53 protein-coding genes and 2 pseudogenes (1 of these 55 only partly in view) are annotated in these 55466 nt (G+C 71.8%); 27 read left to right on the plus strand and 28 right to left on the minus strand.

The genetic code is table 11. The features are described 5' to 3' along the window. The 3 genes and pseudogenes from TR49_RS43790 to TR49_RS13055 all read right to left on the minus strand — a co-directional run. Window positions 1–218: pseudogene (locus tag TR49_RS43790) on the minus strand (hypothetical protein); the annotation flags it as partial. Window positions 219–403: 185 nt separating this feature from the next. After that, window positions 404–766, minus strand: coding sequence for a hypothetical protein (locus TR49_RS13050; protein ID WP_052434253.1), 363 nt, complete (start codon window positions 764–766; stop codon window positions 404–406). A 145-nt stretch (window positions 767–911) separates the two neighbouring features. Then, complete coding sequence (locus tag TR49_RS13055; protein ID WP_042381115.1) at window positions 912–1394, minus strand: hypothetical protein; 483 nt, start codon at window positions 1392–1394, stop codon at window positions 912–914. Window positions 1395–1787: 393 nt separating this feature from the next. On the opposite strand from TR49_RS13055, the gene TR49_RS13060 reads away from it, so the two are divergent. Then, window positions 1788–2561 carry a hypothetical protein gene (locus TR49_RS13060; protein WP_042381116.1) on the plus strand — a complete coding sequence of 258 codons (774 nt, stop codon included), beginning with the start codon at window positions 1788–1790 and terminating at the stop codon, window positions 2559–2561. 85 nt (window positions 2562–2646) lie between these two features. Here the strand turns inward: TR49_RS13060 and TR49_RS13065 are convergent, their stop codons facing one another. From TR49_RS13065 to TR49_RS13085, 5 genes are all read right to left on the minus strand, one after another. Beyond that, on the minus strand, window positions 2647–2910 hold the full coding sequence (locus TR49_RS13065) for a hypothetical protein (protein ID WP_042381117.1): 264 nt from the start codon (window positions 2908–2910) through the stop codon (window positions 2647–2649). Between the two features lie 60 nt (window positions 2911–2970). Next, complete coding sequence (locus TR49_RS13070) at window positions 2971–3810, minus strand: class II glutamine amidotransferase (protein WP_042381118.1); 840 nt, start codon at window positions 3808–3810, stop codon at window positions 2971–2973. 10 nt (window positions 3811–3820) lie between these two features. Further along, window positions 3821–4183 carry a DUF7144 family membrane protein gene (locus TR49_RS13075; protein WP_152627232.1) on the minus strand — a complete coding sequence of 121 codons (363 nt, stop codon included), beginning with the start codon at window positions 4181–4183 and terminating at the stop codon, window positions 3821–3823. 108 nt (window positions 4184–4291) lie between these two features. Then, on the minus strand, window positions 4292–4822 hold the full coding sequence (locus TR49_RS13080; protein WP_042381125.1) for a DUF1269 domain-containing protein: 531 nt from the start codon (window positions 4820–4822) through the stop codon (window positions 4292–4294). Between the two features lie 214 nt (window positions 4823–5036). Next, window positions 5037–5699, minus strand: a complete 663-nt coding sequence (locus TR49_RS13085; RefSeq protein WP_042381127.1) for a DUF4232 domain-containing protein — start codon at window positions 5697–5699, stop codon at window positions 5037–5039. Window positions 5700–6043: 344 nt separating this feature from the next. Between TR49_RS13085 and TR49_RS13090 the strand changes: the two genes are divergently transcribed. Beyond that, a complete protein-coding gene (locus TR49_RS13090) occupies window positions 6044–6280 on the plus strand; it encodes a hypothetical protein (RefSeq protein WP_042381129.1) in 237 nt (78 codons plus the stop codon). 14 nt (window positions 6281–6294) lie between these two features. Here the strand turns inward: TR49_RS13090 and TR49_RS13095 are convergent, their stop codons facing one another. Continuing rightward, entirely contained in the window at window positions 6295–7518 is a 1224-nt protein-coding gene (locus TR49_RS13095; protein ID WP_042381131.1) for a PP2C family protein-serine/threonine phosphatase, read from the minus strand. Between the two features lie 104 nt (window positions 7519–7622). Next, window positions 7623–8339 (minus strand): dienelactone hydrolase family protein, encoded by a 717-nt coding sequence (locus TR49_RS13100; RefSeq protein ID WP_042381135.1) that lies wholly within the window; start codon window positions 8337–8339, stop codon window positions 7623–7625. Between the two features lie 282 nt (window positions 8340–8621). Here TR49_RS13100 and TR49_RS13105 point away from each other — a divergent pair, with 282 nt between their 5' ends. Then, a complete protein-coding gene (locus TR49_RS13105) occupies window positions 8622–9530 on the plus strand; it encodes an oxidoreductase (protein ID WP_042381136.1) in 909 nt (302 codons plus the stop codon). On the opposite strand, the gene TR49_RS13110 is transcribed toward TR49_RS13105, so the two are convergent. The 5 genes from TR49_RS13110 to TR49_RS13130 form a co-directional block, all read right to left on the minus strand. Further along, window positions 9502–10425, minus strand: coding sequence for an aldo/keto reductase (locus TR49_RS13110; protein WP_042381137.1), 924 nt, complete (start codon window positions 10423–10425; stop codon window positions 9502–9504). The genes TR49_RS13105 and TR49_RS13110 overlap by 29 nt on opposite strands. A gap of 153 nt (window positions 10426–10578) precedes the next feature. Then, window positions 10579–10998 (minus strand): SRPBCC family protein, encoded by a 420-nt coding sequence (locus TR49_RS13115; protein ID WP_042381138.1) that lies wholly within the window; start codon window positions 10996–10998, stop codon window positions 10579–10581. Continuing rightward, window positions 10995–11459: a MarR family winged helix-turn-helix transcriptional regulator gene (locus TR49_RS43795; protein WP_042381139.1), complete on the minus strand. Its 465-nt coding sequence runs from the start codon at window positions 11457–11459 to the stop codon at window positions 10995–10997. The genes TR49_RS13115 and TR49_RS43795 overlap by 4 nt, the downstream gene beginning before the upstream one ends. A 124-nt stretch (window positions 11460–11583) precedes the next feature. Next, the gene (locus TR49_RS43800; RefSeq protein WP_042381140.1) at window positions 11584–11982 is read right to left on the minus strand and encodes a hypothetical protein; all 399 of its coding nucleotides are present in this window, start codon (window positions 11980–11982) and stop codon (window positions 11584–11586) included. Between the two features lie 228 nt (window positions 11983–12210). Then, window positions 12211–12594, minus strand: coding sequence for an ArsR/SmtB family transcription factor (locus TR49_RS13130; RefSeq protein WP_042381141.1), 384 nt, complete (start codon window positions 12592–12594; stop codon window positions 12211–12213). 98 nt (window positions 12595–12692) lie between these two features. Here TR49_RS13130 and TR49_RS13135 point away from each other — a divergent pair, with 98 nt between their 5' ends. From TR49_RS13135 to TR49_RS46385, 4 genes and pseudogenes are all read left to right on the plus strand, one after another. Beyond that, window positions 12693–14678, plus strand: coding sequence for a heavy metal translocating P-type ATPase (locus tag TR49_RS13135; protein WP_042381142.1), 1986 nt, complete (start codon window positions 12693–12695; stop codon window positions 14676–14678). Between the two features lie 174 nt (window positions 14679–14852). Then, window positions 14853–15464 carry a cation efflux transmembrane domain-containing protein gene (locus TR49_RS13140; protein WP_042381144.1) on the plus strand — a complete coding sequence of 204 codons (612 nt, stop codon included), beginning with the start codon at window positions 14853–14855 and terminating at the stop codon, window positions 15462–15464. Between the two features lie 97 nt (window positions 15465–15561). Next, entirely contained in the window at window positions 15562–15936 is a 375-nt protein-coding gene (locus TR49_RS13145) for a GvpU-like protein (protein ID WP_042381146.1), read from the plus strand. A 33-nt stretch (window positions 15937–15969) separates the two neighbouring features. Continuing rightward, a pseudogene (locus TR49_RS46385) lies at window positions 15970–16029 on the plus strand (hypothetical protein); the annotation flags it as partial. A 102-nt stretch (window positions 16030–16131) separates the two neighbouring features. Here TR49_RS46385 and TR49_RS13150 read toward each other — a convergent pair. Together TR49_RS13150 and TR49_RS13155 are read right to left on the minus strand one after the other, a co-directional pair. Further along, the gene (locus tag TR49_RS13150) at window positions 16132–17454 is read right to left on the minus strand and encodes an MFS transporter (protein WP_042381148.1); all 1323 of its coding nucleotides are present in this window, start codon (window positions 17452–17454) and stop codon (window positions 16132–16134) included. Then, a complete protein-coding gene (locus TR49_RS13155) occupies window positions 17451–18830 on the minus strand; it encodes an alkyl sulfatase dimerization domain-containing protein (RefSeq protein ID WP_042381150.1) in 1380 nt (459 codons plus the stop codon). The genes TR49_RS13150 and TR49_RS13155 overlap by 4 nt, the downstream gene beginning before the upstream one ends. A gap of 193 nt (window positions 18831–19023) precedes the next feature. On the opposite strand from TR49_RS13155, the gene TR49_RS13160 reads away from it, so the two are divergent. Beyond that, entirely contained in the window at window positions 19024–20271 is a 1248-nt protein-coding gene (locus TR49_RS13160; RefSeq protein WP_052434254.1) for a PucR family transcriptional regulator, read from the plus strand. Between the two features lie 21 nt (window positions 20272–20292). Here the strand turns inward: TR49_RS13160 and TR49_RS43805 are convergent, their stop codons facing one another. Continuing rightward, entirely contained in the window at window positions 20293–20469 is a 177-nt protein-coding gene (locus tag TR49_RS43805) for a hypothetical protein (RefSeq protein ID WP_160311592.1), read from the minus strand. A gap of 124 nt (window positions 20470–20593) precedes the next feature. Between TR49_RS43805 and TR49_RS13165 the strand changes: the two genes are divergently transcribed. From TR49_RS13165 to TR49_RS41455, 6 genes are all read left to right on the plus strand, one after another. Next, window positions 20594–23053, plus strand: coding sequence for a helix-turn-helix domain-containing protein (locus TR49_RS13165; RefSeq protein ID WP_042381151.1), 2460 nt, complete (start codon window positions 20594–20596; stop codon window positions 23051–23053). Window positions 23054–23156: 103 nt separating this feature from the next. Then, the gene (locus tag TR49_RS13170) at window positions 23157–23510 is read left to right on the plus strand and encodes a hypothetical protein (RefSeq protein WP_042381152.1); all 354 of its coding nucleotides are present in this window, start codon (window positions 23157–23159) and stop codon (window positions 23508–23510) included. Between the two features lie 12 nt (window positions 23511–23522). Continuing rightward, on the plus strand, window positions 23523–23777 hold the full coding sequence (locus TR49_RS13175) for a hypothetical protein (RefSeq protein WP_152627234.1): 255 nt from the start codon (window positions 23523–23525) through the stop codon (window positions 23775–23777). Window positions 23778–23806: 29 nt separating this feature from the next. Next, window positions 23807–24433: a class I SAM-dependent methyltransferase gene (locus TR49_RS13180; RefSeq protein WP_042381154.1), complete on the plus strand. Its 627-nt coding sequence runs from the start codon at window positions 23807–23809 to the stop codon at window positions 24431–24433. Window positions 24434–24522: 89 nt separating this feature from the next. Next, entirely contained in the window at window positions 24523–25353 is an 831-nt protein-coding gene (locus tag TR49_RS13185; RefSeq protein ID WP_042381156.1) for an oxidoreductase, read from the plus strand. A gap of 158 nt (window positions 25354–25511) precedes the next feature. Then, window positions 25512–25823, plus strand: a complete 312-nt coding sequence (locus TR49_RS41455) for a suppressor of fused domain protein (RefSeq protein WP_236653344.1) — start codon at window positions 25512–25514, stop codon at window positions 25821–25823. 79 nt (window positions 25824–25902) lie between these two features. On the opposite strand, the gene TR49_RS13195 is transcribed toward TR49_RS41455, so the two are convergent. Then, on the minus strand, window positions 25903–26448 hold the full coding sequence (locus TR49_RS13195; protein ID WP_236653345.1) for a DUF6882 domain-containing protein: 546 nt from the start codon (window positions 26446–26448) through the stop codon (window positions 25903–25905). A 207-nt stretch (window positions 26449–26655) separates the two neighbouring features. Here TR49_RS13195 and TR49_RS13200 point away from each other — a divergent pair, with 207 nt between their 5' ends. Together TR49_RS13200 and TR49_RS13205 are read left to right on the plus strand one after the other, a co-directional pair. Next, complete coding sequence (locus tag TR49_RS13200; RefSeq protein ID WP_042381159.1) at window positions 26656–28173, plus strand: alpha/beta fold hydrolase; 1518 nt, start codon at window positions 26656–26658, stop codon at window positions 28171–28173. A gap of 11 nt (window positions 28174–28184) precedes the next feature. Continuing rightward, window positions 28185–29753: a serine hydrolase domain-containing protein gene (locus TR49_RS13205; protein WP_201776180.1), complete on the plus strand. Its 1569-nt coding sequence runs from the start codon at window positions 28185–28187 to the stop codon at window positions 29751–29753. Window positions 29754–29905: 152 nt separating this feature from the next. Here TR49_RS13205 and TR49_RS13210 read toward each other — a convergent pair whose 3' ends face one another. Further along, window positions 29906–31300: an RICIN domain-containing protein gene (locus tag TR49_RS13210; RefSeq protein ID WP_042381160.1), complete on the minus strand. Its 1395-nt coding sequence runs from the start codon at window positions 31298–31300 to the stop codon at window positions 29906–29908. A gap of 266 nt (window positions 31301–31566) precedes the next feature. Between TR49_RS13210 and TR49_RS13215 the strand changes: the two genes are divergently transcribed. The 3 genes from TR49_RS13215 to TR49_RS13225 all read left to right on the plus strand — a co-directional run bounded on the left by TR49_RS13215 (window position 31567) and on the right by TR49_RS13225 (window position 35794). Then, window positions 31567–32355: an ABC transporter ATP-binding protein gene (locus tag TR49_RS13215; RefSeq protein WP_042381162.1), complete on the plus strand. Its 789-nt coding sequence runs from the start codon at window positions 31567–31569 to the stop codon at window positions 32353–32355. Next, the gene (locus tag TR49_RS13220; RefSeq protein ID WP_042381164.1) at window positions 32352–34916 is read left to right on the plus strand and encodes an ABC transporter permease; all 2565 of its coding nucleotides are present in this window, start codon (window positions 32352–32354) and stop codon (window positions 34914–34916) included. Before TR49_RS13215 ends, TR49_RS13220 begins: the two co-directional genes overlap by 4 nt. A gap of 125 nt (window positions 34917–35041) precedes the next feature. Beyond that, a complete protein-coding gene (locus TR49_RS13225) occupies window positions 35042–35794 on the plus strand; it encodes a maleylpyruvate isomerase family mycothiol-dependent enzyme (RefSeq protein WP_042381165.1) in 753 nt (250 codons plus the stop codon). A gap of 72 nt (window positions 35795–35866) precedes the next feature. On the opposite strand, the gene TR49_RS13230 is transcribed toward TR49_RS13225, so the two are convergent. After that, window positions 35867–36961 (minus strand): glycoside hydrolase family 19 protein, encoded by a 1095-nt coding sequence (locus TR49_RS13230; protein ID WP_042381168.1) that lies wholly within the window; start codon window positions 36959–36961, stop codon window positions 35867–35869. 116 nt (window positions 36962–37077) lie between these two features. Next, entirely contained in the window at window positions 37078–38070 is a 993-nt protein-coding gene (locus TR49_RS13235; RefSeq protein WP_042381285.1) for an alpha/beta fold hydrolase, read from the minus strand. A gap of 876 nt (window positions 38071–38946) precedes the next feature. Here TR49_RS13235 and TR49_RS13245 point away from each other — a divergent pair. After that, window positions 38947–39678: a GNAT family N-acetyltransferase gene (locus TR49_RS13245; RefSeq protein WP_042381171.1), complete on the plus strand. Its 732-nt coding sequence runs from the start codon at window positions 38947–38949 to the stop codon at window positions 39676–39678. 1 nt (window position 39679) lies between these two features. Here TR49_RS13245 and TR49_RS13250 read toward each other — a convergent pair whose 3' ends face one another. Together TR49_RS13250 and ligA are read right to left on the minus strand one after the other, a co-directional pair. Continuing rightward, entirely contained in the window at window positions 39680–40210 is a 531-nt protein-coding gene (locus TR49_RS13250) for an AAA family ATPase (RefSeq protein ID WP_042381172.1), read from the minus strand. 1 nt (window position 40211) lies between these two features. Continuing rightward, on the minus strand, window positions 40212–42332 hold the full coding sequence (gene ligA / locus TR49_RS13255; RefSeq protein ID WP_042381173.1) for an NAD-dependent DNA ligase LigA: 2121 nt from the start codon (window positions 42330–42332) through the stop codon (window positions 40212–40214). Between the two features lie 211 nt (window positions 42333–42543). On the opposite strand from ligA, the gene TR49_RS43810 reads away from it, so the two are divergent. The 3 genes from TR49_RS43810 (at window position 42544) to TR49_RS13265 (ending at window position 45261) form a co-directional block, all read left to right on the plus strand. Continuing rightward, a complete protein-coding gene (locus tag TR49_RS43810; protein ID WP_160311593.1) occupies window positions 42544–42717 on the plus strand; it encodes a hypothetical protein in 174 nt (57 codons plus the stop codon). A gap of 168 nt (window positions 42718–42885) precedes the next feature. Then, a complete protein-coding gene (locus TR49_RS13260; RefSeq protein WP_084724854.1) occupies window positions 42886–44382 on the plus strand; it encodes a DUF2252 domain-containing protein in 1497 nt (498 codons plus the stop codon). 30 nt (window positions 44383–44412) lie between these two features. Then, a complete protein-coding gene (locus tag TR49_RS13265; protein ID WP_084724855.1) occupies window positions 44413–45261 on the plus strand; it encodes an MIP/aquaporin family protein in 849 nt (282 codons plus the stop codon). Window positions 45262–45270: 9 nt separating this feature from the next. Here TR49_RS13265 and TR49_RS13270 read toward each other — a convergent pair whose 3' ends face one another. The 3 genes from TR49_RS13270 to TR49_RS13280 form a co-directional block, all read right to left on the minus strand. Next, the gene (locus tag TR49_RS13270; RefSeq protein WP_042381287.1) at window positions 45271–46569 is read right to left on the minus strand and encodes an SUMF1/EgtB/PvdO family nonheme iron enzyme; all 1299 of its coding nucleotides are present in this window, start codon (window positions 46567–46569) and stop codon (window positions 45271–45273) included. 153 nt (window positions 46570–46722) lie between these two features. Beyond that, the gene (locus TR49_RS13275) at window positions 46723–47595 is read right to left on the minus strand and encodes a glycoside hydrolase family 16 protein (RefSeq protein ID WP_042381175.1); all 873 of its coding nucleotides are present in this window, start codon (window positions 47593–47595) and stop codon (window positions 46723–46725) included. Between the two features lie 2 nt (window positions 47596–47597). Further along, complete coding sequence (locus tag TR49_RS13280) at window positions 47598–48803, minus strand: FAD-dependent oxidoreductase (RefSeq protein ID WP_042381176.1); 1206 nt, start codon at window positions 48801–48803, stop codon at window positions 47598–47600. Between the two features lie 287 nt (window positions 48804–49090). On the opposite strand from TR49_RS13280, the gene TR49_RS13285 reads away from it, so the two are divergent. The 4 genes from TR49_RS13285 to TR49_RS13300 all read left to right on the plus strand — a co-directional run bounded on the left by TR49_RS13285 (window position 49091) and on the right by TR49_RS13300 (window position 55371). Continuing rightward, the gene (locus TR49_RS13285; RefSeq protein ID WP_160311594.1) at window positions 49091–50392 is read left to right on the plus strand and encodes a glycosyltransferase family 2 protein; all 1302 of its coding nucleotides are present in this window, start codon (window positions 49091–49093) and stop codon (window positions 50390–50392) included. An 84-nt stretch (window positions 50393–50476) separates the two neighbouring features. Continuing rightward, on the plus strand, window positions 50477–51976 hold the full coding sequence (locus TR49_RS13290; RefSeq protein WP_084724858.1) for a lipopolysaccharide biosynthesis protein: 1500 nt from the start codon (window positions 50477–50479) through the stop codon (window positions 51974–51976). Between the two features lie 32 nt (window positions 51977–52008). Continuing rightward, window positions 52009–53982 (plus strand): glycosyltransferase, encoded by a 1974-nt coding sequence (locus TR49_RS13295; protein ID WP_152627236.1) that lies wholly within the window; start codon window positions 52009–52011, stop codon window positions 53980–53982. Window positions 53983–54081: 99 nt separating this feature from the next. Beyond that, on the plus strand, window positions 54082–55371 hold the full coding sequence (locus TR49_RS13300; protein WP_052434260.1) for a carboxylate--amine ligase: 1290 nt from the start codon (window positions 54082–54084) through the stop codon (window positions 55369–55371). A gap of 83 nt (window positions 55372–55454) precedes the next feature. Here TR49_RS13300 and TR49_RS13305 read toward each other — a convergent pair whose 3' ends face one another. After that, a protein-coding gene (locus TR49_RS13305) for an HTH domain-containing protein (protein WP_042381178.1) crosses the window boundary here: on the minus strand, window positions 55455–55466 show its end. The gene runs 207 nt beyond the window's last position; the window shows 12 of its 219 coding nt (coding positions 208–219); its start codon lies beyond the right edge, outside the window; it ends in the stop codon at window positions 55455–55457.

The following is a 55466-nucleotide window of genomic DNA, read 5'->3' on the forward strand; positions in this document are numbered from 1 at the left end:
TGCGCGGCCGCGGTCGGCCTGCGCAGCGCCCTGATCCGCTCCGCCAGCTCGCGCTCCCCTGCGCGCTTGGCCTGGTCAGCGGCCTTGTTCCGGGCCGCGGTGAACTCGCCCGGCGGCAGCGCGAACAGCGCGTCGGCGACGTCGTCGAACCCGGATACGTGCGGGTTCCCGGATGCTTGTGACGCCGCCGGCAGTCGGGTTCGCCGCTGCGCGCCCACCGGAGGATGCCCGCCTTCGGCCGACCCTCGAGTCATACCTGCCGCGTCCCTGAGTCGCCTGCCCGTCCCTTCTCCCAGTTTCAGCGTGGAAGCGTGAGTCGGCGAGTTCGTCGACCTGCCCTTCGAACCCGGTCGGGCGGTGCGCGGCGATGCCCCGCACCGCCCCTCGGCCTGGCCCGCAGCCGCTACGCGGCCGGTGGCTCCAGTGGTGGGCGGGAGTCCGAGGTGAGCTCGGGGGCGTAGAGGGTGGCCAGCGGTTCGGGGCCGGCGTAGCGACGACAGGTGCACTGGGCGACCGGCGCGCCCTTGGTCTTCCCCTCGCCGTCGCTGCCGCCGACGCCCTTGCGCTTGACCTCCGCGTAGCAGCGGCCGTCGTGGAGGTCGTGGTACGCAAGGTGGTGGCCGCAACCGCAGACGGGGTCGGGACCCCGCAGGGCCTTCTCCTGCCCCTCGCGGCGCTCCTTGCGCATGCGCCGGACCCGGTCCAGTGTCCCGTTGACGGCGTAGCCGCCCGCCATGAGCACCACCGCGATGCTGATCGCGTCCACGTTCCCCCGATTCCCGGCTTCCCCCCGTGGCGAGCCGTCCGCACGAGGATCCTACGGAATCGGACGCGCCCGCCAGCTGTTCGGACGGAGGTCGCTGCGCACCCTCCCCCTCGTCCGCCTGATGTGGCGGGCCGTCAGCCCGCGGCTAGGCAAGGATCTCCGGGCTCTGCACGTTCATGTAGTACTGCACTCCGGACCCGAAGTTCGCCCAGAAGCCCACCTGCACGTACACCGGGTGTCCGACCTTGGCGAGGTCCGTCGACGAAACGTTGAAGTAGTGGTTGCCCGAGAAACCGGGGACCCAGTTACCGGTGCCGCTGAACGTGTCGTAGCAACCGTAGTTGTACACCCAGGCGTGGGTGACGGCATCGACGAGCTGGGCGCAGGGGTCGGACGGGTAGTCGGCGTTGATTCCGATACCCGCCTGGATCGCGTCCTTGTCGGCGGGGTTGACCCGGATGCAGGAATCGACGTTCGCGCCGCCCCAGTTGGCCCACGAGTGGTTGGTCATGTTGTCGGACCGGCACGCGTAACCGCTCTCCTGCGCGGACGCCGAAGGGGCGGTGAACAGGACACCTGCCCCGGCGGCGCCGAACGCGGCAGCAGTAGCGACAATGCGCTTGAGCATGGCTTCTCCTCGAATTCTGGAAGTGTCTGAGAGCGTCGGACGGGTCCGCCGGTCCCTGTCGTGCGTGGACCGGCCGGCGGACCCTGGCGCCCCGCAGCGGGGCTTTGCGGCGTACGACCCGGCCTTCGGTCGACCGGGGCTTCGCCTCGCCCGCCGTGCGCGAAGTGGCAGGACCAGATTGCTTGGGGTGGCTTCGCGGAGTCTCGTTTCCCGCACGAATCCGCACACCCGCCCGGACGCCGACCCCGACCACCAACGCACCCACAGGTGTCCCGACCGGCGGCGGGCACACCGGAGAAGGCGGTTCCTCCCGCTGGTCTTCTCACCGGTGGGTCGGTAACGTCGTGAACTTCGCCTGGCGCAGACCGGTGGAGTCCTCGAAGGCGAACGCCGATGACCGACATGCAAGTTCGACGTGCGGAGCTTCGCCTCGAAGGGGCCCTCAGGGGGCTCGCCGACGCCTTCCGCGGGGCGACCGCACGCCCGGACGAGAACAACTGCGCGTGCCACTGGGGCAGCGCCGAGGAGCTCGCGCTCCTCAAGGTGCCGGACGTGACGCTCGATCCCGATCTCCTCCGACGGGCGTGGCAGGACTCGGGCTGGAGCGACCACGGCTCGGTCCTTCGGCGCATCCTGCCCCAGCTCGCGGGCGCCGTCGTCGACAGCACGTCAGAGTCGTTCCCGTACTGGGACGAGATCGGCGTCTCCCTCGCGCGCGGACACTGGCAGGAATGGCCCGCGGAGCAGGCCGCGGCGGTGCGGGAGTTCCTGCGCGCGTTCTGGGCCCACGGCCTCGTCGCCACCGACCCCACCGCGCAGGCGCACACGCACACGCACCAGGCCCTCGTCCTGTGTGCCGAGGCCTCCGGCGAGCTGGGCCCCTGGCTCGGCATCTGGGAGGAGACGGAGCATCCGACGGCCGACCGGCACCTGGCGGAGGCCGTCGACGCGTGGGACTACGACCTGCTCGTCGACCGCCTCCCCTGGACCACGTGGCACGACGAGGAGGACATGGTGGCCGTGCTGACCGCGTGGCTCACCCGTCACGCCGCCGCCCGGCTCAGGGCGCACGACGCCCCGGACTCCCTGCTCCAGCGCCTGCGGTTGATCGGCCTCCCCGGGGACGCCCGATGGGAGGATCCGTACTGGCCGCAGTACACGTACTGACCAGGGCCCGGACCTGCCCCGGCGTGGGCAGCAGAACGCCCCCGTGCACACCTTGGTGCACGGGGGCGTTGGGGGGCGTTCAGCGTCAGTGCGGGAGCACACCCTCAACGGCGTGCAGGGTGTGGTCGATGACGTTGCCGTTCGAGCAGTTGTTCACATGGTCGCCGACCCAGTCGCCCAGGACGGGCACGACCGCGACCTCCTGCAGGCACACGGCTGCTGCGGTGAGGTTCCAGTTGTTGGCGGCGTTGACGCCTCCGCCGAAGTTGCTGTCGTTGTCCGCCTGGGCGGGTGAGGCGACAGCCAGGGCGGTGAGGGTGATCGCGGCAAGCGCGATGATCTTCTTCATGCCCTGGGAACGACGGCCCTGGCGTCCGGTCACCGCACGTACGTCCGACCGGCCTACGAGTCAGGCAGGAGTGCGGGGCGCGAACGGGAGCAGCTCCTCGCGGCCCTTGCTGACCACGCCGTAGCTGGCCTCCGGAACCTCGACCCAGGCACCGGGCAGGTTCCCGATCGGTTCGGACACCACCAGGCGCGCGTCATCGGCCACCTTGTCGCGCAGGACGGCCATGTCCGGATACATCTCCCTGAGCTGGGGGACGCTGCGGTTGAAGTACAGCGAACGGGACTGCCCCGCGCTCGAATACCGGAAGGCCCACAGGGAGTCGCCGTCGCTGGTCGCGATCGTCCCCTGGAAGGGGGACTCGTGTCCGTGTGCCCGCCCCAGCGTCTCGACGAATCCGATCGCGCGCGCGACGGCGCCCGGAGGGTCGTCCTCGAGCCCGAAGGTGAGCGCCAGGTGGAACAGGAGCTCGGAGTCGGTCGTCCCGCTGATGTTCAGGTAGAGCGTGGGATCGACCGCGAAGGCGAGATCTCGTTTGATGTCACGGAACCCGTCGATGAAGCCGTTGTGCATCCACAGCCACCGCTGGTACCGGAACGGGTGGCAGTTGGTCTGCTGGACGGACGACCCGATGGCGGCGCGGATGTGGGCGAAGAACAGCGGTGAGGTGATGTGCACCGACAGCTCGCGCAGGTTCGTGTCGTTCCACGCCGGCTCGGTGCTGCGAAAAACGCCCGGCTCCTCCGTACCGTCGGAGTACCAGCCGATCCCGAACCCGTCACCATTGGTGGTCTCGGCTCCGAGCTTGGAATGCAGACTCTGGTCGATGAGCGAGTGGACCGGCGTGTAGAGCACGTTCGTCAGCCGGACGGGAGAGCCCCAGTAGGCAAGCCATCGGCACATGGTCGACCTCCTAAGCCATGCTTTCCGGGCTGCCCGCGTAGCTCACGAGCGCCCAGACGATGAAGACGTCGATCGCGATGATCACCAGGCTCCAGACCGGAAGGTAGACCAGGAACAGGAAGCTGGCGACGATGCTCAGGCTCGCCAGCCAGATCCCCAGCGTCCGTCCCCAGGAGGCGTCCCTGAGCACGCCCAGTCCGGCGACCACCGACAGCACCCCCAGGGCCATGTGGATCCACCCCCAGGCCGTGAGGTTGAACTTGTAGGCGTACGTCCCGACGTTGGCGTAGATCGAGTTCCCGGCGACCGCCGCAATGCCCTGCAGGACCGCCAGGACGCCGACGACCAGCAGGAGAACCGCCGCGAACCTCATCCCGCCCTGGACCGGGGAAACCGACGCAACGCGGGCCGATCTGGAAGGCACAGCCATGACGTGCTCACTTTCGTGGCGGACGAACTCTCCGTGCGGTGACCGGCGCCCTCACCCGCCAGTGGACCTGGCATCGGCCTCGATCTCGGCGGCGTCTGCCTTCAACTGCCTGGTCTCGAGCTTCTGGGCCTTCCTCATCGACGCTTCGATCTTCGCGCCCATGTCGGAGACACCGACGACGACGAGGCCCGCCTGACCCGCGTCCAGGTGCTCGCCGAGTTCCTTCAGGTCCTGCCGGCTCATTCCCGCGGCCGCGTGGCCGGCCAGGGCGCCGAGAACCGCGCCACCGCCCGCCGTGGCCGCCAGCAGACCGCCGCCGATCGCGGCGAACGGGAACAGCGCGACAACCAGCCCGGTCGCCAGACCCACGCCTGCGCCGAGAACCCCGCCGGCGCGGGTCGGCGTCTCGTGCTTCTTCTTGATCCTGACTTTGCCGCCCGCCTCCCGCTCGACCACCGCGGCGTCGTAGGCGTCGATCAGGCCCGCCTTGGCGTGCAGGTCTTTCACGAGGTCGTAGTCGGCCTCGGCGTCGGCGACCGAGTCGTACACGCCCACGTAAGCGATGAATGTGTCCGCTGCCATCACACGACCTCCGTTGGACGAGCAGGCCACAAGCAGGCCACAACAGCTTCAACGAGGCACCGTCTCCCAGCGTAGACGCGGCCCTGCTCCACGGCACCGGGACGCATCACCGGCCTCGGGACGCACGGCCGCCGGCCGCCGTCCGGGCCGCCGGGTCGGCCGACCCGCCCGCGGTGACGGGCGCGGGCGGGCGACCCGGCCGCAGCGGTGTGGGTCAGCCGCCCTGGCCGGCGCTGCCGATCGGGCCGACCTTGACCGGGGTGCCGGCGCCGTCCGTGACCGGCAGCGTGCCGGCGCCGGGCCAGCGCAGGGTGACCGACCTCGTCTCGTCCGGCGGGGTCACCACCAGGCCCGTGACCCGGACGCCGGAGCCACCCGAGCTGTTCACCGGGTAACTGATCCCGAAGAACGTCGACGCCCCGCTCTTGAGAACCGCCCGGACGACCGGTTCACCCGACCGCTGCGCGGACAGCGCTCCCGCGCTGGTCTGCAGGTCGACGCCCGCGTACCCGGCTATCACGCAGTCCTTGCCGCCGCGGTTCTTCAGCTCCACCACGACGGTGCCACCGGAGTCTCCCCCGATCGTGCGGTCCACGGCCGTGATGCCCAGTTCGTCGGTCCTGCACTCGGCGACCTTGCTCTTCTGGGTGGAGCCGGTCCCGGCAGCCGTGCCCTGTGCACCGCCCGAGGCCGTCCCCCCGCTCTGACCCGAGGTGCCCGCAACCGAACCACCGGCCGGGGCCGAAGCGGTGGACACGGACGGCGCGGACGACGGCTGGCCCTGGGCCGTGCTCCCTGCTCCGCTGCTCTGGCAGGCCGTGAGCGAGAGTCCTGCGGCAACGGCCAGGGTTGTGAAGGTCAGCTTGTGAACGCGCATGGTGTCTTCCTCGGTGTCGGGTGGCGGTGCCGGCGCCCCGGTGCTCGTTACCGGTTCGGTCCGAGCGGGCGGCCTCTGGTGGTCACGACCGTCCGGCCGGGAGAACCGTTCCGCCCAACTGGCCGTCAATACAGTGCTGTTACAGGCGCGGTCGGCCGCGACGCGCACCATGCCCAGGCCCACCCGCCGCTGGACAGGCCGCCGGCCACCTGGGACGGCGGTTGCCGTCAGCGCCGGCATTCGTTCGCGGACGTCGTTTCTGGGACAGACCCGTGACCCAGTGGATCTTGACCACTCGACCGGCTCGGGATGCGCACTCGCGGCGGCACACCGATTGTTGAGCTATGCGAGTCGTCGTCACGTGGATGGAACAGGGCCTCGCCGCAGCCGCCGACGGTCCGGTCCGCTGGCGCGTCTTCCATGCCGCCGACACTCCTCAGTGGACCCTGTGCGACAAGAGCACCGCCGGGCTGCGCGCCGTGCCCGCCGAATCCGAGTCGTGGCCTCCGACTCCCCGGAGCAACGACAGCGTCTGCCCCACCTGTGCGGCGCGAGCCCAGGAGCCGCTGGCCTTCTACTGACCGGCGGGCGTCGCTCACAGGCGCACGACGACGAGGGCGATGTCGTCACCTGCTCCGCCGGCGACACCGAGGTGGGCGAGGAGGGCGTCGGCGAGGCGTTCCGGGGCGAGGGTGGCGTTGCGGGCCAGGATGGCGGTCAGGCGGGCCAGGCCGCAGTCGATGTCTTCGTGTCGGCGCTCGACCAGCCCGTCGGTGTAGAGAACGAGGGTGTCCCCGGTGCTGTAGTTGAGACCGGCCTGGGGGCGCGGCACGTGGGCGGGGCGGGCGCCCAGCGGCGGGTCGGTGGCGGCGTCGAGCAGCTCCCAGCCGCCGTCGGGGTGCAGCAGGACGGGCGGCGGGTGACCGGCGTTGCTGTAGATGATCAGACGGCTGCGCGGATCCACCATCACCTTGACGGCGGTGGTGTTGAGGGCTCCGTCGACGGACCGCGAGTACAAACCCAGCACCTCCAACGCCTGGGCCGGTCGCTCCAGGGCGCGGATGGCGGCGCTCAGCGCGCTGCGGAGCATCCCCATGACCGCGGCGGCCTCCAGTCCGTGCCCCACGACGTCCCCGACGGCGACGGCGAACCGGCCGTCGGCCAGGTCGACCACGTCGTACCAGTCGCCGCACACGTTCAGCGATCCGACCGCGGGCAGGTAACGCACCGCGATGTCCTCGTGCCGGGCCAGGTCCGGGGCGGTGAGCATGGCCTCCTGCAAGGTGACCGCGATCTGCCGCTCGCGGTTGTGGGCGTAGCGCAGCTCGTCGTTCAGCCGCTGCAGTTCCCTGGCCCTCGCGTACAGCTCGGCCTCGAGGGCCTCGCGTGAGGTGAGCCGGGCAGCCGCGCCGCCGGCGGGGTGGGACAGGACGTAGGCGGTGACGTCCTCCACCCGGTGGATGATCCACGCCACGCTGCCGTCCTCGGCGAGCACGGGGGTGTTGATCGGGGACCACCAGCGCTCCTCGAAGGCCCCGGGCCGGCCCATGATCGGGATGTCGTACTTCTGCAGTGCCATGGTGTCCGGCTCGCGGCTGAGCAGGACACGGTGCAGCGAGGCACCCAGATTGCGCACCCCGTCGGCGTCCGGGTCGGCCGGGTTGTCCGGGAACGCCTCGAAGACGTGCTTGCCGACCAGGTCCTCCCGGCTGCGGCGGGTCGCGTCGAGGTAGGCCTGGTTGACCTCCGCGATCACCAGGTCCGGGCCGAGGACGAGGTACGGGCTCGGCGTGGCGGCGAACAGCGCCGCGTGGTCCATCGCGTGCCCCAACCTCGCCTCCCGACCTGCGCCGTTTCCCCCGCTTCCCACCGTAGGGGCGGCGCGGCTCCGCCGCCCGGCAGCCCGGGCCGACCGGCGCGGGCTCAGCGCCGGCCGCCGTAGCCGACGGGCAGTGGGGCGCGCAGACCGTCGGGCGCGGCGAGGGCGTGGGCGAGCAGGGGCGAAGGCTCTCGACCGGCGAGGGTGTCGTGGACGAACTCGGCGGTCACCGACCAGAAGTCGGCCGCGCGGCGCATCAGGAAGTGGTTGGCGCCCGCGACTTCCAGCCGGGCGACGGGGGCGACGGCGCGGGCCCGCTCGGCGTAGGCGAGGGACTTCGCCGCGGAGGCTTCGCTGTGGTCGCGATCGCCGTGAACGATCAGCACCCGGCGTGAGGCGAGCTGTTCGACGGGCTCGTCGGGCGGCAGCCAGGGCGCCACGCCGCAGACGCCGACCACCGACTCGTGGCCTGCGGCCCGGAACGCCGCGCGGCCGCCGAGCGAGTTGCCGACGAGGCAGACGGGCACGTCCCCGTAGCGGCGTCGCAGCTCCTCCAGGGCCCACAGGGTGTCGGCAAGGGTGCTGGCTTCTTCGCCGTTCCAGCCGCGGTAGCGGTAACGGAGCGTACGGACGGCGAGGCCGGCCTCGCCGTCGGCGTCCAGCAGTCGGCTGACCAGGGGCCCCAGCGTCCACTCGACGAAGCGGAGCGGACGTCGGTGGCTGCTCACGGACCCGCCGGGGAGCAGCAGGGCGACGCCCCGGACGGGGCCGCTCGCCTCGTGGGGGCTGAGTTCGGGCCTGCGCGCCGCGTGCTTGTTCATCGCCACCTCCGGGTCACTCGCGCCGTTCGGCGCTGTGAGTCCACTCTCCGCCGGGTGGCCGGTCCGTCGGCAGTGTCGGGGCTCCGTTCCGGGAGGGGACATTCGTCATGACGCGGCCTGCGGTGTGTCACGTGAGCTCGCAGACAAGGGCTCTGAAAAGCCGTCACAGGAGCCAACCGGAGCCGGCAACGGCCCCCGGTGCCGCCCGCCCCACAGCCCTGACCGCCCCCTGGTGGACGCCGCCCACTCGCCCCGGGGCGGAGGTGTGCCCAGAATCGAGGCATGGGTGAGAAGTGGACGGCTGCCGACCTGCCCGACATGACCGGGACCACGGTGGTGGTCACCGGGGCGACCAGCGGCCTCGGCCTGGTCACCTCGCGTGAGCTGGCCCGCGTCGGCGCCCATGTGGTGCTCGCCGTGCGCGACACCCGGCGCGGCGAGGACGCCGCGCGCTCCTGCGGCGGCAGCACCGACGTGCGGGAGCTCGACCTCGCGGACCTGGCCTCGGTACGCCGTTTCGCCGGCGCGTGGGAGGGACCGCTCGACATCCTGATCAACAATGCCGGGGTGATGGCCATCCCGCAGCGCCGCACCGTCGACGGCTTCGAGATGCAGCTCGGCACGAACCATCTCGGACCGTTCGCGCTCACCAACCTGCTGCTGCCGCAGATCACCGGGCGGGTCGTGAGCGTCGCCTCGAACGCCCACCGCCGGCCCGGCGTCGACGTCGACTTCGACGACCTCAACTCGGAGCGTGACTACAGCCCGTGGCGGGCCTACCAGCAGTCCAAGCTCGCCGACCTGCTGTTCGTCCGGGAACTGCAGCGTCGCCTCGCCGCTGTCGGCTCCTCCGTCACCGCCCACGCGGCCCACCCCGGCTACGCGGCCACCAATCTGCAACGCGGGACCGGGAGCGCCGTGCAACGCCTCCTGATGTCGTTCACCAACCGGTTCGTGGCCCAGTCCGAGAGCATGGGCGCACTCCCCCTCCTCTACGCCGCCACCCAGGAGCTGCCGGGCGGCAGCTACACCGGCCCCGACGGACGCGGCGAACTCAAGGGCCACCCCGCTCCGGCCGTGCTCAGCGACAACGCCCGCGACCCCGAACGGGCCCGTCGTCTGTGGGAGGTCTCGGAGAGCCTGACCGGGGTCTCCTTCCCGTTCACGACCCCGCCGGGGTCAGGGTCGTGAACTCCTCGTCCGTCAGCTGGACCGACGCGGCCGCGATGTTCTCCTCGAGGTGGGCGACCGACGAGGTCCCCGGGATCGGCAGGATCACCGGGGAGCGGCGCAGCAGCCAGGCGAGGGCGAGCTGCGCGGGCGTCGCGCCGTGGTCCGCGCTCATCTTCGCCAGCGGGCCGTCAGGGGCGGCGAGCGTGCCCGTGGCGATCGGGTACCAGGGGATGAACGCGAGGTTCTCGGCCTCGCAGTAGTCGACGACCTGCTCGGCGCTGCGGTCGGCCAGGTTGTAGCGGTTCTGGACCGAGACGATCTCGGCGCTCTCGCGGGCCCGCCGCACCTCGGCGACCGAGACCTCGGAGAGGCCGATGTGACGGATCTTCCCCTCGCTCTGGAGCTGCGTCAGCGCGCCGAGGGACTCCTCGACCGGAACCTTCGGGTCGATGCGGTGGAGCTGGTACAGGTCGATCCGCTCGACGCCGAGGTAGCGCAGACTCAGCTCGGCCTGCTGCGTCAGGTACTCCGGTCGCCCGTTGGGGACCCACCGGTCGGGGCCCTGCCGGGTGAAGCCGCCCTTGGTCGCGATCACCAGGTCGTCCGGGTACGGGTGCAGCGCCTGCTTGATCAGCGGCTCGCTGACGGCCGGACCGTAGGAGTCTGCCGTGTCGATGAACGTGACCCCGAGCTCGACCGCCCGCCGCAGCACCCGGACCGCCTCGTCCGGGTCCCGCGGCTCACCCCAGACGCCGGGCCCGGTGATGCGCATGGCCCCGAATCCGAGGCGGTGCACCGGCAGGTCGCCGCCGAGGGGGAAGGTGCCGGAGGCTGCTGCGGGTGACGACGTGCTGACCACGGGTATTCCTTCTTTCCAGGCGTACCGACGACGTTCTACGGGCCAAGATCCCATGTCGCAGCGCTGCGACGCTTCCGGCCCTCACCCCTTCGGGTGAGGGCGCCGTCGAGGTGCCCGCCAGGGGCCCGAGCCCACCATGGACTTGTCCGCGCACCTACCCGCCGGGGGAAGGAGGAACCCCCACCGTGGTCGTGAGCGGAGTCGCGGTCACGCGGCGGTTTCCAGGAGGCGCTTGAGAGTGGCGAGTTCGGTGTCGACGAGGGCGATCTGCTCGTCGAAGAAGGCGTCGCTGAACGCCGGGGGCTGAAAGAAGGTGATCATGAATTCGCTGCCCGTGCCGTTGGGGACGACCCGGGCGGGGACCTGCCAGGACGCCTGCTCCTCGACGTAGTCGTGGTCGAGGAGGCCGAGGTCGGCATTGCTGCGGATGCGCAGGCGGGCGGGTCCGTGCGGGGTGGCCATCAGCCACCAGTCGGGGTCGTCGGTGGGCTCGATCGCCTTGACGTTGACCACGGCCCACGCGGGCCAGTTGGCCGGATCGGCGAGAAAGGCGAACACGTCGGCGACGGGGCGGGCGATGGTGACGGTCTTCGTGACGGAGCGGGCGGTGGCGGGGGTGGTGCTCATGAGGAGGTGCTTCCCTTTCCTGGCGGTGGGGTCGTGACGCCGACCAAGTCCCGGATCCAGTCCTCCAGTTGGCGGCGACGGTCGGGCGTGAGGGCGGCGAAGAAGTGAGCGTCGTTGCGGTCGGCGATCTCGGCGAGGCGAGGCGCGAGGTCGCGTCCCTGCTCGGTGAGGGTCAGCCGCAGGATGCGCCTGGAGTCCGGGTCGGGTTCGCGGGAGATCAGGTCTTTGGCGATCAGCCGGTCCACCAGGCGGGAGACCGCGCCGACATCGATGTCGACGTAGCGGGACACCTCGCGGGTGGTGGTCGCGTCGCCCCGGTAGACGGTGATCAGCACGGCCCACTGGGCCACGGTCACGCCGTGCTCGGCGAGTTGCTTCTCGAAGCGGCCGTGGACCTCGTCGGACAGGCGGCGAAGCCAGTAGCCGAGGTGGTCGTGCAGCCCGCTGGTCTGTGCAGTCACAGTTCCAGGGTGAACTCCGGAACAACTGTTGTCAAGACAACAATAGTCGCCCTGCACAGCACGGAGCGCCCGTCGGTCGGCCGACGGGCGCTCCGGAAGGGACGAGTGGGGGACGGCCGCCGGATCAGGCGCCGGGAATGCGGGCGCAGATGGCCTTGGCCGTGACCTGGAAGGTGGTTCTGGTGGTGTTGCGGATGGTCCCCCGGTAGGAGGTGTCGCTGATCGGTCCGGCCTCGTAGACGTACACGCCGCTGCTGATGTAGTTGTTCGGCGTGACGCCTCCGCCGGTGACCAGCGTCCCGTCGGGGCAGGTGGCGATGACGGTGCAGAAGGAGTCAGGGCCGCAGGTCTGGGTGTGCGACACCTGGGCGTAGTGGACCGGTGCCTTCGCCACCGCGTGACGGGCGGGCACTGCTGCCGGGGCGGGCGCGGCCGCGCTCAGCGCGAGGAGCGCGGACAGGGCCGTGAGGCCGAGAGCCGACGCGGCTCCACGACGGGTGAGCGGACGAGATCCGGTGTGCATGGGCCGATGACCTGCTTTCTTGGGAGCTGCCCCCTGCGCGGAGGGCCACGACGGCCCCGGGCGGGGCGCCTCGTCTCATCGTGCGATGAACACACCAAGGAGCAGGCTGGACACACCCGTACCTCCACCTCATCGGCCTAGAGTTCGCCCTCCCCACTCCACATTCGGAGCGCCCTGGGCGCGACCGGGACGCCAACTCCCGCAGCACCGCCGGGTTGTCGAACTCGATCAGCGGGAGGGATCCAGCTCGGCCTCGTCCGGCGCGCTCGCGGCGTAGGCGGGCGGGCGGAGGTGTTCGACGTGGCCGAGGGCCTGGTCGAGGAGGTCGGCGACGTGGTCGTCGTACAGGGAGTAGACGATCGAGCGGCCGCGCCGCTCGGCATTGACCAGACCGAGGTTGCGCAGCAGGCGCAGTTGGTGGGAACAGGCGGAGCGCTCCATGCCGACGGCGTCGGCGAGATCGGTGACCGCACAGGGGCCCTCCTGGAGCTGGGCCAGGATCAGCAGCCGTGACGGGGTGGCGAGCGCCTGCAGCGTCATGGCGACCGTGGCCGCGCCGACGGCGTCGAGGCGTTCGCGTGCGGAGACGGTGCGGTTCATCCCGTGGCCCATCCCACCATCATACTGAGCACACATGAAGACGCATTCACATGTTCCCGTATAGTTGGGTTAATCGAAGCCTTTCCCTCCGCTTGGAAGAGCACCCATCCATGTCGACCACCCTCCTCGACCGCCCCGCCGCGCCGACGGCGTCGTCCGTCGCACCGCGACGCAGGACGCGCGTCCTGGCGCTGGCCGAGGCGCGCTGGGCGCTCGCCGCTCTGGCGCTCTTCGCGATCGCGCTGCCGCTCCAGCTCGCGGGGGTCACCGCGTGGGTCTGGGGTCCGCTGTACGCGCTCTGCTACGCGGCCGGCGGCTGGGAGCCCGGCTGGGCCGGGATGACCGCGCTCAAGGAGAAGACGCTCGACGTCGACCTGCTCATGATCGTCGCAGCGCTGGGAGCGGCGGCGATCGGACAGGTACTGGACGGCGCCTTGCTCATCGTCATCTTCGCCACCTCCGGGGCCCTGGAGGCGCTGGCCACCACCCGTACCGCCGACTCGGTGCGCGGCCTGCTCGACCTCGCGCCCGCGACCGCCACCCGGTTGCTGGACGACGGGGCAGAGGAGACGGTCGCGACCGAGGCGCTCGCGGTCGGCGACGTGATCCTCGTCCGCCCCGGGGAGCGTGTCGGCGCTGACGGCCGAGTGCTGGACGGCGCGAGCGAGGTCGACCAGGCCACCATCACCGGCGAGCCGCTCCCGGTCGCCAAGCAGGAGGGCGACGAGGTCTTCTCCGGCACGCTCAACGGCACCGGCGCCCTCCGCGTGAAGGTCGAGCGCGACGCCTCCGACTCGGTCATCGCCCGCATCGTCGCCATGGTCGAGGAGGCGTCCGAGACCAAGGCCCCCACCCAGCTGTTCATCGAGAAGGTCGAGCAGCGCTACTCGCTCGGCATGGTCGCCGCGACCCTGCTGGTCTTCGCCGTCCCGCTCGCTTTCGGTGCGGCTCTGTCCGGGTCGCTGCTGCGCGCCATGACGTTCATGATCGTCGCCTCCCCGTGCGCCGTCGTGCTCGCGACGATGCCGCCGCTGCTGTCCGCGATCGCCAACGCCGGACGACACGGCGTGCTGGTCAAGTCGGCCGTGGTGATGGAGCAGCTCGGCCAGGTCCAGGCCGTCGCCCTGGACAAGACCGGCACCCTGACCGAGGGCACGCCCCGCGTCACCGACCTGCGCCCGCTCCCCGACAGCGACCTGACCGAGGACCAGCTGCTGGCTCTCGCTGCGGCTGCGGAGCACCCGAGCGAGCACCCGCTCGCCCGCGCCGTCGTCGACGCCGCGCGTACCCGCGAGCTGCCGCTGACCGCGGCGGAGGATTTCACCTCCGCCCCCGGCGTCGGCGTCACCGCCACCGTCGAGGGCCGCAAGGTCACCGTCGGCGCCCCCGCCCGTCTCCTGGAGGGGCACGCGGAGGCGGACGCGGGTGCCGCGGTCATCACGGGAGAGCTCGAGGACGCCGGACGCACCGCCGTGCTGGTGCTGCGCGACGGCACCCCGGTGGGCGTGCTCGGCATCGCGGACCGGCTACGCGCCGATGCCGCCGCCACCGTGGCCCGCCTCGGTGAGCTCACCGGCCAGGCGCCGATCCTGGTCACCGGTGACAACCCGCGGGCCGCCGCGCGGCTGGCCGCCGAGGTCGGCATCTCCGACGTGCGCGCCGGGCTGCTGCCGCAGGACAAGGTCACCGCGGTCACCGAGCAGGAGCGGGCCGGCCGTCGCACCATGGTCGTCGGCGACGGTGTCAACGACGCCCCGGCGCTGGCCGCCGCCCACACCGGCGTCGCCATGGGTCGCGCGGGTTCCGACCTCGCTCTGGAGACCGCCGACGCGGTCGTCGTCCGCGACGAGCTGGCCACCGTCCCGACGGTGATCGCGCTGTCCCGACGGGCCCGCAGGCTTGTCCTGCAGAACCTCGTCATCGCCTCCGTGTTCATCACCGGCCTGGTCGTCTGGGACCTCGCGGGTCGTCTGCCGCTGCCCCTGGGCGTGCTGGGCCACGAGGGCTCCACCGTCATCGTCGGCCTCAACGGCCTGCGCCTGCTGCGCGACGCCGCCTGGCGCCGCGCGGGCGACGAAGAGGCGGCGCCCCGGTGAGTCGCCGCGCCCCGGGCGGGCGAGGCGGTCTTCGCCCCCGCGACGGGGCGGCCCACCCCACGATCACCGTCTGCCGGGGCTGCCGCCGCAGGTGCGTGGCAACCCCCAGCCGGACCCAGAGCTCCTCAGGACGACCCGCTCGGCCAGCGATCTCCGGATGACTACTGTGTGCGTGTGACCGGAGCAAAGGACGACGTCGTCGAGGTGTCCAGGGCCGTACTGCTGCGGCGCGGCTTCGCCCTGGAGTACGCCACGCTGGGTTGGAACGTCGTCGGCATCGCCGTTCTGGCCGTCGCGGCGGTCACCGCACGGTCGGTGGCGCTGGCGGGATTCGGTCTGGACTCGCTCATCGAGATCGGCGCCTCCACCGTGGTGATCTGGGAACTGTCGGGCACCGGCGAGGAGCGGCAGCGGCGCGCGCTCCGGCTGATCGGGATCGGTTTCGCGCTGCTCGCGGCGTACCTGTCGGTGCAGTCCACCGTGGTGCTGGCGACGGGCTTTCGGCCACACCACTCGACGCTGGGGATCGTGTGGACGGCCATCACCGCCGCGGTGATGTTCCTGCTCGCCTTCGGCAAGGCCCGCACCGGTGAGGCGCTGGACAACCCGGTGCTCAGAACCGAGGGACGGGTCACCCTCATCGACGGTCTGCTCGCTGCCGCCGTGCTGCTGGGACTGATGCTCAACCTGACACTGGGCTGGTGGTGGGCCGATCCGGCCGCCGGGTACGTCCTGGTCTACTACGCCGTCCGGGAGGTCAGGGAGATCTTCTTCGCTGAGCAGTGACCCGCCGGTTGCCCGATCCCGCTCACCAGACGCTCCGCCAGGAGGAGGTTCCCGAACGCATCCCGCGGCGTCCGTGCCCCGCCTGTAGCATCGGCGCATGTCGACACCTGACGCGCTGCTCGTTGAGATCGCCACCACCGTCGAAGCCGAGCAGACCAATCAGATGCCCCTGACCGTGCTCGTCCACGGCGCGGTCATCACCGGCAGGCTCGTCCCGGAAGGGGTGTGGCGCGAGCACGTCGCCGAACTCCTGCGGGACTCCGAGCGGTTGGGGCCCTTCGCGGGCATCTTCAAGGGACCGGCCGACAACGCTCCGTCCCGGACGGCCGAAGCTCCTTCGCACCTGCACTTCCACCTGGCCCGGATTCTCCAGGGCCATGTGGGCATCCCGGAGACCGGCGGCATGTACCGGATCGCCATCAAGGACGTCAGCGCCTGGACCGCAGGGGATTTCAGCTACGTCGACCTGTAGCCACGGTGCCGGGACGCGGGCCGGACGGTCGCCCGGTTGGAGGCGGGGCTCGGCGTGCGCCTGTTCGACCGCGCCTCACGCGGGGTCGCCCTGACCGAGACCGGCGCATCGCGCACGTGGGCGCGGTGGAGTTCGCCACCATCGCGGCCGCCGACGACTCCTGGCGCCGAGCGGCTCCGGCTCGTGCCGTCCTGCTCAGGCGGACAACGCAGCGGCCGTGGGGTCCTGGGCCACGCCCTCCTGGAGGCGGCGGGCGTCACGGTCGGGCCGCAGGAAGCAGACGGCGAGCACACCGGCGGTCACCACCAGTGCGGCGGTGAGTTCGAACGCGCTGCGGTAGCCGCTCGCGGCGTCGGGGGCCGTATCGACGATCTGACCGGTGATCAGTGGTGACAGGGCCCCGGCCAGGGCGTAGAAGCAGGTGACGACGCCCAGGACGACGCCACGCCGTTCGGGCGGGCACAGTCGCGCGACGGCCAGCTGCGCGGCGGTGAGGACGACGTTCGCCGCGGCCATGGGGCCGAGCAGCAGCGCGATCTGGAGCCAGACGGGACCGCCGAAGGCGAAGCCGGCGGCGCCGATCCCGGCGACGCAGACCAGCAGGCCGGTCCCGGCTCCCACCGGCAGACGGCGGGTGGAGCCCGCCTGCGCGGGGGCGGTCCGGCCGGTGCGCACTCCGTGGACGAGGAGGACCGCCCCCGCCGTCAGGCCGGCGGCGAGCGTGATCAGCCCGGTGTCTCTGCTGCTGACGCCGTGGACCTGGTGCATGTAGTCGGGCATCCAGGTGAGGTTGGCGCTCAGCAGCCAGTAGGCGGCGAAAGAACCCAGGGACGCGCTGACGACGGTGGGGCTGGTGAGGATCGACCGGTAGGAGGCGGACCCGGTTCGGCCCCCCGGGGCCGAGGAGGCAGCCTCCTGCTGCGGAGCGAGCGGTCCTTCGCGGCCCAGGCCCAGCCACAGGCCGGTCCAGGCCAGCCCCGCCGCGCCGACGAGCGCGAAGGCGGCCCGCCAGCCCCATGCGCTGTTGACGGCGGTGATGACCGGTCCGGCCAGCGCCACACCGCCGGCGGCCCCGGTGATCAGCAGGGCGGTGGGCAGGCCTCGGTCGCGGTGAGCGAACCAGCCGTGCAGGTGGTGGGCGGCCAGCGGCGCGGCCGGACCTTCGGCGGCGCCGAGCAGCAGCCGGGTGCCCACCAGCATCCCGAAGCCGGCCCCGAGCGCCAAGGGCAGCTGGGCGGCCGACCACAGCAGGGCGAAGACGGTGAGCAGCAGGCCGGTGCGGACCCGGCGGGCCAGCAGCGGCACGAGCAGCGCGGAGAGGCTGAACAACGCGAAGAACGCGGAGGCGGCGGTGCCGTACTGCTGCCGGGTCAGGTGCAGGTCGCGCATGATCGGGTCGGCGCACAGGCCGAGAACGGTCTTGTCGGCGAAGTTGACCAGCATGAAGCCGAACAACAGCCAGGCGGTCGTCCACGCCTTGCGGCGCGTGGGGGGCACGCCGGGCTCGGTGGGGCTCACGCCTCGCCGCCCGTGGTCCGCACGTCGCCGGAGGCGATGACGGTGCCCAGGCTGTCGCGTTCGCCGGTACGGTTGGCGGCGAGGATCTCGAACATGTCCCGGCCCGCCGCCTGCGCGCGGGATTCGCAGGCGGCCCAGGTGAAGACGCCCTTGGCCATGGTGGAGCGTTCCAGCTCGGCGCGGCGGCCGTAGACGTCGGCCCGCACCGCGGCGACGTCCCGATCCCCGGGCGCGGCCTGGGCGGCCCACTCGGCCAGGTGCGCGGCCAGTCGGTCCTCGCCCTCGGCCAGCAACACGGTGGCACGCGCCGCGAGTGCCCGCGGGCCGCCGGCGAGTCGGGCGACCTCGGCGGCGAGCGCCGCGTCGGGGGCGGACTTGAGATGGGCGGGGTTCTGGTCGTACCAGCCGCCGAACTGCCGCCACAGGTTCCGGACCACGAACTCGGGCTCGTCGTACAGCGGCCGCAGGTAGGGGCGGGCGAGCAGGTGCCCGGGGGCGTGGACGGTGTGGACGATCTCGTCCAGGCGGGCCCCGGCGTTCATCAGATCCAGCGTCTGCTCGACGAGGGTCTCCAACAGCTCCGCGGTCTCCCCCAGCGCCTGCCGGACCCGGTCCGCGCCGACGATCGGCACGCCGTGGCCCGGCAGCAGGAGCTCGGGGTCGAGGTCCTGCATGGCGCGCAGGGCGCGGGCCCAGTCCTGCGGGTACCGCTGGACCTTCTGGGGGTTGCCGGCGTTGGGTGCGTTCCAGATGAAGAGGTCACCGGTGCAGAGCGCGCGCAGCTCGGGGATCCAGACCCAGGTCGCGTCGTCCGTCTCGCCGCGCGCGTGGTGGAGCTCGAAGGTCAGCTCGCCGCGGCGGTAGGTGAGCGTGTCGCGGTAGACCGTGTCCGGGCACCGGTACTCGGTCGGCCACTCCAGTGCGGGGAGCTGGAACTGACGGCGGTTGATCCAGCTGTTGTAGCCCGCCGTCGCCGTGTAGCGGTCGAAGCGCTCGGCGACCAGCTCGTGCGCGATCACTTCCGGCCGATGACCGCCGGCTGCCTCCGCCTCGGCGTCGAAGGGGCCGACACCGAAGACGTGGTCGACATGGCCGTGCGTGAAGACCACCGCCGTGACCGGCGCGTCCGACCAGGCGCGCACCTGGCGGTGCAGCTCCCCGGCGGTCCGCCACTCCCCGGAGTCGATCAGCACGAGGCCGTCCCCCGTGTCGAAGGCGGTGACGTTGGCGAAGTGGGCGAAGATCGCGGCTCCGGCCGCGACGGGAATGAGTCCGTCCTTGGACCAGACACCGCTCATGTGCTCGGCGATGGAGGCTTCGCCCTCCCAGACGCGGTCGAGATAGGCGCGGTAGTCGGCCGGGACGCGGTCGCTCACGGGTCACTCCTCAGCGCAGGTACGAAGTTGACGCGCCCGGGGCGGCCGTCCCCGGGCTGTCTGCGAGTCTGTGACGGGGACCATCTGGACACAACCGGTTGGCGTCACACAGGCTCTGTGACGGCTCACAACCCCTTGGTCCCGTGCAGGCGGCTGCATGCGGCGCCCCTGTCGAAGCCGAAGAGGAGTCCCCGTGGCCGACCGCTCCCCTGGCGTGGATCGCGCGGCGGCCGAGGGGCTTTCGCAAGCGGCACGTGCCCTCGCGCATCGCTGGGAGTCGCAGATCAACGAGCTCACGCGGCGCATCGCGCGACAGCGGTTCGAGGCGCTGCCCGGGTTCGTGCAACTGCCGGACGAGATGGTCGACGTCGAGATCGCCGAAGCCGTGCGCCACGGCCTGCACATGTTCGCCAGGGCTGTTCGCGGCCAGGACGCGTCCACCCAGGCGGAGGCCTACCGGCTCTTCCGCAGGCGGGCGGCGCAGCGCGCCCGGGAGGGGTTCCCGCTGCCCGTCCTGGTCCAGGCCCATCTCGCGGCACGAGCCGAGATGTGGGCGGTGCTGCGTGGCCTGGCGCGACCGGGCGAGGAGGCCGCCCTACTGGAACTGGCCGATCTGCTCTTCGCCGCCATGCCGGGCGAGCTGAGCGATGTGGTCCGCGCCTACGTCGCCGAGCAGAGCACCTCGGCGGCCGACGAGCGGGCCCGGCGACGGGCTCTGGTGCTGTCGCTCCTGAGCGGGCATCAGCCGACGGCGGAGGAGCTGGATCTTCTCGGCATGGCCCGCGGTGGATCCGTGCTGCTCGTCCGACTGCCGGCCGCCCGCCCCGGCGCCCGGCCCACGGGCGCGGTGGCCCGGCACCGCCTGGAGCGCCAGTGGCAGCAGCGGCTGGACCGCGACCTCGGCTCCGACTCCCTGGTCGCGGTCGACGCCGATCACGGCTATGTCCTGCTGCCCCACCGCGCGCCCGGGCAGGGAGGATTGGAGGACGAGGCCGCCCGGCTGCTCGCGCAGGACACGCCCATGGCGATGGCGTTCGACGCCTTCGACGATCCGGGCGCCCTGGCCGCGGCCGCGGAACGGGCCCGGGAGATTCTTCGCCTCGCGCTCGCGCTCGGCCGCGGCCCCGGTCCGCACCGGATGGCCGACGTGCTGCTGGAGTACCACCTCTCCCGACCCGGTCACAGCGGGGGCGCACTCGCGGTACTGCTGGATCCGCTGCTGGCCCACCCCGACGTGGCCGAGACCCTGCGCGGCTACATCGACCACCAGCAGGACCGCCGCGCCACGGCGGAAGCGCTGGGGCTCCACCCCAACACCGTCGACAACCGCATCCGCCGGGCCGGCCGGCTCCTGGGCGCGGACCTGACCACACCGCGCGGCTACGCCCTGGCCCTGAGCGCCTTCGCCGCACGCGGGCTCCTCGGCCCGCCGGCCGGCTGAGCCGGCCGCGCCTGTGCGAGATCACGACTGCGGCCCGTCCGTCCGCCCCGGGTGCTTGACAAAGGCGTGCACGGCCCGGATCGCGGCGAGGACCGGGATGAAGGAGCGGATGAGGGCCGCCAACGCGGCGGGAATGCGGGTGGCAGCCGTGAGGACGACGGTGAGCGTGCCGATGAAAGCCAGGATCGATGCGGTCATGTGCCGAGGTTCCGGCGGTGAGCGTTCGGTTGCATTCGCTTCTGCCCGAGTTGTGCAAACCCGCAGGTAAGGGAGGGGCGAAGCCCTACGCTCGGCGCCGAAACCGAATGGAGGGGCGCGTGGGATGAGGATCGACCCGAGACAGATCGAGAGCCGGGCCGAGCTGAGTGCAGCGCTCGCGGAGCTCTTTCGCCAGACTGGGCGCAGCTACCTCGACGTCGCCTCGGGGTCGGGCGTGTCGACGGCGACGTTGCACAACATGGTGTCGGGCAAGAGCCTTCCGCGTTGGAGGACGCTCGAGAGCGTGCTCGACGCCTGCGGGGTGAAGGACGCAGCCGCGCTCTCGGCCTGGCGGGAGGCGCACGGGAGAGCGACAGCCGGGGCCGGTGACTCCCAGCTGACGATCGCCGAGGCCCGAGGCCTTGTCCCGCTGCCCTGGGCGACGCAGGACGAGGCCGACACCCCCGCCCCCGAGCGGAAAGCACACAGACGTCCGATGCGAAGCCTCGTCCGGGCCACGGCGTCGCTCGCGTCGCGTCCGTGGCGGAGCATGCGAGCCAGGCACCGCATGCGTCAGCGGGAGGTGATGCTCAAAGAGATCCGGCTGAGGATGCGAGAGCTCACCGGGCCGGCCGAGGCGCACCACTACCTCACGCCGCGCTTCCATCTCGTCGGTTCCGAGGGCAAGCCCCGCGAGGTCGGGATCCGGGAGCTGTTCGAGGGGGCCGGCGAGGAGCTGGTCCTACTCGGCGCGGCAGGGATGGGCAAGACCACCCAGCTGGCCCGGCTGGCCGAGGAGCTCGCCGCCGAGGCACTCGAGGAGCTGCACCGACTGGGCGGCGCATCGATCCGGCCGATTCCGATGCTGGTCAGCCTGTCCTCCTACCGGGGCCAGCCGCTGACCGACTGGCTGCCGGCAGCGATCAACCGGCAGTACGAAGGCGTGCCCGAGGAGTTGGTCCGCGGCTGGCTCGCCCATGATCTCCTGCTGCCGCTGCTCGACGGCCTCGACCAGGTGCCTGACGCCTACCGTGCGGAGTGCGCGGATCAGATCCGCCGATTCCGCACCCGTCGGACCGGCATCGTGGTCGGCTGCCGCTATGACGACCTCTCGATCGCGCGGCGGGTGGGGGCCACACGGTACGTGCAGCTGTCCACTCCCACCAGGACGGACGTCGAGGAGTTCCTGCAGAAGAACATCGAGGCCCTGTCGGAGGTGCATGCGGCCCTCAAGGCGAACCCCGGCCTTGGGGCGTTACTTCGATCGCCCCTGATGCTCAACATCATCCACGGTGCCTACCGTGGGAGGCCGGCGCCGGAGCTGGAGCGGCCCGAGACGTCGGACAGACAGCGGCAGAAGATGATCTTCGATGCCTATGTGCGGCGGATGCTTCAGGAGAAACGCCCGCTCGGGCGCTCCGACCGGCCCGAGCGGACCGTCCGCTGGCTCACCTGGCTGGCCCGCGGCCTCCAGGAACGCGGCGAGGATGTCTTCTACCTGGATCGGGTGGATCTGGAGTGGCTCCCCACGGGGGTCCGGCAGGTGCTGCCGCGGGCGCTCCCGCCGTTTCTGGCGAGGTCGACGGGTGAGTTGCTCACCTTGCTCTGGCTGACGATCGCCGTCACGAGCGGAGCGCTCCAGACCCATCTGTTCGACGTTGCCCGCATCACCTTCGCCTCGGTGTTCACCGACGGAAGTCAGGCCCTGATCGCGCAGACCTGGTGGGCCAAGCACCCGGAGCGCAGACCGTCGCTGGCGATCGTGTTCAACGTCGCGTTGACCATGCCGATCTGGTACAGCCTCAGTGGGGTCCACTGGCTGGACCGAGGGGTCGTCATCATGGCGATCGCCTGGCTGTGGCTGCTGCTCACCAATCTGGAGGTCTGGTATTTCCCGGTCTTCCAGCCCGTGGAGCAGATTCGGTGGTGCTGGACGCCCCGCGAAGCGGATCCGTCCCTTCGAGGGCGCTTCCCGGTCAGGGGCTTCTTCACCGTCCAGATCACCGTGGTGATGACCGCCATGCTGATGTATCTGTCGCACGTCCTCCTGCCGGGTCTGGGATGGGGAGCCTCCGCGGCTGCCCTCCTCCTCATGGCGGTCTACCTGCTGGGCAACAACTTCGAGCCTTCGCTCCAGGAGCAGCGCCCCGTCCCCAACGAGGGGATCCGCAGGTCCTTGCGCTTCGCGGTCCTGCATGGGATGTCCCATGCCGTCGTGGCGTCGTCCGCGGTTCTGGCCGTCCTCCTGCTGGCGCATGCGGGAGGTCACCTGCGGAACTCGCTCCTCGTCGCGGGATTCCTGGGCACCCTGTTCGGAACGGCCCGCGCCTACCGCTACGGCGGCATCGCCCTGGTGCGTCACTGGGCGATCCGTGCCTCCCTGGCCGCAGGCGACGACACGCCGTTTCGGTACAAGCAGTTCCTGCACGACGCCGAGCAGAGAATCCTGCTCCGTCGCCTCGGCAGCGGCTACGCCTTCCCCCATCCGCTGCTGCAGGAGCATTTCGCCACCGCGCCCGACGCTCTTCTCTCCCGCTTGGCCGTCCACCAGGAGACGGTGCCGAGCCCTCAGCCGGTGAGCTGACGTCGGTCACCTCGCCGGGGCCCTCGCGGGGGCCGTTCGGCCCTATCGCCTCGCCGATCAGAGGCAGACCGTGAGGGGGAATCCTCCGGGAAGGCGGCGCGACATGGATGCCGACATCGATCGCGTGATGACGAGCTACTTCGCCGCTGCGCTGATCGAAGCCGGCGGCCCCGAGTCGTCCACGCCCGCAGCGGAACGCTTGCGGCAGCGCCAGGCACTGTGGCGGGAACGCGGGGTCATGGAGCCCGCCACCGCCGCGTGGGCGTTGCTGTGGGCGAACCGCCGCGCCGCCACGGCCGAAGTGGCGCAGTACCTGGAGGCATCACACGACCGCGCCGTCCTGGAGGAGTGGATGGCCGAGCGGAAGATCAACGGATTCCGCTACGTCGGACGCACCCTGCCGAGCCGAGGCTCCGTGACCGCGGGTCGCGGCCGCATGCGGACCATCACGAGTTGAGAGGTGAACAGCATGCTGATCGGCGTCACTCACACCATTAGCGACCCGGAGAAGTTCTTCGCCGGCGCCCGGGACGTTCTGGGAAACCTCCCGAAGGGCCTGGCCTGCCACCAGGTGCTGCCGGCCGTGGACGGGAGCCACGCCCACTGCCTGTGGGAGGCCGCGTCGGTCGATGAGGTCCGCGACCTGATCGACCCGGCGACCGTCGGCATCGCCGACAACGAGTACTTCGAGATCGACACCGGAAGCGCCATCGGACTCCGGTGATCCGAGGTGCAGGAGCCACGGAGGCTGCGATGGGGTTCTATGCCGAGCAGGTCGTCCCGCGGATCATCAACGTCGTTTGCGGAGTGAAGGAGGCCGAACTTCTCCGGCGCCGGGTCTGCGAAGGCCTGGAGGGCAAGGTGCTGGAGATCGGGTTCGGCTCGGGTCTGAACGTCCCCTTCTATCCGGAGGCCGTCACCTGGGTGGACGCCGTGGAGCCCTCCGACGTGGGATGGCGACTGGCGCACAAGCGTGTGGCGGCGACGTCCGTCCACGTGGAGCGCGGAGGCCTGGACGGCCAGGCCTTGCCCTTCGCCGACGACAGTTTCGACGCCGCGCTGTCGACGTGGACGCTGTGCACCATCCCGGATGCCGACGCCGCCCTGCGTGAGGTGCGAAGAGTCCTCAAGCCCGGCGGAACCCTCCACTTCGTCGAACACGGCCTGGCTCCGGCCGGTGACGAGAACGTGCGTCGCTGGCAGCGACGCCTCGACCACCTGGAACAGCGGCTCCTGGACGGATGCCATCTCACCCGGCCCATCGTCGACATGCTGACCACGGCCGGCTTCGTCATCACCGACCTCGACGTCTTCTACGAGAAGGGCGCCCCGAAGCCGTTCGGCGCCGACTCTCTCGGGATCGCGGTGTCCCCCGGCTGACCGCCTGTAGCGCTCCGCCGAGGTCCGGCTGCGTCGGGCACAGCAGCGCCCGGGATGCAGTCCCGGGCAACGGGCCCGACGATGGGGACATGCCCGGCAAGGTCGTGTTCGTCACCGGGGCCTCGTCCGGCATCGGCGAGGCCGCCGCGGTCAGGCTCCACTCCCTCGGCTGCATCGTCTACGCGGGCGCCCGCCGGACCGCGCGCATGGCGCATCTGGCCGACCGGGGCATTCGGGTGCTGGCGCTCGACGTCACCGATCCGGCCTCGTGTCGGTCCGCCGTGGACCGGATCTCCGAGGAGGCCGGCGGCGTCGACGTGCTCGTCAACAACGCCGGGTACGGCTCCTACGGCGCCGTCGAGGACGTGCCCCTGCCGGAGGCCCGCGACCAGTTCGACGTGAACGTCTTCGGCACCGCGGAGCTGATCCGCCTGGTCCTGCCGCACATGCGGGAACGGCGCAGCGGCCGGATCGTCAACATCAGTTCGATGGGCGGCCGGATCCACACGCCGCTCGGCGGCTGGTACCACGCCACCAAGTTCGCTCTGGAGGGGCTGAGCGACTGCCTGCGGCTGGAACTGCAGCCCTTCGGGATCGACGTGGTGCTCGTCGAACCGGGCAGCATCCGCACCGAGTGGGGCGGCATCGCCGCCCGGAAGCTCCGCGAGACCTCGGGCAGCGGCCCGTACGCCGGACAGGCCGAGGCCATGGCCAGGACACTGGACGGCGAGGCCAACGCCCGCTTCAGCTCCTCGCCGACCGTGGTGGCCGACGCGGTGGCCCGTGCGGTGACGGACCGGCGGCCCCGCACCCGCTACGTCGTCGGCACGGGCGCCCGCCCTCTGATCCTGCTGCGGACGGTGCTGCCGGACCGCGCGTTCGACACCCTCATGCGCGTCGCCAACCGCCTGCCGCGCTGAGGCAACGCGGGCGCAGCGCGGACCGCTCTCCTCGATCACCTCCGTGCGACGCTCCCGGGCCGCGTGATCGACGAGCTCCCCGGCGTGGACGGCCCGATCGAGGACACCGTGCCCGGATTCCGGATCCTCCGGGTCCACCCGGCCCGTCCCGGCGACCGGTGGCTGTACGTGACCTCCGGCTGCTGGGCGGCGACGCAGCATCACGGCCACGGCCTGGAGTCTTTCTCGCGGCGCTGCGCGACGAGTGGCCCAACCTCGACCACTACGTGGTGAGCCTGCCGTATCCCTTCGGGCCGGAGTTCGAGGTCTGCACCTGGGAGGGCGGCAGCCACGCCCGGATCCTGTGGCTGCTGCCGATCACCGAGGCGGAGAAGGACTTCCGCCGGGAGAGGGGGCTCGAAGCCCTCGAGGTCCGGTTCGAGGACCACGCGATCGACCCCGTCGATCCGAAGCGGGCGTCCGTGGTCTGAAGTCCGCGGGCGGCAGTCGCGTGGATGACGGTGGGAAACCTCGAGCAGGGGTCGCCGGCACAGCGGCTCCGGTCGGACGCTAGCCGACCTTGATGTCGAAGGTGGAGACGGCGCCGTCCGCCTGCGTCAGCGTGACCGCTCCAAAGGTGATGACCACGTAGGAGGAGTTGGCTCCCGGGCCCTTGTAGAACCCGGTCGCCCGGGTGACCCGGAACGCCAGGGCCGCAAGCGTCGAAGCAGCCTGTTCGTCGGCGTCGATCTTCGGCTGGGCCAGCCCGGGATGCCCGTTGGCCTCGGCCCAGTCGCAGAAGCGCCGGGAGTCACGGCTCATCTCGGGGAGAAGGCTCCGGTTGGCCCAGGCCCACATCCACGAGCCGGCCCCCGGGGCGAAGCTGCCCAGGATCTGTGCGGGCGCGGCCGCGGTCCTGTCGGGGAAGGTCCAGGTGATAACGCCGGTCCTCTGGTCCAGATCCCAGCGGTCGGCCGAGCCCAGACCCCAGGACATGTGGGCCCGTCCCACCTGCTCGATCATGTCCTCAGCCTGCAGCAGGAGCGGGCTCAGGTCGGCTCGCTCCCCTGCCTGACCTGCGCCGTCCGTCTTGGCCCTCCGCTTGAACATTCCCATGGCGCGGAGTCTGCCAGAGGCCTTCGGGCCGGCCACGCCCGGGTCACGGCAGGTACGCGCTCGATGCCCACCGGACAGCCTAAGGCCGTGTCCTCCCAACCGGTGATCTCCGGTGGGCCGCCTGTCCGACCGGGTACCTGATGGCGGGTCGGCCCGCGGGAGCGGTGCTGCGCTCCTGTTGGCATGCAGCGGATGTGAGGTGTCCTGATGAGAGCCGCGAAGCTGGCCGTCCTGGCGGGCCTGTTGGCGACGACGTTGACGGCGGTGCCCGGCGGGGCCGTGGCCGAAGGGGCCGCGGTGAGGGCGGGCCACACGTCACGGTTCGTGCCCGGTCCGTGCCCGCCGACGCTTCCCCACGGCGTGAAGGCCGCCTGCGGCTACCTGGTCGTGCCGGAGAACCGGACCCGACCGGACGGGCGGACGCTTCGACTCGCCGTCGCGATCGTCCCCGCCCAGTCTCCGGCGTCACACGGGGACCCGATCGTGTTCCTGCCCGGAGGGCCTGGGCAGGACGCGATCAGCGACATCGCGCAGATCACCGAGACCGGCCTGAACCGCGACCGCGACCTGGTCGTCATGTCGCAGCGTGGGACGCTCTCCTCGCCGCCCGCGCTGACCTGCCCGGAGATCGACCGGTTCTACCAGCAGCGGATCGGGCTGCGCTACGACGCACCCTCCACCGGCCGCCTGTACGTGCAGGCCGTCGCCGCGTGCCACGACCGGCTGACGGCCGAGGGTGTGGACCTCGCGGCGTACAACACCAGCGAGAGCGCGACCGACCTGGCGGACCTGCGCACGGCACTCGGCATCCGGGAATGGAACGTGTTCTCCCACTCCTACGGGACCGAGCTGGCGCTGACCTACATGCGCCGGTACCCGCAGGGAATCCGCTCGGTCACGATCGACGGGGTGGTCCCGCCGTCGGTCGCGAGCCCCGGCTGGACCTGGAGCAGTGTCAAGGAGTCGTTCGACAACATGACCGGGGCGTGCACCGCGCAGCCCGCCTGCCGCAGGCGGTACCCACAGCTGCCTGCCGAGTTCACCCACGAGGTGCAGCGGTTGGAGGCGCACCCGGTCACGACCCGGGTGACCGTGCCGGGCGCCGGGGTGGTGAAGGTGGTCCTCGACGGCGGGGCCCTGGTGAACTGGATGGTCCGGGCCAGCCACACGCCCGCCGAATTCCCGCTGGCCGTGGACGAGCTGGCCCACGGCAACCCACAACGCGTCGCCGAGCAGTGGGCCTCCACCCGCTATCCCGGCAGCGAGGGGGTCTTCGCCCACGGGCTGTCCCTGAGCGTGTGGTTCAGCGAGTGGGTTCCTTTCGAGACCGCGCGTGAGCAGCTGACCGCCGGCCTGCGGGCCTTCCCGACCTTCCCGACCTCCGTCCTGGCCCAGGCGCCGCAGCTCGCGTTCCTGCGCCAGGCCTGCGGGGCCTGGCACGTCCCCGCGGCGAACCCGTCCATCCGCAAGGTCACCCGCAGCGCCATCCCGACCCTCGCCATCTCCGGCAGCTTCGACGCGCAGACCGGCGCGGTCTGGGGGCGCTACGCCGCGCTGACGCTGCGGAACTCGTTCGTGGTGACGCTCGCCGGCGTCGCGCACGGCGTGTTCGACAACCCCTGCGGCTCACAGGTGATCACCTCCTTCTACGACCGCCCCGACGACCCGGACACCAGCTGCGTGGCCTCGGTGCGGCCCGTCCCGTTCGTCATCGGGCCGAGGTGAGGTCGCCGACCATGGACCAGCCCCACTCCTGCACCGCAGAGATGTCCCGCGGCGTCCACCCGCTCTCTCGCCGCCACCTGCTCCGCCTGGCCGCGGGCGGCGCGGGTCTCGCAGCCCTGTCGCTGTCCCCCGCACCGGCAGCGGCCCGCGCCGCCGTCCGTCGGCCCACAGGCGCCGGGGACAGCGCGTTCTCCTCGCTGCTGCGGGAGCTCGACGCCAGGATCGAGGCCGCCATGGCGGCCTACGCGATCCCGGGGGTGGCGGTCGGCGTGCTGCTGGGCGAGAGGGAGTACGTGAAGGGGTACGGCGTCACCAACGTCGACCACCCCACACCCGTCGACGCGGACACGCTGTTCCGGGTGGGCTCGACCACGAAGACCTTCACCGGCACCGCGCTGATGCGCCTGGTCGACCGGGGCGCGATCGACCTCGACGCTCCCGTCCGCCGGTACCTCCCCGAGTTCGCCGTGGCCGACCGCACCGCCTCCCGCAGGGTGACGGTACGTCAACTGCTGAACCACAGCTCCGGCTGGCTCGGTGACGACTACCAGGACTTCGGTCGCGGCGACGACGCGGTCGCCCGCTTCGTGGACTCCATGACCCGACTGCCCCAACTCACGCCAACGGGCCGGACGTTCGCCTACAACAACGCGGGGCTCTGCGTCGCCGGGCGGATCCTGGAGGTCGTGAGCGGCCTCGGCTACGAGACCGCGGTGCGCCAACTGCTCCTGGACCCGCTCCGGCTGCGTCACAGCCACTTCTTCAGCGACGACATCATCGGCCTCAACGTCGCCGCCCCGCACGACGTCGTCGACGGGCGCGCGGTGGTGGAGCCCTCCTTCTGGCCCCAGCCGCGCAGCCTCGCCCCGACCGGCGGTCTGGTCTCGAGCGTGCGCGACCAGCTCGCCTGGGCCCGCTTCCACCTCGGTGACGGCACCACCGGGACCGGAACCCGACTGCTGAGCAGCGCGTCACTGACCGAGATGCGCACGCGCCCGGGACCGGGCGGCACGCTCGTCGTGGAACTCGACGGGATGGGCGTCACCTGGATGCTGCGGCCCACGGCCCAGGGTCCTCGGATCGTGCAGCACGGAGGCACCTGGCCGGGGCAGATCTCCGGCTTCATGATGGTGCCCGCGCGCGGCTTCGCGCTGACCGTGCTGACCAACTCGGTCGGCGGCTCCCGCCTGCGCGACGAACTCTTCACCGACGACTGGGCGCTGCGCCGCTTCGCCGGCGTCAGCAACCTGCCGGCCGAACCCCGGCGCCTGAGCGCCGCCGAACTCGCCCCCTACGAGGGCCACTACCTGAACCGGCGCATCAACGAAGCGGGCGTGTGGGAGGAGACCCACATCGAGTTCCGTGCCCACCGGGGCCGCCTTCAGGGGACCTCGACCACCCAGGGCGAGACGAGCCAACTCGGCGTGGCCTTCTACCGACCGGACTTCGGACTCGACCTCGACCCCGTCGGCCGTCCGATCGGCACCCGCTCCGACTTCCTGCGCGGACCGGGCGGACACGTCACCTGGTGGCGTAACCACGGACGGCTCCACCAGCGCACCGACCCGCCCGCGCCCTGACCGAGCACCGCGGCCCCGCGGCTGCCGTGTCGGGCGCGGGGCCGCTGGGGGCCGCTGGGGGCCGCTGGGGGCCGCTGGGGGCCGCTGGGGGCCGCTGGGGGCCGCTGGGGGCCGCTGGGGGCCGCTGGGGGCCGCTGGGGGCCGCTGGGGCTCTACCGGGTGGCGAAGTCCTGGTTGTCGCCGGTGCCGGTCTTGCAGGTCCACTGGTCGAACGCGGCGCCCGCCGTGGTGACGGCGCCGGACTGGTCCAGGCAGAGGCCGCTGTTCTGGTTCTTGAACTGCCAGGTGCCGTCCGACTGTTGGATCGGCAGCCAGAGACCGTTGGAGGTGCCGTTCTGGGTGTACTGGATCACCGCGGCGCCCTTGGCGGTGGAGGCGGACTGGACGACGACGTCCTTGCCGCTGTTCTCGTTCTGCAGTTCGCCGTAGCCACCGGAGACCGGGAGGAACTGGAACTCCTGGCCGCCCTGGCTCCCGGTCCCGCACGTGTTCTGGTCGATCACCGCCCCGTTGGCCGTGGACGCCCCCGTGACGTCGAGGCACTGGCCGCTGTGCTGGACCGTCAACTGGTGGAATCCGGACGGGAACGAGCCGGTGTCGCCGCCTCCGCCGGTGATCTTGTTGAAGGCCTTGGAGTAGGCGTAGCCGGTGCCCTTGTCGTAACCGTCGAGCTCCCAGAAGGCCAACTCCTGCACGCCGTGGGCGGCGGCGAAGGACTCCAGCGTGGCCGCGTTGGACTGGCTGAAGACCTCGTTGTCGTCGTTCTGCCCCGCGATCGGGGTCAGGCCGAGCATTCCCCACGCCCCGCTGCTGCCCACGCCGAAGATCGACTCCAGCTGCGGAACACTGCCGTTCGCCGCTGACTCGGCGTCGTTCAGCGCGTTCTCCCCGTCGCCGAAGTCCATCGTCATGATGTTGACGAGGTTGACCTTGACCCCGGCCTTGACGGCGCCGGTGAGCATCGACCTGACGTCCGACGGCATGCCGGTGGGGTCGACCGGCACGGTGAAGTCGATCTGGACGGCCGGGTCGGCGGCCTGAAGCTGGGCCAGGGCCTGGTCGCGCCGCTGGTCGGAGGTCGTGTCGTCCAGCACCGAGCCTTCGATGTCGAAGTCCAGGCGGGTGACGTGGTAGGTGCTGACCACCTTGGCGTACGCGGCCTCCAGGCTGGAGACCGAGGTGCAGGTCTGGGCCAGCTCGCCGCCGGACGCCCCGCCGAAGGACGGGATCACGTTCCCCCCGGCCGCCTGGAGTGCCGAGATCTGGGAGGCGAAGGCGTTCATCGCGTCGTTGCCGTCCTCCCACATCGGGGTGCATCCCGACTGCGGGGTGAGGAACGCCAGCGAGAAGAACGCGGTCCCCGACGCCTTCGTGTCGGCCGCCATGTCGCCCGCGTCCGAGGCGCTGATCTGCAGGTACGGGGCGGAGTAGTGGGCGGGGAAGGCGGTCGCGGCGGCGTGCGCGGGGGCGGCGAGGACCGCCGCGCCGGCCACGGGCAGCAGGGCGGACACGGCGAGGACCAGGATCTTGCGGGCACCGTGGGACATGCGTTGACCTCCGGCCGAGGGGCGGTGGGGGTGAGTGGAGAGGCGCAGTCGAATCTGGTTAGTAAGCTTTCCTAACCCAATTCGGGAAGGTATAGACCTTCCCCTGAGGCGTCAAGAGGTTGCACAACGCGCCGTCAGACGGCGTCTGCGACGTGGGGCTAGCCCCACCCCGAACCCGGTTACCTGCCCCATGGTTCGGGCGAAGCCCCTCCAACAGGCTGGACACACAAGGACGCAAGCCCGTGTCGAGCACTCAGGAGACCCCAGTGACCACGTCCGTATCGAGTCCTCCCACCCAGGGCAGCGACTCGCGCACGTCAGTCGCGGCCCGCGCGCGCGGGCTCACCAAGGCGTACGGCAGCGGCGAGACCCGGGTGGTCGCGCTCGACGCGGTCGACGTCGACATGCCCCGGGGCCGGTTCACCGCCATCATGGGCCCGTCGGGGTCCGGCAAGTCGACGCTGATGCACTGCCTGGCCGGTCTGGACACCGCCACCGGTGGCCGGATCTGGGTCGGCGAGACGGAGATCACCAAGCTGCGGGACAAGCGGCTGACCCGGCTGCGCCGCGACAGCATCGGCTTCGTCTTCCAGGCGTTCAACCTGCTCCCCACGCTGACCGCGCTGGAGAACATCACCCTGCCGATGGACATCGCCGGCCGCACGCCCGACCGGGCGTGGCTGGATCGCGTCGTGCAAACGGTCGGACTCGCCGGTCGCCTGAAGCACCGCCCGGCGCAGCTCTCCGGTGGCCAGCAGCAACGCGTCGCCGTGGCCCGCGCCCTCGCCGCCCGGCCCGAGATCATCTTCGGGGACGAGCCGACCGGAAACCTCGACTCCCGCGCCGGGGCGGAGATCCTCGGCTTCCTGCGCCAGTCGGTCGACGAACTCGGGCAGACCATCGTGATGGTGACCCACGACCCGGTGGCCGCCTCCTACGCCGACCGGGTGCTCTACCTCGCCGACGGCCGCATCGTCGACGAGATGCAGGCCCCGACGGCGGACGCCGTGCTGGAGCGGATGAAGTCCTTCGACTCGCGGGGACGGACGTCATGACCGTGCTGCGGACCTCCCTGCGCAACTTCCTCGCGCACAAAGGCCGGATGGCCCTCTCCGCGATCGCGGTGCTGCTGTCGGTGGCGTTCGTGTGCGGCACGCTGGTCTTCACCGACACCATGAACGCGACCTTCGACAAGCTCTTCGCGACGACCGCCTCGGACGTCACCGTCAGCCCCGCGAAGGTGGACAACGCACAGCAGACCGGGACGCCGGACACCCTGCCCGCCTCGCTGCAGGCCCGGCTCGCGCGGGTCCCGGGCGTGTCCGCGGTCGTGCCCGAGGTCAGCAGCCAGCAGGCCACCGTCGCCGACAGCCGCAACCAGGACATCGGTTCCACCACCGGCGCACCGACCATCGTCGCCAACTGGAACCCGACCCAGACCAGGACCGTCGGCATCACCTCCGGCCGCACCCCGCTCTCGCCGGGCGAGGCCGTCCTGGACGCCGACACCGCGGCCAAGCACCACCTGGGCATCGGCGACACCCTGCGCGTCATCGCCGGTCCCGGCGACTTCAAGGTGACCATCAGCGGCATCGCCACCTTCAGGACCACCAACCCCGGCGCGGCCGTCGTCTACCTCGACACCCCGACCGCGCAGCAGGGGCTGCTCGGCTCGCGCACCGCGTACACCGACTTCGCCCTCACCGCCGCGCCCGGCGTCAGCGACGACCAGCTCAAGGCCCGGGTGGACGCGACCATCGGCCACGGCTACCAGGTGCAGACCGCCGCCGAGATGCAGGCCCAGAACCAGAAGGACATCGGCTCCTTCCTGGGCCCGATGAAGTCCGTGCTGCTGGGCTTCGCCGGGATCGCGGTCCTCGTCGGCGTCCTCCTGATCGTCAACACCTTCTCCATGCTGGTGGCTCAGCGCACCCGGGAGATCGGGCTGATGCGCGCGATCGGCGCGAGCCGACGCCAGGTCAACCGCTCGGTGCTGGTCGAGGCGGTGCTGCTCGGCGTCGTCGGCTCGGTCGCCGGGATCGGCGCCGGCATCGGACTGGCCGTCGGCCTGATCAAGATCATGGGCGCGATGGGGATGCACCTGAGCACCGCGGATCTGACGGTCAAGGCGGCGACGCCGCTGATCGGCCTGACCGTCGGCGTCGTGGTGACCGTGGTGTCCGCGATGCTGCCCGCCCGCCGCGCCGGCGCCATCTCCCCGATGGCGGCCATGCGCGACGCCGGCACTCCCGCCGACGCCCGCGCCGGACGCGTCCGCGCGGCGTTCGGGGTGCTGCTGACGGCGGCGGGCGGGACCGCCCTCGCCCTGGCCGCGACCGCCTCCTCCGCCTCGGCCGGGTCCGGGCTGCTCGCGATCGGCGTGCTGCTGACCCTGGTCGGCTTCGTCGTGGTCGGCCCGCTGCTCGCCGGGCTCGTCGTGCGGGTCCTGGGCGCGGTGACGCTGCGATGGTTCGGCCCGGTGGGCCGGCTGGCCGAGCGCAACGCGCTGCGCAACCCGCGGCGCACCGGAGCCACCGCCGCCGCGCTGATGATCGGCCTGGCGCTGGTCGCGGGCCTGTCGGTGGTCGGCGACTCCCTGGTCGCCTCGGCGACCGCGCAGATGGACAAGTCCGTGGGCGCCGACTTCATCATCCAGGCCGGCAACGGCAACCCGATCAGCCCGGCCGCCGCCAGGGCCGTCCACGCGGCCGGACACCTGGCCCACGTCACCGACCGCACGGACGTCGCCGCGACGGTCACCGCGCCCGACGGCTCGAAGGACAGGACGGAGATCGCGGCGGCCACGCCGTCCTACACCGACGACCTCCAGGCCAAGACCGTGCAGGGCAGGCTGATCGACGCCTACGCGCCCGGCGCGATGTCGGTGCCGGCGGGCTGGGCCACGTCCCACAAGGTCACCCTCGGCACCCGGCTCGACGTCGCCTTCACCAGCGGCAGGACGACGCGGCTGACGGTGGAGGCGATCACCTCCGACGACACGGTCTTCGACCGGGGCGCGATGTACATGAACATCGCCGACGCGCGGAAGTACCTCCCCGCCGACAGGTTCCCCGCGAACGACATGATGTTCGCCGCGGCGATCCCCGGCCAGCAGAGCCAGGCGGCGGCCTCGCTCAAGGCCGCCACCGCGGACTACCCGCAGCTCAAGGTCCGCGACCAGGCCGACTACAAGAACATGATCCAGCAGCAGCTCGACCAGCTGCTGAACATGATCTACGCCCTGCTCGCCCTCGCCATCGTGGTCGCCGTCCTCGGCGTGGTGAACACCCTCGCCCTCTCGGTCGTCGAGCGCACCCGCGAGATCGGACTGATGCGCGCGATCGGACTCTCCCGACGCCAGTTGCGCCGTATGGTCCGGCTGGAGTCGGTCGTCATCGCCCTGTTCGGCGCGGTCCTCGGCGTCGGCCTCGGCATGGGCTGGGGCGTCGCGGCCCAGAAGCTGCTGGCCCTGTCGGGGTTGGGCGTGCTCAGCATCCCGTGGACCACGATCGGCGTCGTCTTCCTCGGCTCCGCACTGGTCGGCCTGCTGGCGGCGCTCTTCCCCGCCTTCCGCGCCGGCCGGATGAACGTCCTAAGGGCCATCGCCACGGACTGAGCGGAAGGGAGCCGGCGCAGGTGGGCTCGCAGGGACGGCCGGTTGGTCGTCGAGGTCTCCCGTGAAAGCATTCCTCGAACCCGTCTGAGCACGCCAGGCGCACCTCCACTCGCAGAAGGACGTTCATGAGCACTGTTGACCACCGGGCGGCCGTAGCCGCCGAGACCGCCCGGTTCGTCGGCGTCGTGGAGCGGGCCGACCTGTCCGCTCCCGTCCCGACCTGCCCCGGGTGGACGCTGACCGACCTGGTCCGGCACGCCGGCAGCGTCCAGCGCTGGTTCGCCGTGCTGCTGCGCGGACGCATCCAGCAGCCGCCGACCAGTCGCGACGTCGAGCTCAAACTGCCCGAGGAGGCAGCCGGTTACCCGCAGTGGCTGGCCGACAGCCTGGTCGAGGCCACCGGCGCCATCGACGCAGGCGACCTCGACGATCCGATGTGGGCCTGGGGCGTCGACCAGCACGCCCGCTTCTGGGTGCGGCGGATGCTGTTCGAGACCCTCGTGCACCGCAGCGACGCCGAACTCGCCCTGGGCCTGCGCCCGGAGATCGAGCCCACGCTGGCGCTGGACGGCGTGGACGAGTTCCTGGTCAACCTGCCGAACGCCGTCATGTTCGCCCCGGGGACCGCCGAACTGCGGGCCGAGAACCGCACCATCCGGTTCGGCTGCCCCGAGGGCCACCGGGTGGTCCGGCTCCGTCCGGACGGCTTCGGGGTGGAGCCGGACAGCGACGGCCCCGTCGACGCCTCCGTCGACGCGGCCACCGCGGCCGACCTGCTGCTGCTGCTCTACGGCCGCTACGACCGCACCGCCGACGCCTTCGAGCGCTCCGGCGACCAGGGCCTACTCGACCACTGGTTCGCCCACTCGCAGTTCTGACCGGCCGCCCCCGGGCGCAGGACACCGCGGACGGCGGCCCCGGGAGGGCCGCCGTCCTTGCCGTCCGTGTCGTCAGCAGGTGAGGTTGGAGCCTGCCGGGACGCCGAGGATGGAGGTGAAGGACACGTAGTCGTTGACGCGGTCCTGCATCTCGGCGGTGTTGGCGCCGTTGCACTCGACGCTGCCGTTGATGCTGCGGATGGTCTCGCCGAAGCCCGCGCCGTTGACCATGGCGTTGTGGGCCGTCATCGTGCCGGGGCCGGTCTGGGTGTTCCAGTACCACAGACCGGTCTTCCAGGAGGTCGCCGGATCGGACGCGACCAGACCGGGGTTGTCCAGCAGGTCGATGCCGAGGGCGTCACCGGCGGCCTTGTAGTTGAAGTTCCAGCTGAGCTGCATCGGACCGCGACCGTAGTAGGCGTAGGTGCCGGCAGGGCAGCCGTAGGGCTCACTCGCGCAGTAGTTCCCGGACTGGTCGACCTCGTTGATGTAGACGAGGCCGCCGGTCTCGTGGTCCACATTGGCCAGGAAGGCCGCGGCCTCCTGCTTCTGCACGGTGGCGCTGCCGGTGGTGGCGAAGCCGGGGTACGCGCTCAGCGCGGCCACCAGGCCGCTGTAGGTGTAGAAGGAGTTCCGGTTCGGGAACATCTGGTCGAACTGGGCCTCGCTGACCACGAATCCGCCGGAGCCGCCGGTACCTCCCCCGGAACCGCCGGAGCCGCCGGTGCAGCTGTAGGGGGACCAGTACCAGGTGCTGATGGTGGGGTCGTATCCCGGGTTGTCATGGGTGGCGATGTAGTACTGGCCGTTGGGGGTGTACTGCACGATGGCACCGGTCGCGTAGGACTGCCCGGCCACCCAGGCCGGGTAGGTGCAGCCGCCGCCGGTGCTCCCGCCGCCGCCCGAGCCGCCGCAGGCGCCCTGGTCGGCCCAGACGTCGGCGACGCCGGGCGTCTCGCCCTGCGTCCACCACTTCGCCTGCCAGTTGTCGCCGTTGTAGGAGGCGGTCATCCCGCCGGTGTAGACCGCGCTGGAACTCCAGGGCGCTGCGCAGTCCGCCGCCATCGCGGGGCTTGCCGCGCCGAGGACGGTGAGCGTGCCGAGGATGCCGACCAGGACGGCCAGCAGCGCCGCGACGCGCCTGCCACGATGGCGCGTTGAGGACATGGGTCGCATGTGCCACTCCAGAGGTGGGGGTGAGTGGGGACCCACAGCAGCAAAGCGTCATTGGTCCAGACCAGTCAAGAGCCGGGAGGCATTTTCTGGCAGAACATGACCAACAATCAGTTCCCGACTCCGGCAGGCAGGTCGTCGAGCCAGTCGACGAGGATGCGGTTGACCTCGGCGGGGCGCTCCTGCTGGATCCAGTGACCGCAGTCGTCGAGGAGATGCGAGGAGACCAGCCCGGGCAGCGTGGCGGGGAAGGCGTCGATCGCGTCGGCCAGCCACACGGTGGAGGCGTCGAGCCGGCCGCCGACGAACAGCGACGGCTGCGTCACGGGCGCGCCGTCGTACGCGGCGAGGTCCTCCCAGTCGCGGTCCATGCTGCGGTACCGGTTCAACGCGCCGGTGAAGCCGGTCCGTTCGAACTCTCCCGCACAGACGTCGAGGTCGCCCTCGCCGAGCCAGGCCGGAAGCCGCCCGGCGGGGAACCGGTCGCGCAGGGTGCCGCCCCGGCCGACGAAGTGCGGGTCCGGAGCCTGCGGCCCGGGCATGGTGTCGCCGGACAGGGCCGCGTAGAAGCCCGCGAGCCAGCCGCGCACGTCGGGCTCGATCTCCCCCTCGGCCCGGCCCGGCTGCTGGAAGTAGGAGACGTAGAACTCCTCGTCGCCGCCCATCCGCGCGAAGACCTCGCTGGGCCGCGGTCCGCCACGAGGCGTGTAGGGGACGCTGAGCAGCCCGACCGCACGGAAGACGTCCGGTCGCAACAGAGCCGAGTCGGCCGCGATCGTCGCACCCCAGTCGTGGCCGACGACCACGGCGGTCTCCTCACCCAGGGCGTGCACCACCTGGACGTTGTCCTCCACCAGGTCGACCATCCCGTACGCGGCAGGGTCGGCGGGCTTCGAGGAGCGGCCGTAGCCGCGGACATCCACCGCGACCGCGCGGTATCCCGCCGCGGCGAGCACCGGAAGCTGGTTGCGCCAGGAGTACCAGGACTCCGGGAACCCGTGCACGAGCAGCACGAGCGGCCCGCTTCCCTGCTCCACCAGGTGGATCCGCCCCGCCGGCGAGGGGACGAGGCGGTGGGTGACGCTCTTGGTGTGCGCGGGCATGAGCTCTCCGAATCCGTGGGCGTGCGGGCGCCGCGACGACCGTCGACCGGCCCGCGGCTCGGCGCCCAGCATGACCTCGACACCGGCGCGGCAACGACTCCTGTTGCCGTTTCAGCAAACCACGCCCCTGCGGGGACCCCTCGTCAGCTCCCCGTCCGGCCGCCCAACTCCGCCCAGCTGTCGCTGTCCATGCGGTCGCGGGGGCCGACTCGGGCGAGTTCCGAACCGTCGCGTCCCACGGCCACGATGAGAGGCCGCCCCCCCTGTGTGGTCTCCGGACGGGGACCTCCAGACCACGACGAGCCTGCCGTGCGCGGGCACCTCGATCCGTCGGGCGCCGAGAAGCAGGTGATCCACTTCGGCCGCCACCTGGAGTTGCTGGGACCCGACCCACGGAACCGGCCCGGTGCGGCCACGATGACGATGCTGCAGGCGGTAGGCACAGCTCTGGCTGCCTGAACTCCCCAGAAGTTCGATCATGCCGATCTGCCCCGTCCGGCCCGCTGCCAGTCTCTCCCAGGGCTGGTGATCGTTCGACACGCTGCCGCCGCCCATGTCCTGCCATGTCTCGCCGCAGCGCTCGAACAGCGTGGTGTACGTCTCCGCCTTCGCGGACCCGGGACGCCAGACGAGCCAGACCACGCCGACCCCGGCATCCCGGTCGACATCGGCCGACATCAGGGCCAGCCACCGTCGAGGCAGCCAACCTGGCTGCGTTACCTTGCCGTTGACCACCTGGCGGATCACCCTCGGCAGAATGATCCCCATCCAGCGGTCCATACGGCGCATCCGTCGCAGCTCCGTGCGAGTGAGCATGTCCACACGGTACCCAACGGGGAGGCCCGGATGTGGCCGGGCGGTAGCGTACTGCGGGTGATGGTTGGGGAGTGCGAGCGCGTCCAGACCTCCTGGTTCCGGGCGCAGGCAGAGGTGCTCGGCGGCCGGTCGTGGGAGGACGGTGCGTTGAGCTGGACGGACGGTCCCGAGGGCCTGAACCTGATGTTCCCCGGCGAGCTCGACGCAGCGGCGGTGCGGCGCGGGGTCCAGCAGGCGCTGAGCCGCGGGCGGGCGTCCGTCGGGGCCTGGCTCAGTACTGACGTCGATCCGTCAGCACTGCGGGAGTGCGGTTTCGATCGCGGCTGGACGATCCGGTGGATGGCGGCGCCGCTGTCCGCGGTCGCAGCCGGCGGAGACGACGGGGACGGCCGCATCGAGCTCCAGGCCGACAGCCTCGACTACGACGGTGAACACGCCGACTACCGCGACCGGCTGACGATGACCCGGCAGGAGCCGCAGACGGCCTGGTATGCAGCCGCCTATACCGGTCCGGCATCGCCGGACGGGCCGCGGCGGTTCGCCGGGCGTGCGTGGTCGTACTACGACGGCGGCCCGCAGGGCACCGCTGGGGTGTTCGACATGGAGGTCTGGCCCCGGTTCCGCCGTCGGGGACTGGGAACCGGCCTGCTGCGGACCGTGTGTTCCGCCGCGCGGGACGCCGGCGCGTCGCAGGTCGTGCTGAACGCGACGGACGAGGGCAGCCTGCTCTACCGCACGTGCGGGTTCACCACCATCGGCGAAGGCATCACCTGGTGGCTCCACCTGCGGTGACTCAGCTGATACCGGTCCGGCCGAGGGTGCGGATCGCATCGGCGAGCTCCGCCGGAGGGCGGGTGCCGTCGAGGACGGTCGCGCCGAAGCGTCGGTAGGTGGACTCCGTGCCCGCGTTCCATCCCAGTGCTGCCGCCAGCTCCTCCGGATGCTTGCCGTAGGCGTTCGTGGCGCGGGTCAGCAGACGGTGTCGGAGCGTCAGGTCGTCGACCACCAGGCAGACGACGACGTCGAACAGATCCCAGACCTCCGCCTCGTTCTCGACGGAGCCGAAAAGGAACGTGGCCTTCTCCTCCGATCCTGCCGCGAGTGCCTCGACCCGGGTGCGGCTGATCTTCCACGCGAAGCGATCGGACCAGCCGGCCGGCACCGGATACGGAGGATCGACGACGATCCGTCCGCTCGTCCGGTCCACCCAGTGGTTGCAGCCCTCCCAGTCGGCGTCGACCGCGTGTTCCCCTCTGCTCTTCAGCACCTCGCAGACCGTCGACTTGCCGACCCCGGCGTTGCCGGTCACCCACACCAACGGCATGTCAGTTCTCGCCGCCGAGAAGGCCCCCGAGGCGCTCGGCGAGCTCCTCGGGGGTGATGGTCTCGATGCCGAGGGACCTGGCCTTGTCGAGCTTGCTGCCGGCGTTCTCGCCGGCGACGACGAGGTGGGTGCGGGCCGAGACGCTCGAGGACGCGCGGCCACCCGCGCTGGTGATCAGTTCCGTCATCTCGGTGCGGGAGCGCTCCGCGAGAGGCCCGGTCATCGAGCCGGTGACCACCACCGTCAACCCGGCGAGCGGCAGCTCGCCCCCGGCCGTCCCGGCCGTGGTCCCCGCATCCGGATCGGCTCCCCCGGAGGCGGGCGGGACGAAACCGGGCTGGATCATGTTCACACCCGCGGCCACGAGCTTGTCGACGAGCGGGGCGAGGTCGGCCAGCTCCGCGACGATCACCGGAGCCTTCTCGCCGCCGATGCCGTCGACCTGCTCCAGGTCCGCGGCGTCGGCGTCCCGGACGGCCTGCATGGAACCGAAGTGCGCGGCGATGCGCAGCGACATGGAGCGGCCGGTGCCCAGGACGCCGAGGGCGCAGAACACGCGGTTCAGCGGTTTGGTCTTGGCGGCCTCGATCGCGGCCATGAGGTTGTCGGCGCTCTTCTCGCCCATGCGGTCCAGGGTGAGCAGCTGGTCGCGGGTGAGGGTGAACAGGTCGGCGAAGTCCTCGATGAGCCCCTTGTCGACGAGCTGCACGACGATCTTCTCGCCGAGGCCGTCGACGTCGAGCGCGTCGCGGGCGACGGCGTACCGGACGGCCTCGACCTGGCCGCAGACGCGGCCACGCTCGCAGCGCCAGCGCTCCTGGCTGCGGTCGATGCCGGCGCCGCAGCGGGGGCAGACCTCGGGGAAGGCGATGGGCTGCTCATCTCCGGTGCGTAGGCCGGCGACTGCGCCCTCGACGCGGGGGATCACCTCGCCGGCCCGGTAGACGACGACGTGGTCTCCGAGCATCAGGCCGCGCCGGGCGATGTCGGCCGGGTTGTGCAGGGTGGCATAGGTGATGGTGGTGCCCGCGACGTCGACCGGGTCGAGGACCGCGCGCGGGGCGATCACGCCCGTACGGCCCACGCTCCACTCGACGGCACGCAGCACGGTGATCTTCTGGGCGGCCGGGAACTTGAAGGCGGTGGCCCAGTGGGGCGTGCGGGAGCCCGCCCCGGCCCGGTCCTGGTCGGCGGGGCTGTCGGCCTTGATCACGGCCCCGTCGAGTTCGAAGTCGAGCTCCGGGCGCAGCACGCCGATCTCACGCACCCGGGCCACGACCTGGTCCAGCGTCGCGCAGGCCGTGGTGGCGACGGGGGTGCCGGCCGTGGTCCCCAGCCCGAGCCCGGCCAGGCGGGCGACGAGCTGCGTGTGGGTGAGCGCGGCGAGGCCCGCGTCGTCGGTGTGCTCGGGGCCGGTCAGCGCGGCGTAGGCGAGGAAGGTCTGCCGGACCCGGTAGGCCCGGTCCTTGGCGCGGAGGGAGCCGGAGGAGGCGTTGCGGCGGTTGGCGAAGGCCGTGGCCCCGTGCGCGGTCCTCTGCTCGTTCGCGTCGGCGAACTGTGCCTCGGTCATGAGGACTTCGCCGCGCACCTCGACGGTGACCGGTTCGTTCAGGGTCGCCGGCAGTCCGGTGATGTCCCCGACGGCGTGGGAGACGTCCTCCCCGGTCGCCCCGTCGCCCCGGGTGACCAGCTGCACCAGCCGGCCCTCGCGGTACCGGGCGGCCAGGGCCACGCCGTCGAGCTTGGGCTCCACGGCCCAACCGGCCACCGCCTCCCCGCCCAGACGCCGCTCCAGGGAGGCGGCCCACGCGGCCAGCTCCTCGTCCGAGAAGACGTTGCCCAGGCTGAGCATCGGCACGGTGTGCATGACGTCGCCCGTGGTGACACCGGCTCCGACCTGCCTGGACGGGGAGTCGGACGCGACCTGCCCGGGGTGCTCCTCCTCCCAGGCGGTGATGCCGCGCAGCAGGCGGTCGTAGGTCTCGTCGTCCAGGCCGGACTCGCCGGACCCGTAGTAGGCGTCGGCGGCCTTGCGTGCCTGCGCGACGGTCTCGAGGTAGGCGGCCTCGTCGGGCAGGTCGACAGCGGGCACGGCCGCGGAAGGCTTCGTCATGCCGATCATTCTGGTGACCGGGACTGACAACCGCCTGGCTCGCCCTCCCCGTCACCCGAAGGGCCCCGATTCACGCGGGCATCCGAGTGGCGACCTGCTGCGCCCGCATGCCTGTTCCCCCGGCCTGCGCAAGGCTGGACAGGCCCGGCACCCCGGCCCGGCCGCTCGATCTGCTCCCCAACCGACCCGGAGCACAAGCAACCCCGGAGAGCCTCCCTTGTTGATCGTCGTCGTTCTGGCCGTCCTGCTCGTCCCGCTGTTCCTCCTGCTCGGGTGGATGACCGTCGAAAGCTGGGCGACCCGCAGACGCGCGCGGCTCGCCGCGCAGCCGGTCCCCGTGGCGGGCGAGCCGCCGCACGTGCAGGAGCGCCCGGCCCCCTCCTCCGCGGCGTGACTCCCCCGGCCGACTCGAGCGGGCCCGCCCGGCCGGGCCCGCTCGCTCTGTCCGCTGATCGGACGACATGCGGGATCGGCGGCATGCGTCCGCCCTCCGGGCCGGGTCTAATGACGGGAACAGCGGCGAGGAGCGGAGGCAGGCGATGGGTGACAGAGGCGTGACGTCATGAGCGGGACCTCCGCCAGGAAGACGGCGGCGGCCGCCCGCAAGCGGACCACCCCCGTCAAGCGGGCCGCCTCCGCCAAGAAGACCGCGTCGCCCCAGCCGCGGCCGCACCTGACTCCGGCTCAGCGCGCCGAGCTGGGCCTGCGGGCGCGGGCCAAGGCGCCGCTCACGGAACACGAGCAGTTCGGCGTCGGCTCCGGCCGGGAGGATCCGGTGGCGATCCTGGAGCGCCAGGCCGAGTCGCGTGTGCAGGAGCTCGTGCCGGTGCGCTACGGCCGGATGCTGGTGTCCCCGTTCACCTTCTACCGCGGCGCCGCCGCGGTCATGGCCGCGGACCTCGCCGGAACGCCGGACTCAGGCCTCACCGCCCAGCTGTGCGGCGACGCCCATCTGTCGAACTTCGGGCTCTTCGCCTCCCCGGAGCGGCGCCTGATGTTCGACGTCAACGACTTCGACGAGACCTACCCGGGGCCGTGGGAGTGGGACGTCAAGCGGCTGGCGGCCAGTCTGGAGATCGCCGGGCGGGAGAACTCCTTCTCCCGCAAGGAGCGCCGGAAGATCGTGGTGGCGGCGGTCCGCGGCTACCAGAAGGCCATGGCCGGTTTCGCCGGCCTGGGCAACCTCGACGTCTGGTATGCGAGCGCCGATCTCGAGGAGGTACGCGGCATGCTCGCCGCGCACCTGAACAAGACCCGCAAGAGCATGCTCAAGAAGGGCGTGGCCAAGGCACGCGCGCACGACAGCCTGCGCGCCTTCCGCAAGCTCACCGAGACGGTCGACGGGCGTCCGCGGATCATCGCCGACCCGCCGCTGATCGTGCCGGTCGCCGACCTGCTGTCCGGGCAACAGCGGGGCGCCTTCCACGAGATCATGGAGTCGCTGGTCGGGCGGTACCGGTCCACCCTGCAGTCGGACCGCCGAGTGCTGATGGAGTCCTTCCAGCTGGTCGACGTGGCGCGCAAGGTGGTCGGGGTCGGCAGCGTGGGGACGCGCTGCTGGATCATCCTGTTCACCGGGCGCGACTCGGACGACCCGTTGTTCCTGCAGGTCAAGGAGGCCCAGCGCTCTGTGCTGGCGGACTTCGTCGCCAAGGGCCCCGGCTACGCGAACGAAGGCGAACGGGTCGTCAGCGGCCAGCGGCTGATGCAGGCCGCGAGCGACATCTTCCTCGGATGGGAGTCGGCGGACGGGATCGACGGTCGGCGCCGGGACTTCTACGTCCGCCAACTCGCCGACTGGAAGGGCTCCGTGGCCATCGAGCAGTTGGTGCCGAGCGGGCTGGCCATCTACGGGCGGCTGTGCGGCTGGACTCTGGCCCGCGCGCACGCCCGCTCCGGCGACCCGATCGCCATCGCCTCGTACCTGGGCGACGACAAGGTCTTCGCCCAGGCGATCGCCGAGTTCTCGACCCTGTACGCCGACCAGAACGAGCTGGACTTCGCGGCGCTCCAGCAGGCCGACCGCGAGAACCGGATCACCGTCGAGTTCGGGCTCTAGCCTCCCCCGTCCCAGCCAAGAGGGGGCACCATGACCGAGCAACCACCGCCGCCACGACCGGAGCCGGAGCCGCAGGCCGCCCGCGTGCTGGGCCCGATCGCGCGCTACGAGCAGAGCGTCCTGACGCGCATCCAGGACTTCCAGGATCCGCACCAGGAGTGGCGACGGCTCTTCGCCGAGCTGTTCGGCACCTTTCTGCTGGTGCTGGTGGCCGCCGGCGGCGGGATGATGGGCCGGGCCTTCCCCGGCGCGATCAGCAACTCCGCAGCGGTCGCCTCCCCCGGCCTCATGGTCATGGCGATCATCCTGGCCATGGGCAAGGTCTCCGGCGCCCATCTGAACCCGGCGGTGAGCGTCGCCTTCGCCCTGCGTCAGGACTTCCCGTGGCGGCGCGTGCCCGGCTATGTGGCGGTGCAGCTCGTCGGCGCCACGCTCGCGGCGCTGTTCCTGCGCGCGGTGGTCGACGTGTCGGCCCGCTACGGGGCCAACCATCCCGCGCACGGCTACTCCGCCGTGGCCGCCTTCTGGATGGAGCTGGCGCTGACCACGGGCCTGGTGAGCGTCATCCTGGGCACCGCCTCCGGAGCGCAGAACGTGGGCATCGTCGGCGCCTTCGGCGTCGGCGGGTACATCGCGCTGGCGGGGCTGTGGGGCTTCCCGCTCTCGGGCGCGTCCATGAACCCCGCCCGCACCTTCGGCCCCGACCTGGTCGCGACCACCTTCACCGACTACTGGGTCTACGTGGCCGGGCCGCTGGCCGGCGCCGCCCTCGCCGTTGTCCTGGCCTACGTGCTGCGCGGCGGGGGCGGCGGCGCCTCAGGCGCCGCCGCCGCCCAGGGAGACCTCTTCACCGACGTGCACGACCCCGGCAAGCCGTGAGGTCCTGCCTCACGGCGAACACGGTGTCAGGTCGCCGACGACCCCGATCCGCATGCCCAGCCACGGGTAGGTGTGGCTGAAGAACACGTTGTCCTGGGGTTGGAGTCCGACCGCCGAGGGCCACATCTGGTAGGCCGACGCGTTGGAGATCCCGCCGTGCAGCCTCCGCCACACCCGCACCGAGCTGCTTCCGAGCGGGGGCGGCGTGATCGTGTCGGTCCACTCGACGGCGTTGCCGCCCTGGTCGAAGGTGCCCCACGGCGAGGTTGAGCGCGCCTGGCCGACCGTGCTGAGGCTGCCCTGGTAGAGCGCGGCGTACGCGATCGGGTCCAGCCCCAGCGGGTTGACCGTCGCGCAGTCCGCGCGCGAGACCTCGCCGGGGCACCAGCTCGGCGCCGGCTGGCCGTCGGCGTGGTAGGAGGCCAGCGGCTGGGTCGACCCGTTGGTGACGTGGCCCGTCAGCGGGTTGAGGACCGTGGAGTGGGGCGCGGTCGCGTCCCCGTCGCCGAAGACGCCGGGATTCGTCGGGTACTTCCAGTAGTCGTAGGTGCCGCCCCCGCGGGGGTCGTAGTAGGCCGCCTTGATCCACTCGTCCTGGCTCGGCACCACGAACCCGGTGTTGTGCGCCCGGACGGCCTTCGGGTCGGCCATGTCGTACATGCCGGTCTCGGTACGCGGCGAGAGCTGGACGCGGTAGCTGACGTACCGGAAGTCGCCGCTCTGGCTGGTGCTCTTGGAGATCACGCGCCCGTTGTAGAGGGAGTTGACGAAGCGCGCGGCCCGCAGGAACGTCGCGAAGCCGTAAGGCTTGTCGGCCCACTCGGGAAAGGCCACCGAGTAGTGCCGGCCGGGCCGGGCGCCCGCGGAGAAGTTGATCTGCCCGTACTTCGGCCACGCGGACGAGCTCTCCGTGTCGTCGTAGAGCCCGTGCGGATCGCTGCCGGTCGGGTCGGCGGTGTTCAGGAACGCCACCCACTGGTCGACCGTGACCTCGTACTCGCCGATCTGATAGGGCTTGGCGACACCGCCGACCATCAGACAGCCCCGCGCGCCCGACGGTGCGTCAGCGCACGAGCGGTAGACCGCGTCCGTGAACGGGACGACGCCGACCGCCCGGTTCCCCGGCGCCCCGACCTCGGCGGTCGTCACGGTGATGACCGCGCCCGCGCCGCCTGCCACGTCCGGCGAGGAGGGCGCGGCGGCGGCGAACGAACCGCCCGCGAGGCAGGGAGCGAGTACGGCGGCCGTGCCGCACGCCGCCGCCATCAGGGCCCTGGTACGAGAGAGACGTCCGGAAACGAACCGCATGAGCACACCCTTGGGATCGACCATCACCATTCGTGTGCACAACGTAAACGGGGCCGATCCTTCCGCAGTCACCGGCACGCGCGAGGGTCAGCCGGGTGGCGGCAGCCTGCGGCGGACGCGGCACAAGCCGGACACGCCGTCGGTGTCGGTGCGTCAGTGCTGCCAGACCCGCACCCAGTTCACGACCATCTGTCCCGAGTCGACGTCGGCCGGGGGTGCCTGGGGGTAGCCGACGGCGAGGGTCAGCAGCACCTCCATCGGCGTGTCGGGGATCACCTTGGGGTTGGTGATCCGGAAGCGCTGGACGCCGTCGATGTACCAGGTCAGCGAGGACGGTTCCCAGTCGACGGCGTAGGTGTGGAAGCCGCTGGTGAAGTCCCGCGGTCCGAACTGCGTGTACTGGGCCAGGTCGGTCTGGTTGGGGCCGGGGTAGTGCAGCGTCATCCGGACCGTGCGCGCGTCGCCGAACTGTTCGGCGATGTCGATCTCGGGTGGGACGAACCGGGTCTGCGGCATCATCCAGAACGCGGGGAACATGCCCGGCTCCGCGGGGAACCGGATCGAGGCCTCGACGTAACCGTACGTCAGCGTGAAGCGCGGGGTCGCGTACCAGTTGCTGCGGCCCGTGGAGACCATGCCGGACGTCCAGGGGTAGGTGTGTCCGTCGGTGCCCTTGACGGTCTTCCGCCCGGCGGTCAGGGTCAGCGAGCCGTCGGCGACGGTGGCCTGGCCGGGCTGGTACCACTCGAGTTCGTGGTTGGCCTCGTTGGTGCAGCCGTTCTGGTTCCAGTCGTAGCAGGTGGTCCAGCGTGAGGTGTCCAGCGACGAGCCCTGGAACTCGTCGGAGAAGGCCAGATGCCAGTTCCCGGGGGCGGCCGGGGGCGTGGCGGGCGCCGGGTCGGTGAGCCCGGCCGTGGTGCGGGACGGCGACGAGGTGCACGCGGCCAGGAGCAGGGCCGCGGCGAGCGCGAGGGCCGAGGCCCCCTTCCAGGTCGGCGCCCTGCGGGAGCCGGCCTTCCAGGGCACGGTCAGGCCCCGTTCCCGGCCGCGATGGCGCTGCTGATCCGCCGGGCGGTGAAGCCGGTTCCGGCGACGAAGCGCATCAGCGGTCCGAAGCTGTCGGCGGCCGAGAGCCCCGTGAAGTACAGGTCGGGAACCGAGGACTGGAAGTTCCGGTCCAGCCGGGGCGACCCCGAGGGGCTGCGGCGCAGCGCACCGCGCACCGCGCCGTCGAGCTCCGGGATGCGGTCCACGTCCACCCGGTAGCCGGTCGCGGTCAGGACGTGATCGGCTTCCAGCACCTCCGGCGCACCGTTCAGGCGCAGCCGGAGGACGCCGTCGGCGGACTCCACGGCTTGCACGGACTGCCCGAGCAGCACCGGGAACCGGCCTTCGACGCGGTCGCGCAGCCACCACGCGCCCGACGGCCCGAGAACGGTGCGCACCAGGTGCTCCCTGGTCGGGTCGGGCAGGTGCCGGAAGGCCGCGGGGACGCGGCTGAAGGCCAGGTGGGACCAGCCGGGGCCGAGGACCGTGCCCGGCTTGGCCGCGCGGACCGGCAGCGGCCGGTCCTGGCAGCGGTCGCTGGTGGGGGGAACGGCGAACAGCAGGCTCGCGCACCGGGCGATCACGGTCGGGTGCGCACGGCTCTCGTGGAGCAGGGCGGCGCTCTCCAGCGCCGACTGCCCGGCTCCGATCACCGCGACACGCCGGTCGGCGAAGCAGGACAGGTCGGCGTGGGCGGAGGGATGCGAGGCGAGCCCCTGGCCCACCAGGTCGGCGAGCTCCGGTGGCACGCGGGCGAAGGGCTGCAAGCCGGTCGCCACGACCACGGCACGGGCCTCCAGCTCCTCCCCGGTGTCCAGGGTGACCGAGAACCCGCCGCCGCCGTCGGCGGCGGCGACCCGGGTCACCCGCGAGGTCTCGAGCTCGGGAACGAGGTTCTGCTGGAACCACTCGCCGTACTCGATGAACTCGGCGATGTCGATCGGATGCAGGTCCCCGCCCGGCGGTACTCCGCGCGCCCTGCGGAAGGCCCACAGGCTGCCGCGGCCCGCAGGGTCGGAGATGGAGGACGCGGAGGGCGTGGACTTGAGGAACATTCCCTTCGGCATCCGCAGCCGCCAGCTGTCCATCGGCTGGCCGAAGACCCGCAGGGGCACCTCTCGGGCGCTCAGGTGAGCCGCCGCCGCCAGGCCGTAGGGCCCCGCGCCAATGATGACTACTGGTCTCATAGCGCTCCTCCGGCCCGTGTTCGCGCTCACGCCGACGCCTGCGGCCGGTCGCGCCCGGCAGCGGGTGCCGGCGCCTTCGCCACGGATCCGCCCGCCTGCGGGTGAGGGGACGGTCGCAGCCGTCCAGACATCCAGAATGCGTCGCAATCCCGGCCGCGGCATCCGGTCACCGTCACCCCATGTCCCGGATGGGTGTTTCATTGGTATATGTCCGCTCCGAGCTTCGTGCTGTGCGCCGGGACCAGAGGCCCGTGCGCCGGGAGTCACCGCCCAGGGGGAGGTCGGACATGACGCCGCCCACCCAGCCCACGGCCACGACCGGGTCAGTCGACGGCGAGGAAGAGCCTGCGGGGGCGCCGGTTCACGTCCTCGAACTGGATCTCGCCGTCCCCGGATCCCTGCGCTTCCCCGGGGAGACCGAACCGCGCTCCCCCCAGGGACGCCTCCAGGTGCTCGTGCGCCTGCACGGGCATCCGGTCGGCTGGGTCCGCGCAACGGCGAACGGGGACGATCCGGACACGCTGTACGAGTCGCTGGCCGAGTCCGCCCGCAAGGTCCTGTCCGTCCCCGCGCGGCCTCCGCGGGCACCCGAGACCCGGCCCTCGGAGCAGGGGCCCCTGGTCAGCGTCATCGTCTGCACCCGGGACCGGACCGCGATGCTTCCCGCCTGCCTGGACTCCCTGCTGCGCCTCTCCTACCCCCGGCTCGAGATCCTGCTCGTCGACAACGCGCCCTCGGACGACACCACACGGGAGTTGGTCCTGACGCGCTACGGCGACCGGATCCGGTACCTGCGCGAGCCTGCGCCGGGTCTCTCCTGGGCGCGCAACTGCGGGCTCGCGGAGGCGCGGGGGGAGATCTGCGCGTTCACCGACGACGACGTCATCGTGGACGACGAGTGGATCAGCGCCCTGACGGACGTCTTCGAGGCCGACCACCGCGTCGCCTGCGTGACCGGGTTCATCGCCCCGGCCGAGCTGGACACCGAGGCGCAGCTGGTGATCGAGGCGTACGCGCCCGCGGGGCGCGGATTCGCCCCGCAGACGTGGTCGCTGCGCGGCGCGCAGGAGGACCCGATGGTCCAGTTCTCGGCGGGCCGCTTCGGCTGCGGGGCCAACATGGCGTTCCGGACCGAGGTGCTCCGCGGGTTCCGCGGCTTCGACCGCGCGACCGGCACCGGCAGCCCCGCCCGCGGTGGTGAGGACCTGCTGGCCTTCCAGCAGGTCCTCACCGCGGGCCACACGATCGCCTACCAGCCCGACGCCGTCGTCTGGCACCGCCACCGGCGCAGCATGGACGCGCTCGTGCGGCAGGTCGGGGGTTTCGGCATCGGCTTCAGCGCCTACCTGACCGCCGCGGTGGTCCGCCGGCCCCGGCTGCTGCTGGTGCTGCTGCGCCGGCTCCCCACCGGCGCGTGGCGCTGGCACCAGGCCAGCCAGGGGCGGGCGCAGGCGGCCGCCTCCGGCTACCAGGAGATCTTCCGTCTGCTCAAGCGGCGCGAGCGGCGCGGCTTCCTGCTGGGACCGATCTGCTACCTGGAGAGCGTCCGCAGGCAGCGCAGCGTCGCCCGGGCGGGAGGCCGCGAGTGATGCGCAGGGCCGGGCCACCGGTGCCCCAGACCGCCCGCCGCAAGGCCGGGGCCGCACCACGGCCCGGGCCGGAGCGCTGATGCCATGGCTCCGGACCGCGACCCCCGACCCCCGACACCCCCGAACGACGGGGGAACGGGGTCGTCTCCGCTGGGGGCCGCGGACGCGAGGACCGGAGCCCGTGCGCCCACCCACCGAGCCCGGCTCCGCCACCGGCTCGGAGCCTCCCGAAAGCGCTCGCGCGGCGAGCAACTGCTGCGCAACGGACACATCCTGGCGGCCAGCGCGGTGGTCTCCGCGGGTCTCGGATCGCTGTTCTGGATGCTGGCGACCCGTCACTACGACGCGGCGACGGTCGGACGCTACTCGGCGGTGCTGGCGGCGGCCACGTTCCTGTCCACGCTCGGCAGTCTGAACCTCGGCGACGCCCTGATCCGCTTCGTGCCCACCGCGGGCGCCGGGACCAGGCGCCTGGTGGTCCGCTGGTACGCCATCAGCGCGGTGTGCAGCGCGCTGGCGGCCGTGCTGTTCCTGCTGCTGATCCCCGTCGTCAGTCCCAAGCTGGACTTCCTGCGCACACCCGGTCTGGCGGCCTCCTTCATCGCCGCCACCGCCGGGTACTCCATCTTCGTCCTCCAGGACGGCGCGCTGACCGGGGTGCGCCGGACCGGATGGGTCCTCGGCGAGAACACCGTCTTCGCCGTGGCCAAGGCCGCGTTCCTCGCCGTGTGCATCGCGCTGGACCTGGCGACCGGCATCCTGGTCTCCTGGGCCGCCGCGATGGTGGTGTCGATCGTCCTGACCAACGTCGTCCTGTTCCGCTGGGCCGTGCCCGCGGCCCCGCGCGAGGCGCCCGCCCGCACCCCGCCACGGGAGCGCAGGACCCGCTGGGCGGCGGCCGACTACGTGGGCAACCTGTTCAGCTTCGCCACCTCCGCCGTGCTGCCGCTGATGGTCCTCAACCGCGTCGGCGCACAGGACAACGCGTACTACTCTCTGGCCTACGTGATCGCCTCGACGCTCTACGTCGCGGCGTTCAGCATGGGCTCCTCCCTGGTGGTCGAGGGCGCGCGGGCCCCCGAACGGCTGGCCGAGCACGCCTACCGGCTGCTGCGCCACTCCGGCATGCTGCTGGCGGCCGCGGCGGGGGTCATCGTGATCGTCGCTCCCTGGGCGCTGCGACTGTTCGGACCTGAGTACGCCGCGCACGGCACCACCGTGCTGCGCCTGATGGCGCTGTCCGCCGTCCCCAACGTCGTGGTCAACGTCGCGATCCAGGTGGCACGCGTGCGGCAGTCACTGCTGTGGATGATCCTGGTCAGGGCGGCTGTCGCGGTCCTCGTCATCGGACTGACGGCCGCGCTGCTGCCGCCCTTCGGCCTCGTGGGGGTCGGGGTCGCCTGGCTGGCGACCGAATGCGCCCTGGCACTCCCCCTGCTGGCGCTGCTGCGGGCCTGGCTCTCGCCACGCCACGCGCAGGCGGGCGCGGCGGGCGGCACCAGCCCTTCGGCCGTGCCGACCGGCATGAAGCACAGATCTGCTCGCCTGCTCGCCAGGCGGGCGGGCGACGGGCCTTCGACCTAGGGTGGCCATGACGCTTCCGGAGGGTTTTGTCCATGCACGGCGTTGAGCAGCCGGAGCCCCGGGCGTCGGACCGCCGACGCCGGCCCGCAGGAGGTGGCCGGGGCGACCTTCCCCCCGCTCGCCGTGCCTCCCTTCGGCCCGACGCGGCCCTGGTCGCACGCGCCGCGCCGGTGCTGGCCGTGGTCCTGTGGCTGCTCTCGCTCCGTCACGTCGACCTCGCGGGCATGAGGGACCTCGGACTGCTGCAGGTGCTCCCCTGGACCTACTGGGCGGCTGCGGCCGTCCTGACGATCGGCTTCGTGTGCGCCGTCCGCGACCGGCGGATCACCCAGCGATGGCTCGCCGGATACGTCATCGTCCTCATCGCGATCATCCATGCGACCCCCACCCTGCTGTACCCGACGCTGCGCTACTCGTGGGCCTGGAAGCACGTCGCCATCATCGACGCCCTGCTGCGCTACGGCTGGCCCGTGCCCCGCGCCGGGGACCTGAGCATCTACAACCAGTGGCCGGGGTTCTTCGCGGCCAACGCCGCGTTCCTGCGGGTCACCGGGATCCATTCGGCGCTGTCCTACGCCTCCTGGGCCCCGCCGGTGTTCAACGCGCTGCTGCTGATCCCGCTGCTGCTGCTCTACCGCAGCGTCACCACCGACCGCACCCTGGTCTGGGGCGGGGTGTGGATCTACTACTGCGCGTCCTGGGTCGGCCAGGACTACTTCGCCCCGCAGGCCACGGCCTTCGTGCTGTACGTCGCGGTGCTGGCGCTGGTCTTCCGCCGCCTGCCGTTCCACGGCACGCACCGAGCCCGCGTGCGCCACCGGTGGTGGCACGCGCTCGTGGCCGGGGAGAGCCCTGTGCCGGCACCCGGGAGCCGGTCGGAGCGGCGCGGGCGCAGGGCGACGGTGCTCTGGTTCGTGCTCGTGGTGGCGGCCGAGGCCGCGATCATCGTGGTGCACCCGCTCACCCCGCTCATGCTCATCAGCGCCCTGCTGCTGCTCTGCCTTCCGCGCAGGAACCGCAGGGTCGTCCTGCCGGTGTTCCTGGCCGCAGTCGCCCTCACGCTGCTCTGGGACGCGACCGTGGCCCGCCCGTACATCTCGGCGAACCTGGGCAGCTTCATCCAGGCGCTCACCACGCCCGACGCGAACGCCACCTCGGGCCTGGCCAACACCGGCACGGCGGCGGCCGGGCAGGTCCTGGTGGACTGGGTGGACCGGCTGCTGACGGCCGGAGTCCTGCTGTTGGCCGTCCTCGGCACGGCACGCCGCCCCTGGGCGCGCCGCAGCGGCATGCCGCTGCTCCTGCTCTCGCCCTTCCTGCTGGTGCTCGTCAACAGCTACGGCGGGGAGATCCTCTTCCGCGTCTACCTGTTCGCGCTGCCCGCCGCCGCGTTCCTCGCCTCGGCCCTGCTGTTCGGTCCCCGGCCCGAGCGGGCGGGCCGGGCCCCGGCCCCGGGCGCAGCCCCGGACGCGGTCCCGGCTCCGAGCGCGGTCCCGAGAGGTCGCACCCGGGAGCGGCTGCACACGCTCACGGTCGGCGTGATCCTGCTCGGCCTGCTCGGCGGGCTGTTCTTCGCCTACGACAGCAAGGAGGCGATGAACTACTTCACCCCCCAGGAGGTCGCCGCCTCCCAGTTCCTCACCAGCCGACCGGCCGGGTCGACCCTGGTGGCGGTGACGGGATCGGTGCCCGGCATCGAGGAGAACTACCCCGACCACACCGAGATCGTCATGGCCAACACGAACCCCAGCATCAAGAAGCTCTTCACCCTCGATCCCGTCGCCGGAGTGAACGAGGCGGTCGCCGAGGCCGCCCCGAACACCCCCGCGTATCTGATCGTCAGCCGCGCCCAGGCAGCCGAGTGCCTGCTGACCGGCGTGTTCCCGGTGGACACGATCTCCAGGCTGCGGGCGGACGCGACACAGGCGTCCGGGTACACGCTCGTGTACCAGAACGCCGACGCGGAGGTGTTCCGGTTCACCGTGATCACCGGCGCCCGCCCCTGACGGCCGTGAGCCGGGCGCCTCACACCCCCGGGCGGTCCGGGAAGCCCCTCGGCGGGGCCGCACCCATACTGGGACCAGGAGCGGAAGGAGGCCGCAGCCATGTACGTCAGGCCCGCCCCCGCCGGCACCGGCCGCCGCGGATCCTCCGCCCAGCCCGCGCTGGACCGCCGGACCCCCGCTCTGTTGGTGAAGATCGGCCACTACCCCGAACACCACGGCGGACTCGGCGTGGTGCGCACCCTCGGACGGGCCGGCGTGCCCGTCCACGCGGTGGTGGAACACCCCCTGACGCCGACGTCGCTCTCCCGCTACCTGACCCGGCGCTTCGTGTGGCCCACCAGCGGTCTGGAGAGCCCCGACGCGCTGGTGGAGAGCCTGCGTGCCATCGGTCGGGCGATCGGCAGGCCGTGCGTCCCGGTCCCCACCGACGACGAGGCCGCGGTGCTGCTGGCCGAGCACGCGGACGAGCTCGCGGAGTACTTCGTCCTCCCGCCCGTCCCTGCGGGCCTGCCACGCCAACTGGCCAGCAAGGCGGATCTGTACACGCTCTGCCGCCGGCACGGCGTCTCCACGCCGCGCGCCTGCTCGCCCACGAGCCTGGAGGAACTCCTGGACTGCGGCCGACGCTGGGGCTTCCCCCTGGTCCTCAAGAACCGCGAGGCATGGAGCAGGCTCTCCCGGCCCGCGGTCGGCGGCACCACCGTCGTGCCCGACCAGGCCGCCCTGCGAGCCCTGATGGGGTCGCGCGCGGAACGGCCCGTCTTCGCACAGGAGTACCTCCCGCCGCAGTACTGCGAGGACTGGATCACCCACCTCTGCTGCGGGCCGGGGGGCGAACCCCTGGTGGTCTTCACGGGGCTCAAGCTCCGCTCCTGGCCTCCCGAGGCCGGTGTGACCACCCGGGCCTGCTCGCTGCCCAACCCCGAACTCGCCACCATGGCCACCGACCTGTGCCGCAAGATCGGCTTCAGCGGCGTGGCCGACCTGGACTGGCGACTGGACCGGCGCGACCGCCAGTACAAGCTCGTCGACTTCAACCCCAGGACCGGGGCGCAGTTCCGCCTGTTCGAGACCGAGTCCGGCCTCGACGTCGTCCGCGCCCTGCACATGTCGCTCACCGGGCGGACCCCGCCGGACGGTCGGCAACTCGTCCGGGACTACGCGGTCGGCAACCTGGACTCCGCCTCCGTGGCCGCCTGGATCTGGCAGCACCGGAAGCTGCCGCGCAACGTCCGCCCGAGCGCGTCCACCGAGCGCGCCTGGATCGCCCCGGACGACCCGGCCCCTGCGCTCGTCGAACTGGGCTGGTTCGCGGGGACGGTGACCCGGCGTCTGAAGACCGCCGCCGGCAGCCGGGTGGGACGGGGCGGGCCCCGCTCCGTGTCGTAGACACGAGAGAAGGAGAACGCGGGAGCGGCACGCTTCTGGCGTCGCGTCGTTGCCGAGCACGTCCGGGACCTCCGGACGCCGGGCTAGCAGGCCAG

This window comes from Streptacidiphilus melanogenes (assembly GCF_000787835.1).
In the GTDB taxonomy this organism is placed as follows: domain Bacteria; phylum Actinomycetota; class Actinomycetes; order Streptomycetales; family Streptomycetaceae; genus Streptacidiphilus; species Streptacidiphilus melanogenes.

What these genes read in the sequence shown, in the direction of transcription:
- TR49_RS13055 (WP_042381115.1), bottom strand. Translation starts at nt 1,394, where the DNA reads ATGCTCAAGCGCATTGTCGCTACTGCTGCCGCGTTCGGCGCCGCCGGG.
- TR49_RS13060 (WP_042381116.1), top strand. Translation starts at nt 1,788, where the DNA reads ATGACCGACATGCAAGTTCGACGTGCGGAGCTTCGCCTCGAAGGGGCC.
- TR49_RS13065 (WP_042381117.1), bottom strand. Translation starts at nt 2,910, where the DNA reads ATGAAGAAGATCATCGCGCTTGCCGCGATCACCCTCACCGCCCTGGCT.
- TR49_RS13070 (WP_042381118.1), bottom strand. Translation starts at nt 3,810, where the DNA reads ATGTGCCGATGGCTTGCCTACTGGGGCTCTCCCGTCCGGCTGACGAAC.
- TR49_RS13075 (WP_152627232.1), bottom strand. Translation starts at nt 4,183, where the DNA reads ATGAGGTTCGCGGCGGTTCTCCTGCTGGTCGTCGGCGTCCTGGCGGTC.
- TR49_RS13080 (WP_042381125.1), bottom strand. Translation starts at nt 4,822, where the DNA reads ATGGCAGCGGACACATTCATCGCTTACGTGGGCGTGTACGACTCGGTC.
- TR49_RS13085 (WP_042381127.1), bottom strand. Translation starts at nt 5,699, where the DNA reads ATGCGCGTTCACAAGCTGACCTTCACAACCCTGGCCGTTGCCGCAGGA.
- TR49_RS13090 (WP_042381129.1), top strand. Translation starts at nt 6,044, where the DNA reads ATGCGAGTCGTCGTCACGTGGATGGAACAGGGCCTCGCCGCAGCCGCC.
- TR49_RS13095 (WP_042381131.1), bottom strand. Translation starts at nt 7,518, where the DNA reads ATGGACCACGCGGCGCTGTTCGCCGCCACGCCGAGCCCGTACCTCGTC.
- TR49_RS13100 (WP_042381135.1), bottom strand. Translation starts at nt 8,339, where the DNA reads ATGAACAAGCACGCGGCGCGCAGGCCCGAACTCAGCCCCCACGAGGCG.
- TR49_RS13105 (WP_042381136.1), top strand. Translation starts at nt 8,622, where the DNA reads ATGGGTGAGAAGTGGACGGCTGCCGACCTGCCCGACATGACCGGGACC.
- TR49_RS13110 (WP_042381137.1), bottom strand. Translation starts at nt 10,425, where the DNA reads ATGGGATCTTGGCCCGTAGAACGTCGTCGGTACGCCTGGAAAGAAGGA.
- TR49_RS13115 (WP_042381138.1), bottom strand. Translation starts at nt 10,998, where the DNA reads ATGAGCACCACCCCCGCCACCGCCCGCTCCGTCACGAAGACCGTCACC.
- TR49_RS43800 (WP_042381140.1), bottom strand. Translation starts at nt 11,982, where the DNA reads ATGCACACCGGATCTCGTCCGCTCACCCGTCGTGGAGCCGCGTCGGCT.
- TR49_RS13130 (WP_042381141.1), bottom strand. Translation starts at nt 12,594, where the DNA reads ATGGGCCACGGGATGAACCGCACCGTCTCCGCACGCGAACGCCTCGAC.
- TR49_RS13135 (WP_042381142.1), top strand. Translation starts at nt 12,693, where the DNA reads ATGTCGACCACCCTCCTCGACCGCCCCGCCGCGCCGACGGCGTCGTCC.
- TR49_RS13145 (WP_042381146.1), top strand. Translation starts at nt 15,562, where the DNA reads ATGTCGACACCTGACGCGCTGCTCGTTGAGATCGCCACCACCGTCGAA.
- TR49_RS43805 (WP_160311592.1), bottom strand. Translation starts at nt 20,469, where the DNA reads ATGACCGCATCGATCCTGGCTTTCATCGGCACGCTCACCGTCGTCCTC.
- TR49_RS13165 (WP_042381151.1), top strand. Translation starts at nt 20,594, where the DNA reads ATGAGGATCGACCCGAGACAGATCGAGAGCCGGGCCGAGCTGAGTGCA.
- TR49_RS13170 (WP_042381152.1), top strand. Translation starts at nt 23,157, where the DNA reads ATGGATGCCGACATCGATCGCGTGATGACGAGCTACTTCGCCGCTGCG.
- TR49_RS13175 (WP_152627234.1), top strand. Translation starts at nt 23,523, where the DNA reads ATGCTGATCGGCGTCACTCACACCATTAGCGACCCGGAGAAGTTCTTC.
- TR49_RS13180 (WP_042381154.1), top strand. Translation starts at nt 23,807, where the DNA reads ATGGGGTTCTATGCCGAGCAGGTCGTCCCGCGGATCATCAACGTCGTT.
- TR49_RS13185 (WP_042381156.1), top strand. Translation starts at nt 24,523, where the DNA reads ATGCCCGGCAAGGTCGTGTTCGTCACCGGGGCCTCGTCCGGCATCGGC.
- TR49_RS13195 (WP_236653345.1), bottom strand. Translation starts at nt 26,448, where the DNA reads ATGGGAATGTTCAAGCGGAGGGCCAAGACGGACGGCGCAGGTCAGGCA.
- TR49_RS13200 (WP_042381159.1), top strand. Translation starts at nt 26,656, where the DNA reads ATGAGAGCCGCGAAGCTGGCCGTCCTGGCGGGCCTGTTGGCGACGACG.
- TR49_RS13205 (WP_201776180.1), top strand. Translation starts at nt 28,185, where the DNA reads ATGGACCAGCCCCACTCCTGCACCGCAGAGATGTCCCGCGGCGTCCAC.
- TR49_RS13210 (WP_042381160.1), bottom strand. Translation starts at nt 31,300, where the DNA reads ATGTCCCACGGTGCCCGCAAGATCCTGGTCCTCGCCGTGTCCGCCCTG.
- TR49_RS13220 (WP_042381164.1), top strand. Translation starts at nt 32,352, where the DNA reads ATGACCGTGCTGCGGACCTCCCTGCGCAACTTCCTCGCGCACAAAGGC.
- TR49_RS13225 (WP_042381165.1), top strand. Translation starts at nt 35,042, where the DNA reads ATGAGCACTGTTGACCACCGGGCGGCCGTAGCCGCCGAGACCGCCCGG.
- TR49_RS13230 (WP_042381168.1), bottom strand. Translation starts at nt 36,961, where the DNA reads ATGTCCTCAACGCGCCATCGTGGCAGGCGCGTCGCGGCGCTGCTGGCC.
- TR49_RS13235 (WP_042381285.1), bottom strand. Translation starts at nt 38,070, where the DNA reads ATGCCCGCGCACACCAAGAGCGTCACCCACCGCCTCGTCCCCTCGCCG.
- TR49_RS13245 (WP_042381171.1), top strand. Translation starts at nt 38,947, where the DNA reads ATGGTTGGGGAGTGCGAGCGCGTCCAGACCTCCTGGTTCCGGGCGCAG.
- TR49_RS13250 (WP_042381172.1), bottom strand. Translation starts at nt 40,210, where the DNA reads ATGCCGTTGGTGTGGGTGACCGGCAACGCCGGGGTCGGCAAGTCGACG.
- ligA (WP_042381173.1), bottom strand. Translation starts at nt 42,332, where the DNA reads ATGATCGGCATGACGAAGCCTTCCGCGGCCGTGCCCGCTGTCGACCTG.
- TR49_RS13260 (WP_084724854.1), top strand. Translation starts at nt 42,886, where the DNA reads ATGAGCGGGACCTCCGCCAGGAAGACGGCGGCGGCCGCCCGCAAGCGG.
- TR49_RS13265 (WP_084724855.1), top strand. Translation starts at nt 44,413, where the DNA reads ATGACCGAGCAACCACCGCCGCCACGACCGGAGCCGGAGCCGCAGGCC.
- TR49_RS13270 (WP_042381287.1), bottom strand. Translation starts at nt 46,569, where the DNA reads ATGCGGTTCGTTTCCGGACGTCTCTCTCGTACCAGGGCCCTGATGGCG.
- TR49_RS13280 (WP_042381176.1), bottom strand. Translation starts at nt 48,803, where the DNA reads ATGAGACCAGTAGTCATCATTGGCGCGGGGCCCTACGGCCTGGCGGCG.
- TR49_RS13285 (WP_160311594.1), top strand. Translation starts at nt 49,091, where the DNA reads ATGACGCCGCCCACCCAGCCCACGGCCACGACCGGGTCAGTCGACGGC.
- TR49_RS13290 (WP_084724858.1), top strand. Translation starts at nt 50,477, where the DNA reads ATGGCTCCGGACCGCGACCCCCGACCCCCGACACCCCCGAACGACGGG.
- TR49_RS13295 (WP_152627236.1), top strand. Translation starts at nt 52,009, where the DNA reads ATGCACGGCGTTGAGCAGCCGGAGCCCCGGGCGTCGGACCGCCGACGC.
- TR49_RS13300 (WP_052434260.1), top strand. Translation starts at nt 54,082, where the DNA reads ATGTACGTCAGGCCCGCCCCCGCCGGCACCGGCCGCCGCGGATCCTCC.